This window comes from Ruegeria sp. N8, assembly GCF_056531325.1.
Genome location: NZ_JBQFLQ010000002.1, coordinates 450,889 through 505,715, shown reverse-complemented (window position 1 = coordinate 505,715; position 54,827 = coordinate 450,889). Strand labels below are relative to the sequence as shown.

Annotated in this window: 57 protein-coding genes and 3 tRNA genes (2 of these 60 only partly in view); 32 read left to right on the top strand and 28 right to left on the bottom strand. The window is 58.4% G+C overall.

Translation table 11 applies throughout. The annotated features are described in order from the left end of the window. Positions 1-283, bottom strand: partial view of a multidrug effflux MFS transporter gene (locus tag ACR0C5_RS06580; protein ID WP_480875415.1) — the 5' portion only. The gene continues 923 nt to the left of window position 1, outside the view; the window shows 283 of its 1,206 coding nt (coding positions 1-283); the start codon lies at positions 281-283; its stop codon lies off the left edge, out of view. Positions 284-466: 183 nt separating this feature from the next. Between ACR0C5_RS06580 and ACR0C5_RS06575 the strand changes: the two genes are divergently transcribed. From ACR0C5_RS06575 to ACR0C5_RS06565, 3 genes are all read left to right on the top strand, one after another. Then, positions 467-1,999, top strand: a complete 1,533-nt coding sequence (locus ACR0C5_RS06575) for an acyl-CoA carboxylase subunit beta (protein WP_170784020.1) — start codon at positions 467-469, stop codon at positions 1,997-1,999. Between the two features lie 238 nt (positions 2,000-2,237). Continuing rightward, entirely contained in the window at positions 2,238-2,597 is a 360-nt protein-coding gene (locus ACR0C5_RS06570; protein WP_174819314.1) for a DUF6497 family protein, read from the top strand. Between the two features lie 136 nt (positions 2,598-2,733). Beyond that, on the top strand, positions 2,734-3,087 hold the full coding sequence (locus tag ACR0C5_RS06565; RefSeq protein ID WP_480856961.1) for a hypothetical protein: 354 nt from the start codon (positions 2,734-2,736) through the stop codon (positions 3,085-3,087). An 89-nt stretch (positions 3,088-3,176) separates the two neighbouring features. Here ACR0C5_RS06565 and ACR0C5_RS06560 read toward each other — a convergent pair whose 3' ends face one another. Beyond that, positions 3,177-4,334 carry a DcaP family trimeric outer membrane transporter gene (locus ACR0C5_RS06560; RefSeq protein ID WP_170769151.1) on the bottom strand — a complete coding sequence of 386 codons (1,158 nt, stop codon included), beginning with the start codon at positions 4,332-4,334 and terminating at the stop codon, positions 3,177-3,179. A gap of 650 nt (positions 4,335-4,984) precedes the next feature. On the opposite strand from ACR0C5_RS06560, the gene ACR0C5_RS06555 reads away from it, so the two are divergent. Then, on the top strand, positions 4,985-5,188 hold the full coding sequence (locus ACR0C5_RS06555) for a hypothetical protein (protein ID WP_170769152.1): 204 nt from the start codon (positions 4,985-4,987) through the stop codon (positions 5,186-5,188). Positions 5,189-5,302: 114 nt separating this feature from the next. Further along, a complete protein-coding gene (locus tag ACR0C5_RS06550; RefSeq protein ID WP_480503210.1) occupies positions 5,303-7,348 on the top strand; it encodes an acetyl-CoA carboxylase biotin carboxylase subunit in 2,046 nt (681 codons plus the stop codon). Positions 7,349-7,424: 76 nt separating this feature from the next. On the opposite strand, the gene ACR0C5_RS06545 is transcribed toward ACR0C5_RS06550, so the two are convergent. Then, the gene (locus ACR0C5_RS06545) at positions 7,425-7,871 is read right to left on the bottom strand and encodes a DUF4174 domain-containing protein (protein ID WP_170769154.1); all 447 of its coding nucleotides are present in this window, start codon (positions 7,869-7,871) and stop codon (positions 7,425-7,427) included. A 168-nt stretch (positions 7,872-8,039) separates the two neighbouring features. On the opposite strand from ACR0C5_RS06545, the gene scpA reads away from it, so the two are divergent. The 6 genes from scpA (at position 8,040) to ACR0C5_RS06515 (ending at position 13,454) form a co-directional block, all read left to right on the top strand. Beyond that, complete coding sequence (scpA, locus tag ACR0C5_RS06540; RefSeq protein WP_170788276.1) at positions 8,040-10,166, top strand: methylmalonyl-CoA mutase; 2,127 nt, start codon at positions 8,040-8,042, stop codon at positions 10,164-10,166. Positions 10,167-10,236: 70 nt separating this feature from the next. Beyond that, complete coding sequence (locus ACR0C5_RS06535; protein WP_480875404.1) at positions 10,237-10,839, top strand: VOC family protein; 603 nt, start codon at positions 10,237-10,239, stop codon at positions 10,837-10,839. Beyond that, positions 10,836-11,324 (top strand): N-acetyltransferase family protein, encoded by a 489-nt coding sequence (locus ACR0C5_RS06530; protein ID WP_480875400.1) that lies wholly within the window; start codon positions 10,836-10,838, stop codon positions 11,322-11,324. Before ACR0C5_RS06535 ends, ACR0C5_RS06530 begins: the two co-directional genes overlap by 4 nt. Positions 11,325-11,369: 45 nt before the next feature. Next, positions 11,370-12,050, top strand: a complete 681-nt coding sequence (locus ACR0C5_RS06525; RefSeq protein WP_170769158.1) for a molecular chaperone DjiA — start codon at positions 11,370-11,372, stop codon at positions 12,048-12,050. A 5-nt stretch (positions 12,051-12,055) separates the two neighbouring features. After that, positions 12,056-13,045, top strand: a complete 990-nt coding sequence (locus ACR0C5_RS06520) for an endonuclease/exonuclease/phosphatase family protein (protein ID WP_480875397.1) — start codon at positions 12,056-12,058, stop codon at positions 13,043-13,045. Between the two features lie 37 nt (positions 13,046-13,082). Then, positions 13,083-13,454, top strand: a complete 372-nt coding sequence (locus tag ACR0C5_RS06515) for a hypothetical protein (RefSeq protein WP_170788281.1) — start codon at positions 13,083-13,085, stop codon at positions 13,452-13,454. A gap of 3 nt (positions 13,455-13,457) precedes the next feature. Here the strand turns inward: ACR0C5_RS06515 and ACR0C5_RS06510 are convergent, their stop codons facing one another. The 5 genes from ACR0C5_RS06510 to ACR0C5_RS06490 all read right to left on the bottom strand — a co-directional run bounded on the left by ACR0C5_RS06510 (position 13,458) and on the right by ACR0C5_RS06490 (position 19,244). Further along, positions 13,458-15,002 carry a Ppx/GppA family phosphatase gene (locus ACR0C5_RS06510; RefSeq protein ID WP_480875392.1) on the bottom strand — a complete coding sequence of 515 codons (1,545 nt, stop codon included), beginning with the start codon at positions 15,000-15,002 and terminating at the stop codon, positions 13,458-13,460. Positions 15,003-15,051: 49 nt separating this feature from the next. Continuing rightward, positions 15,052-15,741 carry a P-loop NTPase family protein gene (locus ACR0C5_RS06505; protein WP_170784037.1) on the bottom strand — a complete coding sequence of 230 codons (690 nt, stop codon included), beginning with the start codon at positions 15,739-15,741 and terminating at the stop codon, positions 15,052-15,054. After that, entirely contained in the window at positions 15,742-16,815 is a 1,074-nt protein-coding gene (locus tag ACR0C5_RS06500) for an AI-2E family transporter (RefSeq protein ID WP_170788284.1), read from the bottom strand. Between the two features lie 90 nt (positions 16,816-16,905). Further along, positions 16,906-17,880, bottom strand: a complete 975-nt coding sequence (locus ACR0C5_RS06495; RefSeq protein ID WP_480875388.1) for an isopenicillin N synthase family dioxygenase — start codon at positions 17,878-17,880, stop codon at positions 16,906-16,908. Continuing rightward, positions 17,880-19,244, bottom strand: coding sequence for an FAD-dependent oxidoreductase (locus ACR0C5_RS06490; RefSeq protein ID WP_480875385.1), 1,365 nt, complete (start codon positions 19,242-19,244; stop codon positions 17,880-17,882). Before ACR0C5_RS06490 ends, ACR0C5_RS06495 begins: the two co-directional genes overlap by 1 nt. A 167-nt stretch (positions 19,245-19,411) precedes the next feature. Here ACR0C5_RS06490 and proS point away from each other — a divergent pair, with 167 nt between their 5' ends. After that, entirely contained in the window at positions 19,412-20,752 is a 1,341-nt protein-coding gene (gene proS, locus ACR0C5_RS06485; protein ID WP_480875384.1) for a proline--tRNA ligase, read from the top strand. Then, on the top strand, positions 20,736-21,626 hold the full coding sequence (locus ACR0C5_RS06480) for a glycosyltransferase family 2 protein (RefSeq protein WP_480875381.1): 891 nt from the start codon (positions 20,736-20,738) through the stop codon (positions 21,624-21,626). The genes proS and ACR0C5_RS06480 overlap by 17 nt, the downstream gene beginning before the upstream one ends. Here the strand turns inward: ACR0C5_RS06480 and ACR0C5_RS06475 are convergent. Continuing rightward, positions 21,623-21,979 carry a hypothetical protein gene (locus ACR0C5_RS06475; protein ID WP_170769168.1) on the bottom strand — a complete coding sequence of 119 codons (357 nt, stop codon included), beginning with the start codon at positions 21,977-21,979 and terminating at the stop codon, positions 21,623-21,625. The two genes, ACR0C5_RS06480 and ACR0C5_RS06475, sit on opposite strands and share 4 nt — an antisense overlap. A 324-nt stretch (positions 21,980-22,303) precedes the next feature. On the opposite strand from ACR0C5_RS06475, the gene ACR0C5_RS06470 reads away from it, so the two are divergent. The 3 genes from ACR0C5_RS06470 to ACR0C5_RS06460 all read left to right on the top strand — a co-directional run bounded on the left by ACR0C5_RS06470 (position 22,304) and on the right by ACR0C5_RS06460 (position 25,330). Next, positions 22,304-23,290, top strand: a complete 987-nt coding sequence (locus ACR0C5_RS06470; RefSeq protein WP_480875379.1) for a DUF6492 family protein — start codon at positions 22,304-22,306, stop codon at positions 23,288-23,290. 65 nt (positions 23,291-23,355) lie between these two features. Continuing rightward, the gene (locus tag ACR0C5_RS06465) at positions 23,356-24,651 is read left to right on the top strand and encodes a lipoprotein-releasing ABC transporter permease subunit (protein ID WP_480875376.1); all 1,296 of its coding nucleotides are present in this window, start codon (positions 23,356-23,358) and stop codon (positions 24,649-24,651) included. Further along, positions 24,644-25,330 (top strand): ABC transporter ATP-binding protein, encoded by a 687-nt coding sequence (locus tag ACR0C5_RS06460; protein WP_480503196.1) that lies wholly within the window; start codon positions 24,644-24,646, stop codon positions 25,328-25,330. The genes ACR0C5_RS06465 and ACR0C5_RS06460 overlap by 8 nt, the downstream gene beginning before the upstream one ends. Here the strand turns inward: ACR0C5_RS06460 and ACR0C5_RS06455 are convergent. Further along, positions 25,314-25,751 (bottom strand): DMT family transporter, encoded by a 438-nt coding sequence (locus ACR0C5_RS06455; protein WP_480875372.1) that lies wholly within the window; start codon positions 25,749-25,751, stop codon positions 25,314-25,316. The genes ACR0C5_RS06460 and ACR0C5_RS06455 overlap by 17 nt on opposite strands. A gap of 92 nt (positions 25,752-25,843) precedes the next feature. Here ACR0C5_RS06455 and ACR0C5_RS06450 point away from each other — a divergent pair, with 92 nt between their 5' ends. Next, complete coding sequence (locus ACR0C5_RS06450; RefSeq protein WP_170769173.1) at positions 25,844-26,248, top strand: c-type cytochrome; 405 nt, start codon at positions 25,844-25,846, stop codon at positions 26,246-26,248. A 2-nt stretch (positions 26,249-26,250) separates the two neighbouring features. On the opposite strand, the gene ACR0C5_RS06445 is transcribed toward ACR0C5_RS06450, so the two are convergent. Further along, positions 26,251-26,937, bottom strand: coding sequence for a hypothetical protein (locus tag ACR0C5_RS06445; protein ID WP_480503193.1), 687 nt, complete (start codon positions 26,935-26,937; stop codon positions 26,251-26,253). Positions 26,938-26,978: 41 nt separating this feature from the next. Then, positions 26,979-27,641 carry a DNA-3-methyladenine glycosylase I gene (locus ACR0C5_RS06440; RefSeq protein WP_480875369.1) on the bottom strand — a complete coding sequence of 221 codons (663 nt, stop codon included), beginning with the start codon at positions 27,639-27,641 and terminating at the stop codon, positions 26,979-26,981. A 388-nt stretch (positions 27,642-28,029) separates the two neighbouring features. Between ACR0C5_RS06440 and ACR0C5_RS06435 the strand changes: the two genes are divergently transcribed. From ACR0C5_RS06435 to ACR0C5_RS06415, 5 genes are all read left to right on the top strand, one after another. Next, on the top strand, positions 28,030-28,980 hold the full coding sequence (locus ACR0C5_RS06435) for an ABC transporter substrate-binding protein (protein WP_480503190.1): 951 nt from the start codon (positions 28,030-28,032) through the stop codon (positions 28,978-28,980). A 10-nt stretch (positions 28,981-28,990) separates the two neighbouring features. Beyond that, complete coding sequence (locus tag ACR0C5_RS06430; RefSeq protein ID WP_170769177.1) at positions 28,991-30,040, top strand: quaternary amine ABC transporter ATP-binding protein; 1,050 nt, start codon at positions 28,991-28,993, stop codon at positions 30,038-30,040. Then, positions 30,037-32,097, top strand: a complete 2,061-nt coding sequence (locus ACR0C5_RS06425; protein WP_170769178.1) for an ABC transporter permease — start codon at positions 30,037-30,039, stop codon at positions 32,095-32,097. The genes ACR0C5_RS06430 and ACR0C5_RS06425 overlap by 4 nt, the downstream gene beginning before the upstream one ends. A 105-nt stretch (positions 32,098-32,202) precedes the next feature. Beyond that, positions 32,203-32,868, top strand: coding sequence for an NnrU family protein (locus ACR0C5_RS06420; protein WP_170769179.1), 666 nt, complete (start codon positions 32,203-32,205; stop codon positions 32,866-32,868). A 71-nt stretch (positions 32,869-32,939) separates the two neighbouring features. Next, on the top strand, positions 32,940-33,461 hold the full coding sequence (locus tag ACR0C5_RS06415; protein ID WP_480875364.1) for a DUF2478 domain-containing protein: 522 nt from the start codon (positions 32,940-32,942) through the stop codon (positions 33,459-33,461). Positions 33,462-33,598: 137 nt separating this feature from the next. Here ACR0C5_RS06415 and ACR0C5_RS06410 read toward each other — a convergent pair. Further along, positions 33,599-33,682: transfer RNA gene (locus tag ACR0C5_RS06410), tRNA-Tyr, on the bottom strand. A 116-nt stretch (positions 33,683-33,798) separates the two neighbouring features. On the opposite strand from ACR0C5_RS06410, the gene rlmB reads away from it, so the two are divergent. From rlmB to ACR0C5_RS06390, 4 genes are all read left to right on the top strand, one after another. Next, positions 33,799-34,572 (top strand): 23S rRNA (guanosine(2251)-2'-O)-methyltransferase RlmB, encoded by a 774-nt coding sequence (gene rlmB / locus ACR0C5_RS06405; protein ID WP_170769181.1) that lies wholly within the window; start codon positions 33,799-33,801, stop codon positions 34,570-34,572. Beyond that, positions 34,553-34,855: a hypothetical protein gene (locus ACR0C5_RS06400; RefSeq protein WP_170769182.1), complete on the top strand. Its 303-nt coding sequence runs from the start codon at positions 34,553-34,555 to the stop codon at positions 34,853-34,855. Before rlmB ends, ACR0C5_RS06400 begins: the two co-directional genes overlap by 20 nt. A gap of 146 nt (positions 34,856-35,001) precedes the next feature. After that, entirely contained in the window at positions 35,002-35,412 is a 411-nt protein-coding gene (locus ACR0C5_RS06395; RefSeq protein ID WP_170769183.1) for a YHS domain-containing (seleno)protein, read from the top strand. 199 nt (positions 35,413-35,611) lie between these two features. Next, positions 35,612-36,082, top strand: coding sequence for a CoA-binding protein (locus tag ACR0C5_RS06390; protein WP_170769184.1), 471 nt, complete (start codon positions 35,612-35,614; stop codon positions 36,080-36,082). Position 36,083: 1 nt separating this feature from the next. Here the strand turns inward: ACR0C5_RS06390 and ACR0C5_RS06385 are convergent, their stop codons facing one another. The 3 genes from ACR0C5_RS06385 to hisF are packed head-to-tail and all read right to left on the bottom strand — an operon-like array spanning position 36,084 to position 37,785. Further along, entirely contained in the window at positions 36,084-36,677 is a 594-nt protein-coding gene (locus ACR0C5_RS06385) for a hypothetical protein (RefSeq protein ID WP_237217130.1), read from the bottom strand. Between the two features lie 32 nt (positions 36,678-36,709). Next, a complete protein-coding gene (locus tag ACR0C5_RS06380) occupies positions 36,710-37,027 on the bottom strand; it encodes a phosphoribosyl-ATP diphosphatase (protein WP_170769185.1) in 318 nt (105 codons plus the stop codon). Then, positions 37,024-37,785 (bottom strand): imidazole glycerol phosphate synthase subunit HisF, encoded by a 762-nt coding sequence (hisF, locus tag ACR0C5_RS06375; protein ID WP_480875360.1) that lies wholly within the window; start codon positions 37,783-37,785, stop codon positions 37,024-37,026. The genes ACR0C5_RS06380 and hisF overlap by 4 nt, the downstream gene beginning before the upstream one ends. 174 nt (positions 37,786-37,959) lie before the next feature. Here hisF and ACR0C5_RS06370 point away from each other — a divergent pair, with 174 nt between their 5' ends. Next, complete coding sequence (locus ACR0C5_RS06370; protein WP_170769827.1) at positions 37,960-38,352, top strand: DUF302 domain-containing protein; 393 nt, start codon at positions 37,960-37,962, stop codon at positions 38,350-38,352. 1 nt (position 38,353) lies between these two features. On the opposite strand, the gene hisA is transcribed toward ACR0C5_RS06370, so the two are convergent. Beyond that, positions 38,354-39,073 carry a 1-(5-phosphoribosyl)-5-[(5-phosphoribosylamino)methylideneamino]imidazole-4-carboxamide isomerase gene (hisA, locus tag ACR0C5_RS06365; protein WP_170784080.1) on the bottom strand — a complete coding sequence of 240 codons (720 nt, stop codon included), beginning with the start codon at positions 39,071-39,073 and terminating at the stop codon, positions 38,354-38,356. Positions 39,074-39,205: 132 nt separating this feature from the next. Between hisA and ACR0C5_RS06360 the strand changes: the two genes are divergently transcribed. Then, positions 39,206-39,604, top strand: a complete 399-nt coding sequence (locus ACR0C5_RS06360; protein WP_170784082.1) for a DUF2147 domain-containing protein — start codon at positions 39,206-39,208, stop codon at positions 39,602-39,604. A gap of 4 nt (positions 39,605-39,608) precedes the next feature. Here ACR0C5_RS06360 and hisH read toward each other — a convergent pair whose 3' ends face one another. Both hisH and hisB read right to left on the bottom strand, forming a co-directional pair. Continuing rightward, the gene (hisH, locus tag ACR0C5_RS06355) at positions 39,609-40,247 is read right to left on the bottom strand and encodes an imidazole glycerol phosphate synthase subunit HisH (RefSeq protein ID WP_480503180.1); all 639 of its coding nucleotides are present in this window, start codon (positions 40,245-40,247) and stop codon (positions 39,609-39,611) included. After that, the gene (hisB, locus tag ACR0C5_RS06350) at positions 40,248-40,835 is read right to left on the bottom strand and encodes an imidazoleglycerol-phosphate dehydratase HisB (RefSeq protein ID WP_480875356.1); all 588 of its coding nucleotides are present in this window, start codon (positions 40,833-40,835) and stop codon (positions 40,248-40,250) included. A gap of 155 nt (positions 40,836-40,990) precedes the next feature. Between hisB and ACR0C5_RS06345 the strand changes: the two genes are divergently transcribed. Further along, positions 40,991-41,230 carry an Lrp/AsnC family transcriptional regulator gene (locus ACR0C5_RS06345; protein WP_170769191.1) on the top strand — a complete coding sequence of 80 codons (240 nt, stop codon included), beginning with the start codon at positions 40,991-40,993 and terminating at the stop codon, positions 41,228-41,230. Here ACR0C5_RS06345 and ACR0C5_RS06340 read toward each other — a convergent pair. From ACR0C5_RS06340 to ACR0C5_RS06330, 3 genes are all read right to left on the bottom strand, one after another. Continuing rightward, positions 41,227-42,093: a GNAT family N-acetyltransferase gene (locus ACR0C5_RS06340; protein WP_170788313.1), complete on the bottom strand. Its 867-nt coding sequence runs from the start codon at positions 42,091-42,093 to the stop codon at positions 41,227-41,229. The genes ACR0C5_RS06345 and ACR0C5_RS06340 overlap by 4 nt on opposite strands. 83 nt (positions 42,094-42,176) lie before the next feature. Next, positions 42,177-42,251 (bottom strand) — tRNA-Gly (locus ACR0C5_RS06335). A 36-nt stretch (positions 42,252-42,287) separates the two neighbouring features. Then, a tRNA-Gly gene (locus ACR0C5_RS06330) sits at positions 42,288-42,362 on the bottom strand. A 4-nt stretch (positions 42,363-42,366) separates the two neighbouring features. On the opposite strand from ACR0C5_RS06330, the gene ACR0C5_RS06325 reads away from it, so the two are divergent. Beyond that, positions 42,367-42,663, top strand: coding sequence for a hypothetical protein (locus ACR0C5_RS06325; protein ID WP_480503179.1), 297 nt, complete (start codon positions 42,367-42,369; stop codon positions 42,661-42,663). A 15-nt stretch (positions 42,664-42,678) separates the two neighbouring features. On the opposite strand, the gene ACR0C5_RS06320 is transcribed toward ACR0C5_RS06325, so the two are convergent. The 4 genes from ACR0C5_RS06320 to ACR0C5_RS06305 form a co-directional block, all read right to left on the bottom strand. After that, positions 42,679-43,062 carry an MAPEG family protein gene (locus ACR0C5_RS06320; RefSeq protein WP_170788315.1) on the bottom strand — a complete coding sequence of 128 codons (384 nt, stop codon included), beginning with the start codon at positions 43,060-43,062 and terminating at the stop codon, positions 42,679-42,681. A gap of 76 nt (positions 43,063-43,138) precedes the next feature. Further along, positions 43,139-46,576, bottom strand: a complete 3,438-nt coding sequence (locus ACR0C5_RS06315; RefSeq protein ID WP_480875352.1) for a pyruvate carboxylase — start codon at positions 46,574-46,576, stop codon at positions 43,139-43,141. A 146-nt stretch (positions 46,577-46,722) separates the two neighbouring features. Then, positions 46,723-47,859 carry an alpha-hydroxy acid oxidase gene (locus tag ACR0C5_RS06310; RefSeq protein ID WP_480875350.1) on the bottom strand — a complete coding sequence of 379 codons (1,137 nt, stop codon included), beginning with the start codon at positions 47,857-47,859 and terminating at the stop codon, positions 46,723-46,725. A gap of 39 nt (positions 47,860-47,898) precedes the next feature. Continuing rightward, the gene (locus ACR0C5_RS06305) at positions 47,899-49,674 is read right to left on the bottom strand and encodes a sensor domain-containing diguanylate cyclase (RefSeq protein WP_480875347.1); all 1,776 of its coding nucleotides are present in this window, start codon (positions 49,672-49,674) and stop codon (positions 47,899-47,901) included. Positions 49,675-49,854: 180 nt separating this feature from the next. Between ACR0C5_RS06305 and ACR0C5_RS06300 the strand changes: the two genes are divergently transcribed. Continuing rightward, entirely contained in the window at positions 49,855-52,443 is a 2,589-nt protein-coding gene (locus ACR0C5_RS06300) for an ATP-dependent helicase (RefSeq protein WP_480875345.1), read from the top strand. 3 nt (positions 52,444-52,446) lie between these two features. On the opposite strand, the gene ACR0C5_RS06295 is transcribed toward ACR0C5_RS06300, so the two are convergent. Both ACR0C5_RS06295 and ACR0C5_RS06290 read right to left on the bottom strand, forming a co-directional pair. Beyond that, positions 52,447-52,737, bottom strand: a complete 291-nt coding sequence (locus ACR0C5_RS06295) for a DUF1330 domain-containing protein (RefSeq protein ID WP_480875343.1) — start codon at positions 52,735-52,737, stop codon at positions 52,447-52,449. 487 nt (positions 52,738-53,224) lie between these two features. Continuing rightward, entirely contained in the window at positions 53,225-53,452 is a 228-nt protein-coding gene (locus ACR0C5_RS06290; protein WP_170769200.1) for a DUF1127 domain-containing protein, read from the bottom strand. A 910-nt stretch (positions 53,453-54,362) separates the two neighbouring features. Here ACR0C5_RS06290 and mraZ point away from each other — a divergent pair. Then, positions 54,363-54,827 carry the 5' portion of a division/cell wall cluster transcriptional repressor MraZ gene (gene mraZ / locus ACR0C5_RS06285; protein WP_170769201.1) on the top strand. 39 nt of this gene lie beyond the right edge of the window, so 465 of the gene's 504 nt are visible here — the first part of the coding sequence; the start codon lies at positions 54,363-54,365; its stop codon lies beyond the right edge, outside the window.

Sequence of the window (54,827 nt, the reverse complement as noted above, 5' to 3'; positions counted from 1 at the left end):
AGCCAAGTGTTACGATCAGGAACAGGGCCATGCCCCACAGCAAAACGGGTCTGCGACCGGCCTTGTCCGCAATCGGGCCGATGAGAATCTGCAAGATCGCACTGACCATCAGGTACAGCGCGATGGACAACTGCATAACCCTGTAGTCGGTTTGGAAATGCACGGCCATGTTGGGCAGGCTGGGCAAATAAAGATTCAGGCTGAGCGCCGACAGGCCCGATAAAAGTACCAGCGTGGCGATAGACGGAGGCGAACGCCGTGCGGGAGGTGGTCCGAACTGCATGGTTCAATGGTATAATCTGGGATTTCGGGAATGCCACCTACCATTTGACATGAGTATGTAACTTTTCAATTTTGCATTATTCTTTAGCTGTGTAGTCAAAACTTTGCAAATTTGCCGAAAGTTGCTTTGGAATGGCGCTTTGTCCGTATAGTGTCCCGCCAAATTACATAGGGGATTATCGTCATGAAAGACATCCTGACCGAGCTTGAAGACCGCCGCAACAATGCCCGCTTGGGGGGTGGTCAAAAGCGGATCGACGCGCAGCATGGGCGCGGCAAGCTGACGGCGCGCGAGCGCATAGAGCTGCTGCTCGACGAAGACAGCTTTGAAGAGTTCGACATGTTTGTCAGTCATCGCTGCACCGATTTCGGGATGGAAAACCAAAAGCCTGCGGGCGATGGGGTGGTCACCGGTTGGGGCACGATCAATGGTCGTATGGTCTATGTGTTCAGCCAGGATTTTACCGTGTTTGGCGGGTCTTTGTCTGAAACCCATGCGCAGAAGATCTGCAAGATCATGGATATGGCGATTCAAAACGGTGCGCCGGTGATCGGGATCAACGACTCGGGTGGGGCGCGTATTCAGGAAGGTGTCGCCTCGTTGGCGGGTTATGCCGAGGTGTTCCAGCGCAATGTTATGGCTTCGGGTGTGGTGCCGCAGATCAGTGTCATCATGGGTCCGTGCGCGGGTGGCGCAGTGTACAGCCCGGCGATGACCGACTTCATCTTTATGGTCAAGGACACGTCCTACATGTTCGTAACTGGCCCTGACGTGGTAAAGACTGTCACCAATGAGGTCGTTACCGCCGAAGAACTGGGCGGCGCATCGACCCACACCAAGAAGTCCTCGGTCGCTGATGGAGCATTTGAAAACGACGTTGAGGCGCTGGCCGAAGTGCGCCGTCTGGTCGATTTCCTGCCGCTCAACAACCAGGAGAAACCTCCGGTCCGCCCGTTCTTTGATGAACCCGACCGGATCGAGACCTCGCTGGATACCTTGATCCCGGACAATCCGAACACGCCTTACGACATGAAGGAACTGATCACCAAGGTGGCGGATGAGGGCGACTTCTACGAAATTCAGGAAGACTACGCCAAAAACATCATCACCGGTTTCATTCGCCTCGAAGGGCAGACCGTAGGTGTAGTCGCCAACCAGCCGATGGTTCTGGCCGGGTGTCTGGACATCGACAGCTCGCGCAAGGCGGCGCGGTTCGTGCGGTTCTGCGATTGCTTTGAAATTCCGATCCTGACACTGGTCGATGTTCCGGGCTTCTTGCCGGGTACCAGCCAGGAATATGGTGGCGTGATTAAGCACGGTGCAAAGCTGTTGTTTGCCTATGGCGAGGCCACCGTTCCAAAAGTCACGGTGATTACCCGCAAAGCCTATGGCGGGGCCTATGACGTTATGGCATCCAAACACCTGCGCGGCGACTTCAACTATGCTTGGCCCACAGCCGAGATCGCGGTGATGGGTGCCAAGGGCGCGACCGAGATCATTCACCGCGCCGATTTGGGTGATGCCGAGAAAATCGCGCAGCACACGCAGGATTACGAAGATCGTTTCGCCAATCCCTTTGTCGCAGCCGAGCGGGGATTCATCGACGAGGTGATCATGCCGCAATCGACGCGACGTCGTGTTTCGCGCGCCTTCGCAAGCCTGCGGAACAAGAAGCTTAAGAACCCGTGGAAAAAGCACGACAATATCCCTCTGTAACAGAGGGCTGGTTTCGGTATGCGCGATGAATCGCCGAAATTCACGCGCTGCCGGCCAATGTCACATAACTTTTACAATGGGCCAAGTTTGACTCTGAGTGCAAAGCTGATACATGGATACCCTTATCAGAAATAGAAAAGCGCGGGCCAAAAGCCATGCGCGCGCAATCCCGGAGAGAGGAGCTCACCTTTGGTGGGTCCGGGATTGCGCCTTAACTCTGTTTTTCCTGAATATTACTTTGCCTGCGGTTGCTGAAACGCCCCCTCAGCTGCCCGTGCCGTCCGGTCAACCCGTTCATCTGACTCAAGTTCTGTTGGATGAAAATCCGGGCGAACTGTGGCTGCGCTTTCGCTTTGTGGCGCCCAAGATCGGATCAGATGTTGGTCGTATTGGGTATGACGTCGCCTCGGTGGACATGCAACATCTGTGCCAAACGCTGGCTGTCGCCTATGTCGCCGAATACGATTTGAATCCTGCGCGTGTGGTGATTTCGCTGTCGGACCGGCCGACCGAGTTTGGGCAGACCGAGCCCGATGCCACGCAGTTTTTCGAAGCCTACCGGTTGGAGCAATCGCAGTGTATCTGGGAGGGGCTCTGACCATGAATGCTGATTTTCAGACGGACAGAGCGTTTCTGACCAGCCATGCAGCTTTGGAGGCGTGCGATATGACCTCGTCCATCAACGGATGTGATTTTCTTTTCCCGGAAGGCACTAATGCCAGCGGGGTGGCGATATGCTGAAGCATCGCGGATTTCCGGGGCGCCTTGCCGGAACAGATTTTCAATTCACCATTCGCCGCGCCAACCCCAAGGGGGTAACGCCCCTGACCCGGCGCGAGCGCTTTCGGGATCGTAAACCAGCCGACCGGCGCGCCGATGCGGGTTTTATGGAGGCGCTATGGCAGCACTTCGGGGATCAACCATTTGAGCGTGGCAATCTGGATGCCGGCCGCCTGAGCTGGTTGTTCGAACGCGAAGTCGTTCCAGCCGAGGATCCGTTTGATCCTACCAGCTATGATGCGCTTTTGGTGATTGATCTGGATGTGGCCAAGATGTCCTTTCCCGACATCTTTGACGGACTGCGCTAAGCGTGCTTGCTGAGGTCGCATATCCTTCACGGGTGTTTCCCAATGGGAAAACCCTGCCCCGCAGTGGGGGGCAGGGTCGTGATATGCGATCAGAAGTTCAACTGCGCCGCAACCTGAACGCGGCTACCGTCAAAGTCCTCACCCGAGATTACGTCGTTCCGCTCGCCGTAGATGTATTCAGCGCTCAGAGTCAGAGTCTCGGTTGCCTGATAGAAAGCATTGACGTGGATCGTCTCCAGTTCGGTGAAGGCCAGATCGCCAGTCGAGGTGGCAAGGTCATAGTCTTCGTAACCGTAGGCGATACCAACATTCCACTTGTCGTTGACTTGCTGACGCAGTTCAACGGTGAAACCGTCGACATCGTTGGCTTCACCGCCAACGACCGGATCACCCAAGCCGATCAGCCACGGACCCAGCGCCTGACCAGTCACGTAGTTGACCTGGAACAGACCGCCTTCCCACAAACGAGCAGAACCAGACAGGGTCACGCCCCACTGGTCGACTTCGTTGAGGCCGCCGCCGTCTTGCGCGCGACCGTAAAGGCCGGCAATGCGTCCGATGTATTTGCCGTCATTGTATTCAGCCGACGCGGTGAAGACCGGATCATCAGAGTTCGATCCGCCGACGTTTTCTTCGATTGCGAAAGCGATATCGGTGTTTTCGACCGAGGTGACAGTATAACGGATCTGCGGAACACGGGCAAAGGCGATACCGACGGGACCGTTAAATTCGACCGAGGTCGGATAGGTGTCCAGCGGCTGGAAGTTGGTCCAGAACTGACCAATCAACCATGCGTCACCAATGCGGATGTTGGCGTGACGCAGGCGCAGTTCAGCAGCTCCACCGCCTGCAAACAGGTCAAGTTCCAACTGCCCGCCAATGTCTCCAATGGCGCTGGGTGTGCTGGTCAGCAGGCCAATGCGCGACTGACGAACGGTCGCACCAAAAGTGCCGCTGGTTGCCGTCGAAGGTTCACCGATGACGTTCACGAAAGCGGTGTCGCCTTGATCAAAGTCGAAGTCATAAAAGAAGTCGGCTTTGACATAGCCGTAGACGTCCAGCGTCGTATTCCCGATCCTGAATTCACCGGGGGTCGCGTTCGGTCCCTGAGATTCCAAGGCTTCGATCCGAAGGCGCAGTTCCTCCAGTTCGGCCTGCGTATTCGCATCCTGGGCATAAGCAAGCGTGCCGGTCACACTGAGCGCAGTGGCAGCGAGCAGAGATGCCGTTTTTCTCTTTGTAATCATTTGGATGTTTCCTTGTGTGCGAGTGTGCACGCGCAACCTTCCACGGCAGCGAAATTCTTGGAAATCACGAGATCGGGACTGCAGAGCGTAAATTTCTCAAGAAAAAGTGCTCCGAAAAACGCTCGATTTCACACGCGTGTGAAGCCTGTATTTAAAACGTGGAATACAAGGGATTTTGACGTTCACATTGCGGTGGCGAAAAGTGATGCTGCACTTGCAAAGTGTCTCATTTCGATAGTAAATCGTAACGAATTTGTGACGCTTTTGAGCCCAGTTCCTCGTGAAGGCGTGAGAATCGGTATAGGCGCTTATTTGCGCGGCGTTTTCGGGAATGGGCAGATTCCAGCCGGAAACCGTGTGCCTCGTGGATCGCAGTTTTCACGTGCAACTTCACCGTGCATGTTGAGCGGGCCGTGCGGCTCTACTTTGCCTGCGTCGCACATGCACCTACTATTCCGTACCCCTTCCTACCGCGGGCAGGCTTGTGAGTTACACAAAACCCTGCCCGCGTTTTTCTTTGTCCATGAATCGGTTCCAGGACGGCAAAAACCTGCGCATATTCTGCAATTTCCCCTGGTGTTATTGAATATCACTCCGCAAATCCGACATCAGCGTTCGAATGCAGTAAAAATTCTGAAGGGGCAGACATCATGCAATTCTCGAAACTGGCACTGGCGCTGGCCGTCTGCGGGGGCCTGTCGGCCTGCGGCGACAACTTTGGCGAACAGGCGCTGTTCGGCGGCGGCGCGGGGGCGCTGGGTGCCGCCGTTCTCAACGCGGACCCCATCGTGGGCGCAGCCGTCGGGGCCGCTGGCAACGTATTGTATTGCAAAACGCAAAACAACTGTAGGTAAAAAAATCAACGGGGCGCGTGTCGCCTCGACCGTCATCGCGCGAAACGCCGTCGTGGGGTCTATGCCCCGCGGCGGCGTTTTGCGTTTCTCAAACATCAAGACAAAGGACGTTCCATGTTCAACAAGATCCTGATCGCCAACCGGGGCGAGATCGCATGTCGGGTCATCAAGACCGCGCGCAAAATGGGAATTGGCACCGTCGCCATCTACTCGGACGCGGACCGCAACGCGCTTCATGTGTCGATGGCGGATGAGGCCGTACATATCGGCCCGCCCCCCGCGAACCAGTCCTATATCGTGATTGACAAGGTGATGGACGCGATCCGTCAAAGCGGTGCTCAGGCGGTGCACCCCGGTTACGGCTTCCTGTCTGAAAACGCCAAGTTCGCCGAGGCGCTTGAGGCCGAGGGCGTAGCCTTTGTCGGCCCTCCGGTGGGTGCGATCGAAAGCATGGGCGACAAGATCACCTCGAAGAAGATTGCGCAGGACGCAGGCGTGTCGACGGTGCCGGGTTATATGGGCCTGATCGAGGACGCCGATGAGGCCGTGAAGATTTCCAACGACATAGGTTATCCAGTAATGATCAAGGCCAGCGCTGGGGGCGGCGGCAAAGGCATGCGCATCGCGTGGAATGATGAAGAAGCGCGTGAGGGTTTTCAATCGTCCAAGAACGAGGCCGCGAATTCCTTTGGCGATGACCGGATTTTCATTGAAAAATTCGTGACCCAGCCGCGGCATATCGAGATTCAGGTTCTGTGCGACAGCCACGGCAACGGTATCTACTTGGGCGAACGTGAATGCTCGATCCAACGCCGGAACCAGAAGGTTGTGGAAGAAGCTCCGTCGCCGTTCCTTGACCCGGAAACGCGTAAGGCGATGGGTGAACAAGCTGTCGCGCTGGCCAAGGCCGTGAACTATGCCAGCGCCGGAACCGTCGAGTTCATCGTGGATGGGGAAAAGAACTTCTACTTCTTGGAGATGAACACCCGCCTTCAGGTGGAACACCCTGTGACCGAGTTGATCACCGGCGTCGATCTGGTCGAACAGATGATCCGCGTGGCCGCAGGTGAAAAGCTGTCGATTACCCAAGATGACGTGACCCTGACCGGCTGGGCGATTGAAAACCGCCTTTATGCCGAGGACCCATATCGTGGGTTCCTGCCGTCGATTGGCCGTCTGACCCGCTATCGCCCACCACAGGAAACTGCGGCTGGTCCGATGTTGGTGAATGGTAAGTGGCAAGGCGACGCGCCTGAAGGACCCGCCGCTGTCCGCAACGATACCGGCGTCTATGAAGGTGGCGAGATCAGCATGTATTACGACCCGATGATCGCCAAACTGTGCACCTGGGCCCCGACTCGTGATCAAGCGATCGAGGCGATGCGTGTGGCGCTCGACAGTTTCGAGGTCGAGGGCATTGGTCACAACCTGCCATTCCTGTCAGCGGTGATGGATCATCCCAAATTCATCAGTGGCGACATGACCACCGCTTTCATCGCCGAAGAATATCCCGACGGTTTTGAAGGCGTCACCCTGCCAGAAAAAGACCTGCGCCGTATCGCAGCGTCTTGCGCGGCCATGTACCGTGTCGCTGAAATTCGTCGCACCCGCGTCTCGGGCCGTATGGACAACCACGAGCGCAAGGTCGGCGCGCATTGGAATGTTGCGCTGCAGGGTCAGGAGTTCGACGTCAGGATCGAAGCGGATAAAGAGGGCGCGACGGTTGCCTTCTCGGACGGCACGAGCCTGCGGATTGCCTCGGATTGGACACCGGGCGACCAACTGGCTGTTTTGGATGTCGACGGAGAGTCGCTGGTCATGAAGGTCGGCAAAATTTCGGGTGGGTTCCGTATCCGCAACCGGGGTGCAGACCTGAAGGTGCATATCCGCCGTCCGCGTCAGGCGGAACTGGCCAAGTTGATGCCCGAGAAACTGCCGCCAGATACTTCGAAAATGCTGCTCTGCCCGATGCCCGGCCTGATCGTGAAGATCGACGTCGAAGTGGGGCAAGAAGTACAGGAAGGTCAGGCGCTGTGCACCGTCGAGGCGATGAAGATGGAAAACATTCTGCGCGCCGAGAAAAAAGGCGTGGTCGCCAAGATCAACGCGGGCCCTGGTGACAGCCTTGCCGTGGACGATGTGATCATCGAGTTCGAATGATCATGAGCGTGCTATTGTCATATCCCTATGACGTCCCGGCGTTCTGCGCCGGGAACTTGGGGCGTGGCGAAGGCGCTCAACCGCCCTCGCGCCGTTCGCGAATCTCGCGTTCGCGCAGGGGGGTTTTGTCGATGGATCGGCCAATCTCACGCACGCTCCAAGGGGACGGTTTGCGCAGTTTTACCACGCCGTCCTTGTCGACAAACACCATCTGGAATCCGCGCGGGCGCAATTGCGAGCGGATCGGGGAGCGGTCAGACGGGTCCGTGTCGGTGATGACAATCACATCGCGATCACGCATCGCGGCTTCGCCTTCGACCAGCATGTCGATCTGTTGCTGGAATCGCGGATCGGCGGGGGTATCGGCAAAGACGATGATGGGCCGGTTGACCCACAGAAACTCGGACAGTTCGCTGTCGCCTGCGGGTCGAACAAACTCATCTTCCGCAGGTGCGGACCCATCGGCCGCCATCGCAGCCAGCGGGATTAGTGCCGAGAAAACAAGGGCAAGCGTGCGTGTCATGGGGCCTCCTGTTCCATTGAATATAGCTGCTGCTTTGACGAATGCGACCGGCGATTTGCCCGGATCGCTCAAAATTTCGCGCTTTGACCGGGTTGGCGGGGCAGGGTGCAGCACAACACCGCGGTGGCCTCAGCCCGCCGTGATCCGAATTGACGAGAGGAAATCGACATGACCAACACCAAGGACTGGCAGGCGCTGGCGGAAAAAGAGCTGCGCGGACGGCCGTTGGATGATCTGACCAAAGAGACGCTGGAAGGCATCGACGTCAAACCGCTTTACACGGCTGAAGATACCGCAGATCTGCCGCATATGGGCAATTTGCCGGGGTTCGGCCCGTTCACGCGCGGGGTGAAGGCCACGATGTATGCGGGGCGCCCCTGGACGATCCGCCAATATGCCGGGTTTTCGACGGCTGAGGAATCGAACGCCTTTTACCGCCGCAATCTGGCCGCCGGGCAGCAGGGCGTGTCTGTGGCCTTCGATCTGGCCACGCACCGCGGCTATGACAGCGACCACCCGCGTGTTGTCGGCGATGTGGGTAAGGCCGGTGTAGCAATCGATTCTGTCGAGGACATGAAAATCCTGTTCGATGGCATCCCGTTGGACAAGGTCTCGGTCTCGATGACCATGAACGGCGCTGTGGTTCCGATTCTGGCCAGTTTCATCGTGGCAGGCGAAGAGCAGGGGCATGACAAATCCGTCCTGTCCGGCACCATTCAGAATGACATTCTGAAAGAGTTCATGGTGCGCAACACCTATATCTACCCGCCTGAGCCGTCGATGAAGATCATCTCGGATATCATCGACTACACCTCGAACGAGATGCCCAAGTTCAACTCGATTTCGATCTCTGGCTACCACATGCAGGAGGCCGGCGCGAACTTGGTGCAAGAGCTGGCCTATACGCTGGCCGATGGGCGCGAGTATGTGCGTGCGGCGACGCAAGCCGGGATGGATGTCGACAAGTTCGCAGGCCGTTTGTCGTTCTTCTTTGCGATTGGTATGAACTTCTTCATGGAGATCGCAAAACTGCGCGCTGCCCGCACCCTGTGGCACCGCGTGATGACCGATTTCGGGGCGAAATCAGAGCGGTCCAAGATGTTGCGCACTCACTGTCAGACCTCTGGCGTTTCGCTGCAGGAACAAGACCCATACAACAACGTGATCCGCACAGCCTATGAGGCGATGAGCGCGGTTCTGGGTGGAACGCAAAGCTTGCACACCAACGCGCTGGACGAGGCAATCGCGTTGCCCACTGATTTCTCAGCCCGCATCGCGCGCAACACACAGTTGGTGCTGCAGGAAGAGACCGGTGTAACCGATGTGGTCGATCCTCTGGCGGGCTCATATTACATAGAAAGCCTGACCAATGAGCTGGTCGAAAAAGCCTGGGCCCTGATGGAAGAGGTCGAAGAGATGGGCGGCATGACCAAGGCTGTTGCCTCGGGCATGCCCAAGCTGCGGATCGAGGAAAGCGCCGCGCGCCGTCAGGCGATGATCGACCGGGGCGAAGAGGTCATCGTCGGCGTCAACAAGTACCGCAAGGAGCAGGAAGACCCGATCGACATTCTGGACGTTGACAACGTCGCTGTGCGCGAAGCGCAGGTGGCGCGTTTGGAAAATATCCGCGCCACGCGCGATGAGGCCGCGTGCCAACAGGCGCTGGACGCCCTGACCAAAGCTGCCCAAGAGGGCGGAAACCTGCTGGCCGCCGCCGTTGAGGCCGCCCGCGCCCGTGCATCCGTAGGAGAGATCAGTATGGCTATGGAGAAAGAATTCGGTCGCCACCGCGCCGAGGTGAAAACGCTGGCCGGTGTCTATGGCGCGGCCTATGAAGGTGATGAAGGCTTCGCCGCCATTCAAAAATCCATCGAAGATTTTGCCGAGGCCGAAGGCCGCCGTCCGCGTTTGCTGGTGGTCAAGATGGGGCAGGACGGGCACGACCGGGGAGCCAAAGTGATCGCAACCGCTTTTGCCGACATCGGGTTTGACGTGGACGTGGGCCCTCTGTTCCAGACGCCGGCTGAGGCCGCTCAGGACGCGGTGGACAATGACGTGCATGTGGTCGGTATCTCGTCGCAGGCGGCAGGGCATAAGACGCTTGCACCGCAACTGGTCGAGGAACTGAAGAAAGCCGGGGCTGAGGACATCATCGTTATTTGTGGCGGCGTGATTCCGCAGCAGGACTATCAATTCCTCTATGACAACGGTGTTAAGGCGATCTTTGGTCCGGGCACGAATATCCCCGAGGCGGCGCAAGACATCTTGAGTCTGATCGGCGATACCCGTGCATAGACTGAGATTTTTCGACGAAAAATCTTATGCTAGAAAGTCTTCGACGAAGACTTTCTAGCAGGGGGCACCAATGCAACTGGATCATCTGGCCGTGGCGGGCGAGAATTTGGAAGAGGCCACAGCCCATATTGAACAGGCGCTTGGCGTCGCCTTGCAGGAAGGTGGCAAACACGAGGCGTTTGGAACGCATAACCGGCTACTAGGCTTGGCCGACGGGCTGTATCTAGAAGCAATCGCTGTCGATCCCGATGCCCCCGACCTTGAACGCACACGCTGGTTCGATCTGGACCGGTTTCAGGGAACTCCGCGCCTGTCTAACTGGATTTGCCGCGTCCCCAGTATCGCAGCAGCGCTGGATATGTTCCCCGACGGTGTCGGACAACCAATTGATCTGGCACGAGGCGCCCTGCGGTGGCAGATGGCAGTTCCGCCCAGCGGGCGTTTGCCGTTCGACAACCTGTTTCCTGCGCTCATCCAGTGGCAAGGGGACTTGCACCCAGCCCGGATGTTGCAACATAGTGGTTGTCAGCTGAGGCGGTTGGTGGTCATGCATCCCGAAGGGTTGGAACTGGCAAAACTGGTGGGCCAAATGGATCGCGTGGTGTTTGATACCGGCCCCGCCGCGCTGAAGGCCGAGTTTGAGACGCCGCATGGCCTACGCGTGCTGGAATGATCATTCGCCCTGCACAGGTTTTGGACGCCCCGGCCATAGCTGACATCACCAATGCGATCATCCGAGACACTTTGATCACCTTCACAACGGATCAAAGGAACGTCGAGAGCATCACAGAAGATATCTCCGGGCGTGGCCCCGCTTTCTTGGTGGCCGAGCAACACGACAAGGTGCTGGGTTTTGCCACTTACGCTCCGTTTCGGTCTGGTCCCGGATACGCGCAATGCCGCGAGCATTCCATCCAACTGACCTCCGCAGCACGCGGGCAGGGTGTCGGGCGCGCGCTGATGAATGACTTGGAAAAGGTAGCAAGAACCCAACAGGTGCATGTTCTGGTCGCGGGGATTTCGTCGGCCAATCCTGATGCGATTGCATTCCATACGGCGATGGGGTTCGCCGAGACCGGTCGGATGCCCGAGGTGGGCTTTAAATGGGGAAAACGGCTGGATCTTGTGCTGATGCAGAAAATTCTGACACCGCAGTGATTGGTCGCACCTGACACGGGCGAATTCAGAGGGTAGGGTGCCCTCATGTCGATCTGGACCCGCATATCCGACGCGCTCAGCGCGCTTGCCCAAGGCGAAAGCCTTACGGCTGTTTTCGAAAAGCTGCGCACGCCGCCAGAGCGTTCGGTCGCGTTTACGATCGCTGTTATCGCGCTCGGGGCCAAGATGGCCAAGGCCGATGGTCAGGTAACGCGGGATGAGGTCACGGCCTTTCGCGACGTCTTTCAAATCGCACGCGAGGACGAAGCCGACGCGGCCCGCGTTTTCGACATGGCCCGGACCGATGTTGCCGGCTATCAGGAATACGCCCGCAAGATCGCCGGGATGTTCGCCGATGACAGCACCACCTTCTGCGACCTGATGGAGGGGCTGTTTCACATCGCCATGGCCGACGGGTTCTATCACCCCAACGAAAACGAGTTCCTAGAGGAGGTCAGCCGGATTTTCGGCCAGACCGAAGCTCAGTTTCTGGCCCTGCGCGCGCGGTTTGTACCGGATGCGCCGAATGACCCTTACACGGTGCTGGGGGTACCTCGGGATATGCCTTTGCCAGATATCCGCAAGATTTGGCGTCAATTGGTACGCGAAACCCATCCCGATGCGATGATGGCGCGTGGTGTCCCGGAAGAGGCGATCCGGTTGGCGGAGAAAAAGATGATCGACATCAACCGCGCCTGGGATGAGATCAACGGCGCGCGAGCCTGACCGCGATGCGGCTGGCGACCTACAATATCGAATGGTTCGCCAATCTGTTTGACCGCAAGGACAGGCTGATTGTTGATGACAGTTGGTCTGGCAGGCAAAATATTACCAAAGCTCAACAGGTCGAAGCCATCGCTAAGGTCCTGACTGCGGTCGACGCGGATGCGATGTTGATTGTCGAGGCGCCAAATACCGGCAAAACTCAGAACAGCGTGCGCGCCCTGCAAGGGTTTGCAGAGGCGTTTAACCTACGCACCAGCCATGCGGTGATGGGATTTGCCAACGATACGCATCAGGAACTGGCGCTGCTCTATGATCCTGCGGTGCTGACGGTTCGTCATGACCCAAAAGGGACCGGATCAAATGATGCTCCTCGTTTTGATGGGGCGTTCCGAATTGATCTCGACATTGACGCCACCGAAGACCTTGTCGAGTTCTCAAAACCGCCGATGGAGCTTGCGGTGACGACGTCCGATGGAGCCAGCTTTCGCCTTATTGGCGCGCATCTCAAGTCCAAAGCCCCCCACGGAGCCAGTAGCCGGGACGAAGCGATCCGAATCTCGATTGCCAACCGGCGCAAACAGCTGGCGCAGGCAGTGTGGCTGTCGCGGCGCGTTCGGGCGCATCTTGAGGCGAATGAGCCGGTCATTCTGTTGGGCGATCTCAACGACGGGCCGGGACTGGACGAATTCGAAAACCTGTTCGGGCGATCCTCGGTCGAGATTCTGGTGCAAACGGGATTGTTCGATCCCCATGCGGTTTCGACCCACACAGACACGCCACCGTCAACGGCCCGTTTCGCGCGTCCGGCCGATGGCGGCTATCTTGAAGCCCTGCTGGACTACATCATGATCTGCGATGGTCTACGGGCGCTGAACCCGCGCTGGCGGATTTGGCATCCGTTCCATGACCCGGCGTGTTTGGCCGCAAAGGAGTTACACGACGCGCTTCTTACGGCCTCTGACCACTTTCCGGTCACGTTGGATATCGACCTGTGACCTTACATGCGCGGCGTTTTCGCCTTATATTCTCACTATGAGACATTTCATCACGATCTGCGCAATTTCCACGGCGCTCAGCACGCCTGTTCTTGCCGAGGACGAGCCCGGCCCATCACTGATGGAGCAGGGCGCTGAATTGTTCTTTGAAGGATTGCGGAAGGAAATGGAACCGGCGTTGGATGAATTGCTAGGGCTGGCCGACCAGTTTGGGCCGGCAATGCAGTCCTTTATGGCCGAAATGGGTCCGGCTTTGGCCGATCTGGCTGCCGAGATTGAGGATTGGAGCGCCTATGAGGTGCCTGAAATCCTGCCCAACGGGGACATCATAATCCGCAAAAAACCGGAACCCCCGGAAGTTGCTCCGCAGACGCCACCCGAGGCACCCGAAGGTGAGATTGATATCTAAGGTTCAGCGTTTCAGCACGATCCGGGTTTCGGACTTCAACGCAGTTGCCAGAGAATTCAGCCGCGCCTCGGCCACTTCGCTGAACAAGGCGGCAGCGGTTTCGGGCAAGAACAACTCAAGCTGGCGTTTCTTGGGGTAAAAGCGCAGCTTGCCCATGGTAGCGTCGTTCTGCATCCACAACATTGCGCCAAAGCGCATGGCCTTGCCCAGAATCTCGGCCTGTTTCTGGTCGTTTTCGTCCAGCAACTCGTATAGCGGCGCAAAGCGTGTGTCCTCGCGCTTGTTGCGATAGCGGTGCTGTAAAGCCAGCCCGATAAACACCCGTTCCGAGTGTTTCAGCCCGCCCAGATTGGCGCGGGTGACATAGTCAAAGCAGGTCTCTGCCCGGTAGTCGGGATGGGCGCGCCAGCTTACGTCATGCAGCAGACAGGCCGCCTTGATTAGCCGCACCCGCGCTGGCGGGGCAGATTTGAACAGGGGCATCACGAAGTCGAACAGGTGCTTGCCGAAACCGGGCAGGCGCGCATCCTTGGCCTCGGAAAACCGGCTGGCTTCGATCAGCGGATCACGGTCCCGCAGAATTTGAGGCATCTGTTCGTACAGTAGTCCCTCGCGGATACCGTAGCTTGAGATCGCAATATCCTTTGGCTTGAAGGTGCGCAGCAACCGCGCGAGCACGTCCATCGCGTAAGGGATCAGCGCCATGCGCGAGCTTGAGACGCCGGCGCGGTTGCGCAGTTTTTCGGGGTCGCTTTTTTCGATGAACTTGATCGTTTCATGTACCTGCTTGGTGGTCATGCGGTATTCATGCAAAACGTTCAGGGGATAGCCCCGACGCAACATGTCCAGACGTGCAAAGGCCCGCCAACTGCCGCCGACCAGAAACAAACGATCCCGCTGCGGACCAAGCCGGTCGCGCAGGTCCTCCATCGTTTCCTTGATATGCGCCTTGCGTGCCCGGCGACCACCTTTGATATCGCGCAGTTTCAGCGGACCAAGGGCTGATGTCAGGCGGCGGCCTACGTCTCCCTCCCCGATTTCGGCCAGTTCCATCGAGGACCCGCCGATGTCGCAGATCAACCCATAGGCACCGGGCCAGCCTAGCAGGACGCCTTGGGCAGACAGGCGCGCCTCTTCCCCGCCATCGATGACCGAGACGGTCAGGCCGGTCTCGGCATGGACGTCCTTGCAGAAGGCCGGGCCATCTTCGGCCTCGCGCACGGCGGCGGTGGCGACTACGTGCAGGCCGGGCAGACCCAGATCATCTGCCAGTTGGGCAAAGCGGCGCAGGGCAGCCAGGGCGCGCTCTCGTCCGCGCGGATTGAGCCGCCCGGTCTCGGACAGACCTGCGCCCAGCTCACACATGACTTTTTCGTTGTAGAAATAGGCGGGCGAGCGCGCCGCGCCGTCAAAGATCACCATCCGGACCGAGTTTGACCCGACATCGACAACGCCGACGCGCGACAGAGCGCGGGCCTCGGGGTTGTCGAATAGCGGCTTTCCGAAAGGTCCCCAGTCGGGGATGTCGGTTTCGACGGTCTGATCCATGTCTCTTCCAGATATTCCGTGCGCAGAATGCGAAATCGTTCGTTGCGGGTCAATCGCCGGATGCGACTTCAGCGGGGTCCGAATTGAGAACCCGCACAGCCAACGCGCGGGTAATGTCGCGTTTCTCGGTCAGGGCCAGCATATCAAGCTGGGCGACCACGTCGGCAGCTGTTTCAAACCGACGGTCCATATGTTTGACGAGGTACGAGATCACCTCGGGGCCGGGGTTCAACTGCCGGTCCACGAATAGTTTGGCCAGTACCGCGCCCAGTAAGGCATCATCGGGCGGGTCCAGCGAAACGTGATGCGCGCCTTCGATCCTGCTTTGCAGATCGGGCAGGGGCAGTTCCCAGAATTTCGGCGCCAGACGCCCGGTCATAAGCAGGGCATTACCCTCGGCCAAAGTCAGGTTGTGCAGGTGAAACAGCGTTTTTTGCCGTTCGGCATCGTCGGCGATCATCGGCACATCTTCGATGGCAATCGGAGTTTGGGCCAGTGCGGGAACATCTTCGTGGCGCAGATCGGTGGCATGCAGAATACGCCCGCCGGTTTCCGCCGCCCAAACATGGGCCAGATGCGTCTTGCCTGAACCGGCGGGGCCGCTCAGGACCAGCTTGTTACCCGGCCAGGACGTTGCCGAGATCATGGCGACCGCCAGCGCGTTTGCGGGCGAGACGAAAAAATCCTCGCGCCCCAGCGCAGTTTTGGCTGGAAGATCGAAGTTCAGTTGGCGAGCCATTCAGTCGTCTTTCTGGTTCAAGCCTTCCAGGCCGGTATACAGTCGGCTGTCCAGATAGACCGAGGTGCAGAACCGTGCAAGAACCCCCAGCGCCGCCGCGACCGGAACTGCCACCAGCATTCCGACAAAGCCAAACAGCGCTCCAAACACTGACAGGGCCAACAACAGCCAGACCGGATGCAGCCCGACCGAGCTGCCGACCAGCTTTGGAGTCAGGAAATTGCCCTCGGTCACCTGACCGACCGCAAAAATACCCGCGACAAGCGCGATATGCGCCCAATCGCCCCAGAACTGGAACAGCGCCAGACCGATGGCCAGCGATCCTCCGATCAGGGCGCCCAGATAGGGGATGAACGTAACCAGCCCAGCGATGAACCCAACGATTAGTCCGAACTGCAGACCGACAGCCATCAGCGCGACCGCGTAGTAGGTGCCCAATATCAGGCAGACCGTGCCCATGCCGCGCACAAATGAGGCCAGAACATCGTCGATTTCACCCGCCAGCCGTTTGATGGTCGGGGCGTGGTCACGGGGCAGCAGCTCTCCGATCCGAGCGATCATGCGATCCCAGTCCAGCAGAAGGTAGACGGCCACAACGGGCACGATCACCAGCAGGACAACGACGTTGATCGCCGACCCGAGCGAGGCGGCGACGGATTGAAGAACATCCCCGGTTTTGGATTGCAACGTTTCACCCAGCGACACCAGGAACTGATGCGAACTGGATTGGGTATCAAGGAGGGAAGGGAATTTTTGTTCGACAAAGCCGCGCAGCTGTTTGACGAGGCTTGGCATGAACTCGATCAGATCAATCAGCTGCGTCACTAGCGCAGGAACCACCATCAGGATCAGCAGGACAAAACCCAAAATGCCAACCACGGTGATAAGCCCGGTGGCGGCCATCCGGGACAGGCCAAAGTTTTCAAGACGGTCGGCGACCGGATCAAGGAAATAGGCAATGGCCCCGCCGATCACAAATGGAAGTAAGACATCGCCAAGGGCCCATAACATCAGCACAAATACGGCTGCGGCGATGCCCCAATACCTAAGCTGATCCTTCACCGGCAAAGCCATGGCTGTCCCCTTTTTGCGGCGCTTGCCATCGTTCTTGGCGTATGCAGCACGGTGATGCAAGTGCTTCATGCAAGGGATATTTTCAGCCTGTCAGTCTTGCAACGTTCCCAGTTCCGGCGTCGCCTCATCCGCAATTTCATCGGGCCAGTTGGTTCGCCATATTTCGGCCGACCAGTGACCGCAGTGAACAGCCGGGCGGTCAAAACCGGGTTGCGGCTCCAACAAGGGCGAGACAATAACGTTATGGCGTGGCACCGCGAAATAGGGAAACGAGTACCGTTCTTGTCCAGATCGGTTCACGACCCGATGTGGCGTGGATTTCAAGCGCCCACCGGACCATAGTTCCAGCATGTCACCGATATTCACGACAAACCCGCCCGGCGAGCAGTCCGGCGTGATCCAGCCACCTTCGCGGTTCTGAACCTCTAGCCCTCCAACTGGGTCTGGGGCGATGATGGTCAGCGCGTCGGTGTCCTTGTGCGGGTGGATGCCATAGCCGCCTTCATCCGGAGCCTGCGGCGGGTAATGCAGCAGAGTCATGTTGGTCATTGGATCGACAAAGGCATCGCGAAGAGCGCGCGCAGGCAGGGACAGGCCGACCTCTAGCGCGCCCAGCAGATGATCGGCCACCGCATCCAGTTTCGACCAATAGCCCAGCATCGTGTCGCGCGCGCTATCCACGCCCTTTGGCCAGAGGTTAGGGCCATAAAGTGCGCAGTCCTGCCGGATCGGTGCATCGGGGGCCACGTCATAGTGTAGCTTGTAGCCTTCGTATTTGTCGGCATTGCCTGATCCGTCATTGGGGGTGAAGAATCCCATGGGGATGTATCCACGATAATTCTCGCGCGTGATGGCCTGATCCCATTTGGTGCTTTCCTCGACCGCAAAGATATCGCGCACGCAGGCGCGCACGGCGTCTACCGTATCGGGGGAAATGCCGGTGCCGGTGATCGACAGAAAGCCGATCCCGGTGCAGGCGTCCATGATTTGCTGAACGGTGCGGGCATAGTCCGGGTGCGCAGGGTCACGCAGAGGCGAAATGTCGATGGTCGGGATATGCTGCATCAGTGAATCCGCACGCCCTGACGGTCGAGTTCTTTGTGGACGGGGGCGAGGTTCATCGTGTCGACCTCCTGATTGCTTTTCAACGATAGCGCAGCGGCGATGCCCGCGCCCTGTCCCATCACAGCACAGCACGCCATGTTGCGCGTGGCTGCATGGGCCACCTTGTCTGCGCCATGGGAACGACCCGCGACCAGCAAGCCCTTGATCCCTTTGGGCAACATCGAACGATAGGGCACCTGCATGTAACGCCCGGTAGTCGGCAGGATCAGGATGCCATAGCCGTCGATGAACTCGGGGTAGATGCCGATCGTATCCTCGAACCGGCCCTGATGTCGGGCGTCATCCTCGGTCATGTTGTAAATCGCGTCGATCTTGCGGGTGTCGCGGATGCCAATGGTCATGCCGAAATTCCGCAGCCGCGCGTTTTCGCACCCGGGCATGAAGCGCCGCAGTGCCTCGATGGCCAGCATCGATTGACGACGGCCCTCGATCTCGCCCCGTGTCAGGCTGTCGGGATCGGTGCCGTCAATCTCGGCCAGATGGATGAGGTTCATATAGGTCAGCTCACCCGTGTCATGCATCGCGCCCCAAGTGCCCGCGATGGTGTTCAGGTGCGGCGGGATCATCCCTGCATCAATCGCCTGCTGGAAGGGTTTGTGAACGAAGGGCGAGAACATGTCGTCCTCTTTGCCCGAGGTCTCGATGTTCCACTCACCGCCACCGCCCCAGTCCTTATAGGTCTGCGGATCGGCCTTGACGCCCTCCATAAACGCGCGCTTGTCGACACCGGCCAGATGGAACATGACCGAGGCCGCCATCATATCCTCGCGCGCGGTTTTGTGGGTGGGCGCACCGGCGCGGTGGGCGACATCGGCGTCGCCGGTGGCGTCGATCACTACGCGGGCCAGAATCGCCTCGCGACCCGCCTTGGATTCGGTGATGATGCCGGTGATCCGGTCGCCTTCCATGATCGGGGCCACGAACTGCCGATGCAGCATCGGATGTACGCCTGCCTCCTGCACCAGCTTGTCAGCCACCAGTTTGAACCCTTCGCTGTCCAACTCATAACTGAGCGATTGGCTTTCGGGCACCGCCGCGCCCATCTCTTTGGCGCGGGTCTCGAACTCCATCCCGATGCCGCCTGCCTCGACCGTTTGTTCATGGCGATACCAGGCGAACCCTTCGACCCCCACGGCGGTGATGTTGCCACCCATACAGCCGAAGCGATCGACCAGTGACACTTCGGCCCCGGCGCGGGCGGCAGCCAAAGCGGCGGCCAGCCCGGCGGGGCCAGAGCCCACGACCAGAACATCTGTCTGGTGAACAACAGGAATTTGACGGGCGGGTTCCGAGATTGTCTGCATCGAAGCCTCATGGTTTTACATTCCTGTTACACTTGAGGTTCCTGACTGGCGGGTCAATAAAAAATGCGACGGGCCGGGGGTCGCAAAAACGCCATTGCGTGATTGCCCCCGGCGAGGCTTTGGCATAATCACCTTGCAGCGAAATTTTCACCTTTGAAGGTCCTCCCATGCGCCTGAGCCGTTACTTTCTGCCCGTTCTCAAGGAAAACCCGTCCGAGGCCCAGATCGTCAGCCACCGGCTGATGCTGCGCGCGGGCATGATCAAACAGGCATCCGCCGGGATTTACTCGTGGCTGCCGATGGGCTTCAAAGTGCTGCGCAAGCTGGAAAACATCATCCATGAAGAGCAGGCGCGCGCGGGCCACATTGCGATCCAGATGCCGATCATCCAATCGGCGGACCTGTGGCGCGAATCCGGGCGCTATGATGACTACGGTCAGGAAATGCTGCGGATGAAGGACCGGCATGACCGGGATATGCTGTTCACGCCCACGGCTGAGGAACTGGTAACCGATATCTTCCGCGGCCACGTCAACAGCTACAAAGACCTGCCGCTGACGCTCTATCAAATCCAGTGGAAGTTCCGCGATGAAATCCGCCCGCGTTTCGGCGTGATGCGGGGGCGCGAGTTCTATATGAAGGACGGCTATAATTTCGACCTGACCAAAGAGGACGCGTTGCACGCTTATAACCGCCATCTGGTCAGCTACCTGCGCACCTATGAGCGTATGGGCCTGCAAGCCATCCCGATGCGCGCCGATTCCGGCCCCATCGGTGGCGATGACACGCATGAATTCCTTGTGCTGGCCGATACGGGTGAATCCGAGGTTTTCTATGACAGCGCCGTCACCGACCTGAGCTTCGGCGACCGTCAGATCGACTATGACGACAGCGCGCAATGTCAGGCGATCCTCGAGGAGTTTACTTCGAGATATGCCCGCACCGATGAAACTCATGACGAGGCGCTGTTCAATCAAGTGCCCGAGGATCGTCGCCGCGTGGCGCGCGGGATCGAAGTGGGGCAGATCTTCTATTTCGGTACCAAATATTCCGAGGCGATGGGCGCAACTGTCCAAGGCCCCGATGGCAAGCCGACGCCCGTGCATATGGGCAGCCACGGCATCGGCGTCAGCCGCCTGATCGGCGCCATCATAGAAGCCAGCCATGACGATAAGGGCATTATCTGGCCCGAAGGCGTAACCCCGTTCCATTGCGGCATCGTGAACCTGAAGCAGGGCGATGAAGAGGCAGATGCGGCCTGTGACAAGCTCTACGGTGCGCTGACCGCGCTGGGGCTGGAGCCGCTCTATGATGACCGCAACGAACGGGCCGGGGGCAAGTTCGCCACCATGGACCTGATCGGTCTGCCATGGCGCATCACCGTTGGCCCGCGCGGGTTGAAAAACGGTGTGGTTGAACTGACCTGCCGCCGCTCGGGCGAGAGCGAGGAACTCAGCCCCGAGGCCGCCGTCACCAAGATCGCCGAGATCTATGAGCAAATCGGCTGACACCGACGCGCCGCTGATCTCGGTCATCACGGCGACGCATAACCTGCTGTCCCAAGGGCGGCAGGATAGCTTTCGCGAAGTGATCACCTGTATGGCTCGCCAGAAATGTGGGCGGGCCGAACATGTCATTCAGGACGGGGCCTCGACCGACGGCACAGTTGCCTTTCTGCAAGAGGTCACTGCAGACGCGCAGCGGACTCGCGTGATCAGCGAACCGGACCTCAACCTCTATGACGCGATGAACAAGGGGGCAGGGGCCGCGAGCGGCCAGTATCTGCTGTTTCTGAACTCCGATGACTCGCTGGCCTTGGATAACGTCCTGAACATTGTGGCCGACCGGCTGATAGCGAGCCAACCCGATTTTTTGTATGGTTCAACCTTGCGCAGGTTCGAGGATGGGACAGAAAGCCGCGAAAAGCGCATGTCACTGACTGCGATCCTGCAACGGATGCCGTTCTGCCATAACTCAGTCCTGATCCGGCGCGACGTGTTTGCGGCGCTGGGCGGCCATGATCCGCAATTCCGCGTGGCGGCCGACTATGACCTGATGCTGCGCATGATCACGGCCGGGTATCAGGGCGAACGGATGGATGAGCCGATCTCGATGTTTTGGGGGCGTGGGGCCAGCAGTGACACGGCCGTGACGGCCCGAGACTATGCGCGGGTCTGGATGAAGTATTACGACGGGCGTAAAGCCGCGCGTGACTTGACTGAGGATGATTTCTGCCGGTTCTACCATCGCGGCCACATGCCCGCGAAACTAGTCCTTGGGCGGTTGATCGAACCGGGAACATGCGCCGGTATCAAAGCGGCGGCGCGCCACAGCCTGTGGAAGACCACGCGGCGTTCAGTCCAGTTCTGGCGCAGCTTCTAAGCGCCGTTCACTGAAGGTCGGGCGGCTAGCAGGTCTCCGGTTTCACTGTCGCGGGCAACAACGATGGGGCGTCCCATCCGTTGCACCAGATCGCGAAACTCCAACCCCAGAAACCGCAGCCCGCAAATCCGTTTTGCCGTGGCGATCTCGGTGACACACAGCCGACCCTGTCGGAAGGCCAGTTGATACCCCTTGTCTTTCAGAATATCGGTGAGGCTGTTCCAACTTGCAGCACTTGCAAATAAAGGTCGGATCGCGGCCCTCAGCAATGCGGCCGTTTCACAATCCAGTTCTGTTGATGCCTGCCGGGCTGAAATGACGCCCGCTTCTTCTTTGTTTAGTCGAATACTCATGAGCGACCCCCGCTCCTACAAATGTATTCCCCCACAGTCAGGGTGACAAAGTTTCGCAAAATAATCAAAAATCGAAATTTTGTTCCGCGCGATATGTTGCATTTTGAGTTCAGTCGATCACGCAAACCTAGCATTGACTACATAGCTGAAACAGTTGCGCGATGTCTGTGAACGGCGTCACAACCCTTGGTGTGTCTGACGGATGTCCACTTACGCTCTGATTGATCGAGCCCTTCAGCAGGCAGAGCTGATTCGGGCGTTGGGTTGGTTGGAACCAAACGGGATTGCTGATAGAGGGGCGAAAACCTTGAAAGGGTCCACCTGGTGCTGAGTTTCGCAACGGTCGTATATTCCAAGGACTTCCCTCTGCTGGAACTTCAGGCGCGATCCTTCGCCCGGTTTGTTGATCCGGCGCAGATCGGGTCGATCCATGTGATCATGAACGACGTTGATGAAGATACGTTGCGGCAGCAGATCGAGCCGATCCTGCCTGCCTACGGAGCGCTGCAAGACAAGGTACGCGTCCTCAGTGGAGACGATGTTCTACTGGGGGAGGGTCATTGTGCGCGACGCCCGGTGCTTGATCGTGTGCTGATCGAGAACCGCTTTCGCATTCCGCTGATCCGCAAGGGCGGTTGGCGTGGCAACAATGGCTACCGCAATCAACAGGTTCTGAAACTGGGCGCGGCGCGGGTCGCGGCGTCCGAGAATATGGTAATTCTGGACACCAAGAACCTGTTTCTGCGCCAGTTTGATGAGGCAGAGTTCTTTGCGCCCGGCGGCGCGGCGCGCATCCCGTTCATAGACATTGAAAGCGATTTTCACCGGAACTGGCTGCTGCAAAGTCTGGATGCCCTTGATGCGTCTCGGCCTGATCCTGGGAAGACTAAGACGACGACCTTTGCCACGCCGTACCCGGTGCGCCGGTCACTTGCCCTGTCTCTGCTGGATGAAATCAACGCGCGCTACGGCTCGGTTCAGGCCTTGTTCGCGTCGCACAGGCGGCCGTCAGAGTTCATGCTGATGAACGCGTTTTGCCTGAAATCCCCCGACGGATACCCGCCCTGGTTCGAAGAGGCCGAGTCCACAGCCATCGGGCTCTGGCCCACCTATTCGACCGAAGTGCTGACGCAGTTGCTGGGACTGCTGGATGACCCGCGCACATTGACGCTTGGGTTGCACAACCGTGCCATTGCAAACCTGCCCCTGAATTTGCGCGACCGTGTCTTTCACGAGCTTGAGGCGCGCGGCATTTGCGACCGGAACCGGGCCGAGGCCGTGTTGCAGCAAACCGCCGCCCTGTCGGGATAACGCACGGCTTGACCATTCGGCCAAATGCCGAAAGGGTCACGTCCAACAAAAACACCGGAGCAGGTATGGCCAAGACACCCCCGCCTTTTGCACCTTTTGAATGGAAAATCGCTTGGCGATATCTACGCGCGCGCCGCGCCGAGGGGGGCGTCAGCGTAATGACCTGGATCTCGCTGATCGGGATCACGCTGGCGGTTTTCGCGCTGATTGCGACTTTGGCGGTGCGTTCTGGGTTTCGGGCCGAGTTCGTGGGCACCATTCTGGGGGCCAACGCGCATGTGACGGTTTATTCGGCAGGCAATTTCGATGAACAAGGACGGATCGACCGGACAATCGTAAACTACGATCAGGTGGCGGACCGGATCGGGCAGGTGCCCGGCGTGCAACGTGCCGCTCCTCTGGTGAAGGGACAAGTGCTGATCACCAATCACCAGCGCAGCAGCGGGGTTGAGGTGTTTGGCATCCAGCCGGACGACCTACTGGACTTGCCGGGCATCGCTGAAAGCGATCAGGCGGTGGGGGATCTGTCGGAATTCCAGAACGAGGAATTCGTCATCGCCATCGGCTCAGGCGTGGCGCGCAGTATCGGCGCAACAGTAGGGGACACAGTCAAGCTGACCTCGCCCAATGGGGTAAAAACGGCCTTTGGCACTTCGCCCCGCGTCAGCGCCTATCGGGTGGTTTATGTGTTTTCAGCCGGGCGCTATGACATCGACCGCACCCGTGTCTACATGCCGTTCGAACAGGCGCAGACCTTCTTTAACCGGGAAGGTGTGGCCGATGAGATCGAGGTTATGGTGGATGAACCTGAAAATCTCACACCCATTCTGATCCCCATCCTGGAAGCAGCAGGCGAACGCAGTCAGATCTGGACATGGCAGGACGCCTCGGGTGGGTTCCTGCGCGCGCTTGAGGTCGAGGACAATGTGATGTTCATCATCTTGTCGATCCTTGTACTGATTGCGGCGATGAACATCGTCTCGGGTCTGATCATGCTGGTCAAGAACAAGGGGCGAGATATCGGCATTCTACGCACCATTGGCCTCAGCGAAGGCTCGGTCTTGCGCGTATTCTTCATTTGCGGGTCATTTACAGGCATTATCGGCACCTCGATGGGTGTGGTGCTGGGTTGCCTGTTTGCGATCTATATCGACCCGATCTTCAGCTTTGTGAATTTTGTCATGGGCGGCGGGGTCTGGGATCCGTCGATCCGGGGCATCTATGCGTTGCCTGCTGAATTGCACCTGTCCGATGTGCTCAAGGCGGTCGGGCTGTCGCTGGGCCTGTCCTTCTTTGTCACCTATTTCCCGGCCCGTCGCGCGGCGCGGCTGAACCCGGTTGAGGCGCTGCGCTATGAGTGATGTGACATTGCGGCTGAACGGCCTGACCAAAACCTATCTGCAAGGCACACCGGGCGAGGTGCAGGTGCTGCGCGGCGTCGATCTGGACCTACGCGCGGGCGAGGCGGTGGCACTGGTGGCGCCCTCTGGGGCGGGCAAGTCGACGCTGCTGCATATTGCCGGTCTGCTGGACACGCCCGACAGCGGCACCGTTGAGATCGCGGGGCAGAGCATCGCAGGAAAAGGCGACCGCACCCGCACCGCGCTGCGGCGGCAGGATGTGGGCTTTGTCTATCAGTTCCACCATCTGCTGCCCGAGTTCACAGCGCTGGAGAACATCACCCTGCCGCAACTGGCCAATGGTGTCTCCGAGAAAGCCGCACAGGACAGGGCGATGGCGCTGCTGGATCGCGTCGGTGTTGCCGCGCGCGCGGATCACCGCCCGGCAGCCCTGTCTGGCGGCGAGCAACAGCGGGTCGCCTTTTGCCGCGCGCTGGCCAACGCGCCGCGCGTATTGTTGGCGGATGAACCGACGGGCAATCTGGACCCCGAGACCTCGGATCAGGTGTTCGATGCGCTGATGGCATTGGTGCGGGACGAGGGGCTCTCGGCCCTGATCGCCACGCACAATATGGATCTGGCCGCGCGGATGGATCGCAAGCTGCGGTTGGATGGGGGCATTCTCAAGCCAGTTGCGTGATCGCCACCCCGGCGGCCATCACAGCGATGCCGCCTGCGCGGATCCATGTCAGCGGCGTGACCTGGGCGCCGAACAGGCCGAAATGGTCAATGGCGGCGGCGCTGATCAACTGCCCGATCAGCACGAAGAACACTGCGTTGCCCACGCCAAAATGCGGGGCGACATGGGTGATCGACAGGACGTAGAAGGCGATTAGCACACCGGCCAGTAGCAGGTGTTTCGGGGCTTCGGCGATTTTGGACACGGCCGCAAAGCCGGGAAAAACCACCATGACCGCTGCTGAGGCCGCAAAGGCGATGGCAAATAGAACCACCGCCGCAGTGGTGGGTGAGCCGATCATCTTGCCCAAAGCCGCGTTTAGCGCGGCTAGAATGGGCACTCCGACCCCGGCGGCCAACATGATGACTGCATATTGTGTCATGGCCCGTATCCTTTGGTTGCGTTGATCTGGATCATTGCGCCAAGCCGCGCCTCGGGCAAGCCTGCAAATGTCAATCGGGACAGGAGGATGCGATGATCAGAGCGATAGTTGGGGGTGTTTTCGTTGCGGCCGGGATGATGGCGTCGCAGGCCGGTGCGCAGGATGTCGAAGAGGGCGCAAAGCTCTACCAGCATTATTGCGCAACATGTCACGGGATCGATGCCACCGGGCATGGTCCGATGGCCGGAGTTTTAGTTATTCAACCCGCAGACCTGACAACACTTGCCAGCGATGATGGCACGTTCCCGGTCGCTCGTGTCGTTTCACGGATCGACGGGCGCGACCCGCTGGTCAGCCATGGCAGCCCGATGCCGGTCTATGGGCCGTATTTCGACGGGCAGGACACCTCGATGAAAACGCCACAGGGGCAGCCGATCCTGACAAGCCAACCGATCGTGGATCTTGTGGCCTATCTTGAGACATTGCAGGGCAACTGAGCCTAGCGGCATATTCCTTCGATTTTGGCCTCGGACCACGGGATGACAACCGCCCGCTCGGCCCGTTCACTGGGCAGAGGGGCCAGGTCGAAATGCGCGCCCAGCATTTCATGCAGTCGCTCGGTGCGGGGCGCAGTTGGGTCCAAGGCGCGGCAGCAGACATATTCCTCGACAATGGCACCTTGCTGTTCGAACCCGTAGGACAGGAAATCGGACGAGGTCGCCAGATCGAATAGGTAGGGGTCTTTGTTGCCGCCATGTTCCGCCGCTGCGCGCAGGGGATGGTAGCCCGTGGTCTTGCGGTTCTGCCACTGCCAGACATGGGTCAGTTCATGCGCCAGAAGCATGGCAGCGATCAGGTTCATCTCTTCGGGGAAATCGGACATGTAGTCCTCAAGATACCAATCCTGTGTGAAATAAACCTTGTTGAACAGTGCTACGGCGGCCGGTTTTGCCGTCACCACGCCTTCTTCCTGCGGGGGCAGGATACGCTCGCGACATGCCAATCGCGGACGTTCCTTGCGGTAAAAGGTGATCGGGGCAACCGGTGCTCCTTTGACCAGACGGACTGTGCCCACATCCAGCGTATCGCCCTGAATGGCGCTGGCGAATGCGACCTCCTGATCGGTCAAAGGACGACCGCATGAGGTCAAAAATAATGCAGACGTCATCAAAATAAGGCGCAACATGTTCGCAGCTTAGTCCTTAGCTTCTGCTCTGTAATCTGTTTTCAAACGCTCATTGCCAATACGCGGCTGATTTCGGTCAGCGACCGGCCTGATTGATCCATCCATGTGTTAAAAGCCTCTTGCACTGCTGCCATCGCTTTCTTCGAGGTGGGTGATTTGTCGATCACCCCTTCGGCAATCAGGCGCGCAGTGACGTCCTGCGACAGGATGAAACTGTCCCGCCCGGCAAATCGCATCGCATATTGTGCCGAGGCCCCGCCCAACCGCGATCCCCGTTTGGCCAACATCGCAAGCAACCCCACATAATCCGTCGAGGGCCACCCCCCAAGCACATGCCCGGCTCCGCCTTCCTGCCGAAGTTCCAGCAGAAACGCCGCGTTGTCCCGGACGGTTGCGATTTTGGTGCCGTTTCGGACGATTCGGGTGTCGGTCAGCAGGGCGTCGAATTTCTCGTCATCCATGAAGGCGCATCTGCCCACGTCGAACCCGTCAAAGGCGGTCTCGAACCCGTCCCATTTGTTTTCAATGACTTTCCAGTTAAACCCGGCTTGAAAGATACACTTGGTGATCACCGCAAGCCAGCGGTCTTCGGGCGTCGCTTCCAGTTCCTCCAACGGCTTGGGCTTGGTGAGTTTTCCGCCCAGGGCGTGCGCGCCGCCATGACGGTCTGCGGCGATTTGAAAGAGTTCGTCGAAATGGCGCATCAGGGTCCTCCGACTCAAAGGTCGCGCTTTGATGGCTGGGTTTCAAGCCCTCACAAACGCAGTGTGAAAACGGGCAAAGGCAAAAAAGTTGCGTTTGGGCAAAAGAAATACTCGACAAAGTGTATGGATTGGGTTTGTGATTGACTGATCAATCAATATCCCGCTCGAAAAAGTGTGATAGACAGGAAGGGCGAGGGTATCCTGCACGTATCAGCAGGGGGGACAGGCAGATGGACCTTACGCGTGATTTCCGCGCCGGGCCCAACTGTTCGCTTCCCTTTTCCGGCTGATTTTGTGCATGTTGCGGCATGGAAATGTCGTGAATCAAACGCTCTGGCCCGTTTTCATGTGCGGCCGGACGAACACAAAGAAGACAGGGAGAATGTCGATGAAGAAACTGAGTGTAAGCCTTTTGGCCATGACCGTCGCCGGATCGGCCTATGCCGCCGATATGGGCGCCGTGGATGAGCCGATCAAACTGGCCATCAACGAATGGACCGGTCAGCACGTGACGACGCATGTGGCCGGCGAGATGCTGAAAGCTGCAGGCTATAACGTTGAATACGTTACCGCGGGCATGATGAACCAGTTCCAGGCGCTGGCCGATGGCGATATCGACGCAACGCTGGAGATCTGGTCTTCGAACGTATCGGATGAATACGCCAAGAAAGTCTCCGAAGGCACCGTGGTTGAGATCGGTGATCTGGGTCTGGATGCCAAGGAAGGCATCGCATACCCTGCTCACGTGGCAGATTTGTGCCCCGGTTTGCCTGCATGGGAAGCTCTGAAAGACTGCGCGCAGGTCTTTGCGACGGCAGAAACACTGCCTGGTGGCCGTCTGGTAGACTATCCGGCTGATTGGGGTACGCCGGGTGCGGACCGCATGACCGGTTTGGAACTGCCGTTCAAAGCTGTTCCTGCCGGGTCGGAAGGCGCTTTGATTGCCGAACTGCGTGCCTCGACCGAGCGGAAATCACCATTGCTGATCACCTTCTGGCAACCGCATTGGGCGATGTCCGCCTATGACGTGCAATTCGTTGAACTGCCTGCCGGTGAAGAAGCCTGTTTCAACGATCCCGCATGGGGTCCGAACCCCAACGCGGTGAATGATTGTGACTTCTCGCCCTCGCGCATCTTCAAGGCCAGCTGGAGCGGCATGGAAGACAAGTGGCCCGCAGCTTATGAAATTCTGACCAACTATCAGTTGGCAGTCGAAGATCAGCAGCCGATGATGGGCGCGATTGACGTCGACGGCGGTAAGGTCGAGGAAGTCGTCGCCGCATGGATGGCCGAAAACGAAGGCAAGTGGCGTCCGGTTGTTGACGCGGCAACTCAGTGAGTCTGCCTAAGTGACTGACGCACAAACACCAGCCATTGCCTGCCAGAATCTCTGGCAGGTCTTTGGCCCCGGTGCAGACAAGGCCCTGACCGACGCGCTGTCTCGGTCAGGGAATGACGCCGACAAAGCCGCCACAGACTTGCGCGAACGCGGGTTCATTCCCGCCGTGCAGGATGCCAATTTCGAGGTCAAAGAGGGGGAGCTTTTCGTTATCATGGGCCTGTCGGGTTCGGGTAAATCGACGCTGATCCGCTGTATCTCGCAATTGCTGCCCGGCACGGGTGGAGAAATCCGCGTGGATGGCGAGAACGTTATTGGAGCCTCGAAAAAGGTACTGACGGACCTGCGCCGCAAAAAGCTGGGCATGGTGTTCCAGCATTTCGGCCTGTTCCCCCATATGACCGTCGCCGAAAACGTGGCCTATCCGCTGCGTGTTCAAGGCGTTGGTAAAAAGGAACGTCTGGCCCGCGCGCAAGAGGTGATCTCATTGGTCGGCCTTGAGGGGCGCGAAGACAGCTTCCCACGGCAGCTATCGGGCGGTCAGAGGCAACGTGTGGGCATCGCCCGCAGTCTTGCCGTGAACCCCGACATTTGGTTTTTGGATGAGCCGTTCTCGGCCCTCGATCCCCTGATCCGTCGTCAGTTGCAGGACGAATTCCTGCGCATACAGGCGACGTTGAAGAAATCCATCGTCTTTATCACTCACGATATCCAAGAGGCGCTGAAACTGGCCGACCGCATCGCGATCATGCGCGATGGCAAGATCGTGCAGATCGGCACGCCCACCGATATCGTGCTGCGCCCGGTTGATGACTATGTACGCGAATTCTCGAAAGACGTCGCCAAGGGCCAACACGCCAAGGTCGCCTCGGTCATGCGCGACGAGTCCGAGCGTGGCCCGGACGATCCCGGTCTGACAACCAGTATGACATTGGACGCTGCGCTGGCGCATTGCATGGAGCTGTACGAACCGGTGCCAGTGCGGGATGAGGCGGGCAATATCGTCGGCACGGTTCACCCGTCCGATCTGGCTGCGGCGCTGCAGGTGGATGAGACATGACGGCGATCACGGACATCCCTGCACAGGCGCGCCTGACGATCGGAGCCAAGGCGGCACTGATTACTGTTGTCGTCGGCGCGCTGTGTCTGGCGCTTGAGGGTATTGCCCCGTGGCTGGTTAAATGGCCCACCGCATGGGAGATGCCGGCGACGCAGTGGGTCGGAGCCTTCCTCGACTGGTTCCTGAACGGCATCAAACCGGCGATGCGGTTGTTTTCCGACCTGATGACCTATCCGATGGATGCGGCGAATTTTGTTCTGGCAAATACGCCATGGCCGATCCTGATTGGGCTTGTCACCGCGCTGGGCTGGTATCTGGGCGGGCTGCCCATGGCGGCGCTGGGGTTCTTCGGCCTCAGCTTCGTGCTGGCCTCGGGCTATTGGGCTGAAAGCATGAACACTCTGGCGCTGGTGGCCGTTTCGGTCCCAGTGGCGCTGGTTGTGGGTGGAGGGATCGGCATTCTGGCCAATGAGATCCCCCGCGTGAAAAACTTTGTTCAAGCCGTGCTGGACGTCATGCAGACCGTGCCGACCTTCGCTTATCTGACGCCTTTGCTGCTGCTCTTTGGTTTTGGCCCGGTGGTGGGTCTTATCGCCTCGGCCATCTATGCTGCGCCGCCCATGGCGCGCAACGTGATGCTGGGGCTGGAACGGGTCGAACCCGAGATCAAAGAGGCCGCCATCATGTCCGGCGGAACCCGGTTCCAGCAACTGTTTCAGGTGGAGATTCCAGCGGCTGCAACGCAGATCATGGTCGGTGTGAACCAATGCCTGATGGCCGCCTTGTCGATGGTAATCATCGCCGCCGTTATCGGAGGCTTCAACGATATCGGCTGGGAAGTTCTACTGACCATGCGCAAGGCGCAGTTTGGCGAATCCCTGATGGCCGGTCTCGTGATCGTGGTGTTTGCTGTAGTCATCGACCGGATGAGCGGCACGCTCGCCACCGAACGCAAACGCTATGACCAGCGAGTCGTCTGGGCGGTGCTGGGCTTTACCGTGCTGTTCACTGCGGCCTTCTGGCTGTGGCTTCCGAACCCCTCTGATTTGACCCTGTTGGACCCGATGGCCGGGGCCATCGACAGCGGTCTGACCGCCTTCACTCAGGCCAACGGCCCTTGGCTGGATGCGCTCAAGAACAACTCGCTGTTCTATGTGCTGCTGCCACTGCGGATTGGTCTCGACCAAGCAGTGCTGCCGTTCACATGGGGCTTTCAGTGGACACCGGGCATGAGCTATGGCCTGTTCGCTGCGGCTGCCGTCATCGCGGCGCTGATGGCATGGCGCGGGCATCTGACCGGAGGGCTGGTTGTGCTGATCCTGATCGGCATGTTGGAAACCGGCATTGCGAACCTGCCATGGCCGTTTGTCCTAACCGGTGCCGCTGCCCTCAGCTATGTTGCAGGCGGCTGGCGACTGGCTGCGCTGTCAGTGGGGCTGCTTTGCACCATCCTTGTCTCGGGCCTGTGGGAGCGTGCCTTGTTGTCGCTCTACCTCAGCGGTGCGGCGGTGTTTTCCTGTGCCGTGGTCGGCGGGCTGATCGGTCTGGCCAGCGCGGTTTGGGAACCCGTTTGGAAAATCGTCCGTCCGATCTGTGACATGTTGCAGACGATCCCTCTGTTCGTGTTCCTGATCCCGGTGCTGATGGTGTTTCAGATCGGCGAGTTCTCGGCCTTTCTGGCGATCTGCGCTTACGCGGTCGTGCCGATGATCCGTTACACGCGGCACGGCTTGGTCAACACACCAGCCGAGATGATGGAGGCCGCCATTTCCAGCGGCGCGACCGAGTGGCAGATCATGCGCGATGTCCGCGCGCCCTATGCCGCGCCGACCATCCTGCTGGGGCTGAACCAGACAATCCTGTATGCCTTTGCGATGCTGGTGATCGCGGCGCTGATCGGCACCACCGGCCTGGGCCAGTCGATCTATCTGGCGCTGGGGCAGGCGGATGTTGGGCTTGGCATCTCGGCCGGGGCGGCGATGGCCATTCTGGCGCTGATTGCCGACCGTATGGTTCAGGGATTTGCCGAAGAACGCCGCAAGGCGCTGGGCCTGTAACAAAGGGCAGGGGGCGGCGTGACCGCCCCGCCCGCCACTTGATTTCGGACAAAGACGGACCCGCCGCGCAGGACTAGACCGGGCGCAACAGGTTCGGAGCATCTTATGACCGGTTGGGTTCTTTTCCTTGCAGCGCTGATCACCTTTCTGCTGACACATGCCATTCCGGCACGTCCCGTCGTGCGCGGGCAGTTGATCACGGTGCTGGGGCGCAAAGGGTATTTCGCGGCCTATTCCGTGCTGTCACTTCTGGTTTTGGGCTGGTTGATTATCGCTGCTGCCCGGGCGCCGTATGTCGAGGTAATCCCGCCCTGGACGCTCTTCCGCTGGGTGCCTTTGCTAGTCATGCCGGTGGTCTGCTGGCTTGCCGTCTCCGGGATGGCGATCCAGAACCCGTTCTCGTTCTGCGGGCTGGGTCAGCGCGCGTTTGATCCGGAAAACCCGGGCATCCTGAGCAGCACGCGCCATCCGGTGCTGGCGGCGCTGATGCTTTGGGCGCTGGCGCATCTGCTGGCCAATGGCAGCCTGTCGCATGTGATCCTGTTCGGTCTGTTTGGGGGCTTTGCCGCGATGGGTATGGCTCTGATCGACCGGCGCAAATCCCGGGAGATGGGCATCGAATGGATTCGCCTGTCCCGCAACACCGCGCGCTTTTCCCTGCGCGCCCCGCATCCCTGGCCGCCCCTTTGGGTCTGGCTGGCCTCACTTGCTGCTTTTGCGGTTCTGCTTCACCTGCACGCAGCTGTGATCGGGCTTTCTCCGCTGCCGTAGCGCAGAAGAGTGGCCGGACCGCATCTTGCGTGCTATCTGGAATGTCACAGTTTTACGACGAGGGTCCCCGAATGTACCTGGCCTATGTAACCACCACCGATCGCGGCGCGACCGACCGCTTGTTGAGTGCGGCCGCAGAACAGCTTTTGAAATCCGGTGCCCGGCTGTCGGGTGTGGTGCAAACCAACACCGAATGCGCCGACAAAACCAAGTGCGATATGGACGTGCGTGTCCTGCCCGAAGGTGAGACTATCCGCATCTCGCAATCGCTGGGAACGCAGTCTCGCGGCTGCCGTCTGGACCCTGCCGCGCTGGAGCAAGCCGTGGGCTATGTCACGGCCTCGCTGGAGGATGCGCCGCAGTTGCTGATCGTCAACAAATTCGGGAAGCACGAAGCCGACGGGCGCGGCTTTCGTCCCGTCATCGCCGAGGCACTGGCACAGGACATCCCGGTTCTGGTCGGCGTGAATGGCCTGAACAAAGAGAAATTTCAGGACTTTACCGGCGGCGCCGCGGAAGAAATTGCACCAGATCTGGATGCGATCATCGACTGGTTCAACCGCGTTTCCGCACAAAGGGCTGATGCTGCCTAAGCCAAGTCCTTTGCAGGTAAGTCTACAAAACGCCTTTGGTCCGCCAAGGGCGTTTTTTGCAAAAAGGCGATCGGGAAAGCCAGAAAACGCAACGCACCGAATGCAGCATGTTGCGCTTTGTCACCATCTGGGGAAGATGGTGGGCGACCCTGGAATCGAACCAGGCGTGCGTCTCCGCGAGGGAGTTACAGTCCCCTGCCACACCTTGCGGCCTGTCGCCCACTGTCAGGCGTTGCACCTGACGTGGAGGCGTGATTACTAGCGCCTTAAACGAGCGTCAACAGGAAAATACCGCTTTGGCGCAGGAAACCGAATTCCCGGCCCGGAGGCCCAAGAAATGAAGAAACCCAAGTGGGTCGTTGAAAAGGAACAGGCGCGCAAGGCGGCGGCTTCTGAAACCGTGTGGCTGTTCGGCCTGCACGCTGTGCGCGATGCCCTGATGAACCCGAAACGACAGAAGCTGCGTCTGATCGTAACCCGGAATGCCCGTGACAAGTTGAGCGAAGCCATTGAATTTGCAGGGGTCGAGGCCGAAATGGTCGATCCGCGGAAATTTACGGCTCCAATCGATCCCGGCTCGGTGCATCAGGGCGCGGCGCTTGAGGTCAAGCCGCTGGACTGGGGCGGATTGGCCGAGAACTGTATCGGGCGTGAACACCCGCGTGTCATCCTGCTGGACCGTGTAACCGACCCACATAACGTGGGGGCGATTCTGCGCTCGGCTGAGGTCCTGGGGGCCAGTGCGGTCATCGGCACGCGACATCACTCGGCCCCGGAAACTGGCGCTTTGGCCAAAACGGCCAGCGGCGCGTTGGAGCGGCAACCTTACCTGCGCATGCGCAATTTGGCCGATACCATTGTCGAGCTGCAGAATATGGGTTTTCTGGTCCTGGGCCTGGACGGAGAGGCCGAGCAAACAATTGAAGAGACGCTGGATGGCCGGTTCGACCAGCCGGTCGCCTTGGTGCTGGGGGCTGAGGGGCCGGGATTGCGGCAAAAGACCAAAGAAACCGTGGATCATCTGGTGAAAATCGACGCAGCGGGCGGTTTTGGGTCTCTGAACGTCTCAAATGCGGCGGCGATTGCCCTATATGCATCGAGACACAGATAGACAGGAGCGCGCCATTTCCACCCCTTCGAAAATTGCCACCTGCTGCTATTGCGGCACGCGGGCCGCATTGGTGCTGAAAGGCAAGCAGCGCCATGAGCTTAGTTGCTCAAGCTGCGGCGCCCCCTTGCACGACCTGAAAATGGTGCCCAAGCGTAAACTGCCCGAGCCCAAACCGGATCGCAGATACGAAAAGCCACGGAAAGCCAAAAAGAAGAAGAAAAAGGGCGTATTCTCGCGCGTGTTCGATGAGGCGTGGGATGTGATAGAGGATATTTTCGACTAACTCAGTTTATTCGGGCACGACCGTTCACATCCGCGTTAATTGGGGTTTCAGATGCGTTAAAGAATTGCATCTTGATACCCTGACTTTCTAATGAACGCGCTATGATGATGAACCGACGTTTTCTCTTTGGTGCAATTTGTGCCGCTATGATTGCTCCTGCCGCGTTTGCGCAGGAATTGCCCGTTTTCTACAAAACGGACGGCGCAGCTATGGCCGGCTATGATGTGGTGTCCTATTTCGGGGATGGTGCACCTGTTCGCGGTCTGCCAGAGTATTCGGTCGTGTGGAAAGGGGCTGAATGGCACTTTGCAACAGCCGAAAACCAAGCCGCGTTTGAAATGAACCCACGGGCCTACGCCCCGCAATTCGGCGGCTATTGCGCCTATGCGATGGCACAGGGTGAGCTGGTCAGTACCGACCCAGCGCTGTGGCGTGTGATTGACGGGCGGCTCTATCTGACTCACTCGCGCGAGATTGAGCGTATGTGGATACAGGATACTGCCGGTTACATCGAAATGGCCGAGGCGCATTGGCCCGTTGTCCTTTACGAAAACTAGGCGAAGTTCCGCTTTTCGTGATCTGTCATCACAAAAATGCGCACCCCCTCTTTTTTTTAACCAAGACATGCTTAAATGTCACAGTGACCGCGGAACGGAACTGCCGCGGGTCATTTCACTGTCCCTCGTTCCAACACCTTGCGCCCAGGTCTTTACCTGGGCGCTTTTTTCTTTGGTCCTTGGCGCATAAGGTGGCCGCATGACCGACTATACCGATGCTTTCCTGACTGACATCCTGAAACGTACCAAGACAGTGGCCGTTGTTGGTGTGTCGATGAATCCGGTGCGCCCCAGCTATTACGTGGCGCGCTACCTGTCGTTGAAAGGCTACACGGTCATTCCGGTCAATCCCGGACATGCGGGCAAAGACTTGTTCGGCAATACGGTGCGGGCGTCCCTGTCTGAAATCGACGAACCGGTCGATATGGTCGATATCTTTCGCCGGTCCGAGGCGGTTCCCCCGATCGTCGACGCGGCGTTGGACGCCTTCCCGAACCTGCGCACGATCTGGATGCAGATCGGCGTAGAACATCCCGAAGCGGCCGCCAAGGCGCAGGCGCGCGGGGTTGATGTTGTGATGAGCCGTTGCCCCAAGATCGAATACCAACGCCTGTTCGGAGAGCTGCGTATGGGTGGGTTCGCCACCGGAGTGATCTCATCCAAGCTTTGAGCTATTCGCCTGCATAGGGCAGCAGTGCACCGTATTGTTCGGCGCGTCGTTTTTCCAGAACGGTCTCGCGCGGGACCCAGTCATATCGGGTGTCCTCGGGCAGGGGGGACCAAAACAGGACGCCACCATACCGCCAGGGGTCCAGAATCACGCCGTCATACATCGTCTCGCCCTTGCGGCTGATGATCGCTGTGCTGTGGTCAATTCGAAATGGGTTGTCAGCATTCGCAATGGCGCGGTGCATCTCAAGCGTTCGGAACTGTTCCTGATCCAGGCGGCGTTCGATGTCCTCGGCCCAGTGCCAGCACAGCCCGCGGGGACGCAGGCCCTTGTTGACCTTGGCATTATGGATCAACGGAGGATCGGTGATCTGATATTCCTGCGCCAACTGTGCGGTATAGGCATAGGCGATCTGGGCCGCCCGGTCTGCCTCTTCAGGGTCGATGCCCGGCCCGAGGCTTCGTATTTCAGTGGCCAAACGCTGCACATCCTCCGGCGTCGACCGAGGAGCGGTCGCGCAAGCGCCCAGTACAACAAGGGCCAGCATGAACAAAATCGGCCTGATCAGCGCCAAGATTCCTAAGCGAAGGGTCATGCAGCCATCTTAAAGCGCGATTGTGACGGTCGTCACCCCTTTGAACGCGCAGCTTTTTCTGCGATGCCACTGATGCCTTGACGGCGAGCCAGTTCAGCCAGCACATCGTCTAGCGCCACGTCGCGGGCCGCCAGCATGACAAGCAGATGATACAGTACGTCCGCAGCCTCTGACGTCAACTTTTTCACGTCGCCTTTGGTGGCTTCGATGATCGCCTCGATGGCCTCTTCTCCGAACTTCTCGGCGCATTTTTCGGGGCCCTTCGCCAACAACTTGGCGGTCCAGCTGCTGTCGGGGTCAGCGTCTTTGCGGGCCTCAATCGTGGCGGCCAGATCGTGCAGTATGCTCATGTCAGCCTCATCGGGATGCCTGCGGCGGCCATGTGTTCCTTGGCCTCGCGGATGGTGTATTCGCCGAAATGGAAGATCGAGGCTGCCAGGACGGCGCTGGCCCCGCCTTCGATCACGCCTTCGACCAGATGGTCCAGATTGCCGACCCCGCCCGAGGCGATCACCGGCACGTCCACCGCATCGGAAATGGCGCGGGTCAGAGGCAGGTTGAACCCCGCCTTGGTGCCGTCGCGGTCCATCGAAGTCAGCAGAATCTCACCCGCGCCCTTGGCGACAACGGTTTTGGCAAACTCGACAGCGTCAATACCAGTGGGCTTGCGACCGCCATGCGTGAAAATCTCCCACTTGCCGGGGCTGACGGTTTTGGCGTCGATGGCGCAGACAATGCATTGGCTGCCGAACTGGTCCGCTGCTTCGGCGATGACAGCGGGGTTGGCCACGGCGGCCGAGTTGAAGCTGACCTTGTCCGCCCCCGCTAGCAGCAGCGCCCGAACGTCATCCTTGGTGCGCACGCCGCCGCCCACGGTCAGGGGGACAAAACACTGTTCCGCGGTGCGCTGCACTACATCGAACATGGTGCCTCGGTTTTCATGGGTGGCGTGGATGTCCAGAAAACAGATCTCATCCGCACCAGCCTCATCATAGGCTTTGGCCGATTCCACCGGATCGCCGGCATCGCGCAGACCCACGAAGTTTACGCCCTTGACTACGCGGCCATCAGCGACGTCCAGGCAGGGAATGATGCGGGTTTTCAGCATGGCGATGTCCTTTGTTGGCGCACCTGTAACGGCAAAGCCCCGCCGATGCCAGACTTGTGATTGTGATCTGCCGCGAAGCCGTGGAAATTAAGGATGAAATTCATGAAAAGGATTATCGAGATGCGACATCTTATTCTGGCTTCAATACTCACATTCGGAGGGGCACTGTCCGCCATGGCAGACGACATCATCAAAGTTGAAACAGACAAATCCGTGACCGAGGCGCTGGACGCGCTCGAGGCTGCCGTTGGCAATGCAGGCGCAACGGTCTTTGCCCGCGTTGACCACGCCGCAGGGGCCGAGAAGGTGGGCACGCCAATTCCAGCCAATCAGGTGCTGATCTTCGGCAACCCTGCGCTGGGCACGCCCGCCATGCAGATCGATCCGCGCGCCGGGCTGTTCCTGCCGCTGAAGGTTCAGGCTTATGAGGACGCCGAGGGGCAGGTCTGGCTGGCCTATGAGGACCCGAAAGAGACCTTGGACGATTTGAATGGCGTCTCTAACGCGCCCGTCGTCGAAAAGATGCGCGGCGCGCTGGCCAAGCTGACCGCCGCTGCCGCACAGTAAGTCACTTTAGAGCGCGAATGGCCTCGTTCAGGTCAATCGCGCCATCATAGAGTGCACGGCCCGAGATGGCGCCATTCAGCTCTACGCCGCAATCGCGCAGGGCGATCAGATCGTCCAACGAACTGACACCACCCGAAGCGATCACCGGGATCGATACGGCGCGGGCGAGGGCGGCGGTCGCCTCGATATTCGGGCCCTGCATCGCGCCGTCGCGGTTGATATCGGTATAGATGATGGCCGCGACGCCTGCGTCTTCAAAACTGCGGGCAAGGTCTGTGACCTGCACGTCTGTTTCCTCGGCCCAGCCTTTGGTGGCGACCATGCCGTTGCGTGCGTCGATTCCCACGGCGACCTTGCCGGGGAATTCGCGCGCCGCTTCGCGGACCAGATCGGGGTTTTCGACCGCCACGGTGCCCAGAATCACGCGTGCGAGCCCCTTGCTGATCCAGGTTTCGATCGTTTTCAGGTCACGAATCCCACCGCCCAGCTGCGCAGGAACTTTACAGGCGGCCAGAATCGCCTCGACCGGAGCAGCATTGACCGGCTCACCGGCAAAAGCACCGTTCAGATCAACCAGATGCAGCCATTCGCACCCGGCATCGACAAAGGCTTTAGCTTGCGCCGCGGGGTCGTCATTGAACACTGTTGCCTTGTCCATTTCACCGCGCAACAGGCGCACGGCCTGGCCGTCTTTGAGGTCGATGGCGGGGTAAAGGATCATATCGGGCCTTCTTTCACTGTCGTTGTGGCGGGATATCGCACAAGGCAGGTAGGGGATGCAACGCGACGCGGGGTCATAGTTGCTCACAGACCGATATTCGGGACAGACTATGGGGGTAAAAGGGAGATTTCTATGAAACACACGATCCTTGCGGCAGCAGCCCTGACGGCACTGGCAACCGTCGCGTCCGCCGATCCTGTAGATGGCATCTGGAAAACAGAGCCCGGTGATGACGGCGAATATCTGCACGTGTCGATTGCCGAGTGCGGCAGCGCAATCTGCGGCACCATCGATAGCGCTTTTGATGCGTCAGGCAACCAGGTATTGAACTACGAGCATGACGGCAAACAGATGATCTGGGACATGATTCCCGAAGGTGGCGGAGCCTATGACAACGGTAAGATCTGGGCACCGGACCGCGACAAGACGTATAACTCGAAAATGGCGCTGAGCGGCAACTCGTTGACCGTCAAAGGCTGTGTCGCGGGTGGTCTGATCTGCCGCGGCCAGACCTGGTCGCGCGTTCAGTAAGCCCTTATGGGGCCCAGGTTAGGAAGTTTCCGATCATGCGCAGCCCCACATCCTGACTTTTTTCAGGGTGGAACTGCATTCCAACCATTGTGTCACGGCCGATCACGGCCGTGACCTCCTGCCCATAGTCCACATAAGCCAGACGCTGCGCCGGGTCGGTGACCCTGAAGTGGTAGGAATGGACGAAATAGGTGTGATCGCCGGATTCCACTCCGTCAAACACCGGGTGATCGCTTTCCAGCACCAGATCGTTCCAGCCCATATGCGGCACTTTCAGCGCGCTGTCTGACGGCTCAATCCGCACAACATCGCCCGCAACCCAGCCCAGTCCGTCGGTGTCAGTGTATTCGTGGCCCGTTGACGCCATCAGCTGCATCCCGACGCAAATGCCCAGAAACGGGCGACCTTTTTGCTCCACCGCTTCAACCATAGCGTCGTGGATACCCTTGTGCCCACGCAGTTCGGCCGCACAGGCTGGAAAGGCTCCGTCACCGGGCAAGACTAACCTGTCGGCGCGCGCTACGACATCTGCATCCGAAGTCACAACAACCTCACCCGCATCCAATTCCCGCGCCATGCGCTGAAACGCCTTTTCGGCCGAGTGCAGGTTGCCGCTTTCGTAGTCGATGATCGCTGTCAGCATTTACAGCGCGCCTTTCGTGGACGGAATCGCATCCGCCTTACGCGGGTCGGTCTCGACCGCCAGGCGGAGGGCGCGGGCGACGGCCTTGAAGGTGGCCTCGGCGATGTGGTGGCTGTTGAAACCGTGCAGCTGGTCAATATGCAGCGTGACGCCGCCATGGGTGCTGAGCGCCTGAAAGAATTCGCGCACCAACTCGGTGTCGAACGTGCCGATCTTGGCTGTCGGCAGGTCCACGTTCCAGATCAGGAACGGACGGCCCGATAGATCCAGCGCGCAACGCACCTGTGCGTCATCCATAGGCAGATGGCATTCGCCGTACCGACGGATGCCCTTCTTGTCGCCCAGTGCTTGCGTCAGCGCCTGACCCAGCGCGATGCCGGTATCCTCGACCGTGTGGTGGTCGTCGATGTGATAGTCACCCTTGGCGCGGATGGTCATGTCGATCAGCGAGTGACGCGCCAGCTGATCCAGCATGTGATCGAAGAACCCCACACCGGTCTGATTGTCATAGGTGCCGGTGCCATCTAGATTGACCTCGACGGTGATCTCGGTCTCGGCGGTCTGACGGCTGATCTTTGCGCTGCGCATGGGCGAATTCCTTTTGCTACAGGCGCGCTTATAGACGGGGTAGGGCGGCCATATCCAGAGCGCATGCAGCATTCGCCGCAATCTGTTGCAGGGGATTGCACCCCGGCCCGCCCCGTGCCAGCTTGCGAGCAACTCAAACCAACAAGGTCCGGCCCATGTCCACCTGCGTTTTCATCCAGATCCGCTGCAAACCCGGCACCACTTACAAAGTGGCCGAAGAAATCGCTCTGCGCGAAATCCACTCCGAGCTGTACTCGACCAGCGGCGAATACGATCTGTTGCTGAAGCTTTACATCCCCGAGGCAGAGGATGTGGGCCATTTCATCAACGAAAATCTGCTGGTGATTCCCGGCATCGAACGATCACTGACTACAATGACGTTCAAGGCGTTCTAACCCAGTTCAAACGTTGTCACGCCGAAGATCCGGCTGAGGTCGATATCCGGTTCGTGATCGGAATACATCCGCGCGGTTTCGAACACTTTGTCCAATCCCAGTTGATCGGCCATGGCGAATGCTGCCACATTGGGTTGCGGCATGTCGACAAAGACATCGTGATCGCGATGATCCACGGGAATGGCCGCCAAGAGGCTTGCCAGCAGCGCCTGCGCTATTGCAGCGTCGTCGGCAAACAGCGGGCCAACCTTGTACCCCGTCTTGCAGGGGCGCAGGGTGGCATAGCCCCTGATCTGGCCACTTTCGGTATAAACCCGAGAGATATGGCTGGTGGCCCCCAGCCAGCTTTGCAGGAAGTTGTCGCGCGCCGCTGGAAACAGTTGGCGGTCATAGGCTTTGAGAGCTTCGCTGGCGGTTGACAGCGAGGCTACACCATTGCCCAGAACTTGCCCCAGCTTGGGCAGCACATCCCGAACCCGCGCGCCGAAGCGGTAGTTGTTGTAGGCAAATGTGAAGCCGGATTTGCGATAGTTGTCCTGCTGCTCGACCACTCCATCCAGCCCCATATTGCGGCCTTCGCAATGGGCCAGCGCGTGGCCTGCGATTTCAAGCCCGTGACCATGGCTGCGATATTCCGGTCGGACAATGTAGAACCCCAGAAAGGAAAACGCATCGTCGTAATTCACGGCTGAGACCGAAGCGACCATCTCCCCATCCAGAAAACCGCCCATAAATCCGTCGGGGTCTGTGGGCCTGAAACACTCGGCATCGTGGACCCCGGGGTTCCAGCCTTCGCGGCCAGCCCAGTCCACGGCTTGTTTGACTTCCGCCTCGGTCAGAGGGCGGATGGTGTAGTTGGACATAATAATATCCTGCAATCGTTAACGACCTCAGAATGACGCAACATCCCGCAAGACACCAGTAAAGTTTGAAAAAATGCTGTATCTGGAGCGGGCGAGGCGATTCGAACGCCCGACCCTAACCTTGGCAAGGTTATGCTCTACCCCTGAGCTACGCCCGCATCAGATACATATGTTTTGGTCCGGAGACCTCTCAATGGAGCGGGCGAGGCGATTCGAACGCCCGACCCTAACCTTGGCAAGGTTATGCTCTACCCCTGAGCTACGCCCGCGCCGTTGAGTGAGGAGGGATGTATAAATTCCCACGCGGGGCTGCAAGCGGAAAAATACAAAAAAAAGGAAAAATCTTTCGACGGAAATGCCGGTCTGACGTGTTCAAGTCATAGAGCGTTGCAAAACCAACAGGATGGAGCAGAGGATATGACGCGTATAGCAGACATGAAAATGGCGTTGTTAGCCGCATTGATTGTTTTGACATCTGCATTTTGCGTGCAGGACGGTGACCGGTTGGGCGAGGCGGAACCGGAGCTTATGAAAGCTCCGAAGATTGAAACACGCGTTCTGATGGGATGATCCCAGCGACAGCGGCTAAAGCGCCAGAACAAGGTTCGCGAGAGCGGCGACCAGAAGAGCGGTGAATGTCAGCACCATACCAAGCTGTCGAAAGATAACGATCTGCGGGGTTTTGCCGAACCCATAGGCATGCAGGACGCGCCCGGCCAGCAAACTCAGCCCCAGCAGATTGACGAGCAGGCCGCTTGCGCCCTGAAGCTCGACCATGGCGATCAGCAGCAGCGCGAACGGGGTGTATTCGACGAAGTTGGAATGAGTTCGGATCGCCTTGAGCATCTCGCTATTGCCGGAATCACCGTAAGAGATCTTGTGGCCACGGCGTTTAGTGATGACCCAACCGCTGAGAGCGATGTAGATGAGCGCCAGGACGGCGGCGTAGATAGGTGTGATGGACAGCATGTTTTTCTCCCTGACGCATGAAAAGGGCCGTCCGGATTTCCGGGCGGCCCTCCAGTTGGAAGCTAAACTAGGTCGTTCATTCCAGTTCGACCAGTAGGTCCTTAGCGTCAATCTGACCGCCTGGCTGGACATGGACGGCCTTCACCACAGCGTCGCGTTCGGCATGGATGCCGGTTTCCATCTTCATCGCTTCGATGGTGAGCAGTAGATCTCCTTCTTTTACCTCCTGACCTGAAGTGACGCTGACAGTGGCCACAACACCGGGCATCGGAGCGCCCACGTGGTTTGGGTTGCCCGCTTCGGCCTTGGGGCGAGCCTGTGTGGACGCGGTCACCAATCGGTTTGGCACGCGGATGACGCGGGGTTGCCCGTTGAGTTCGAAGAAGACTTTGACCTCGCCGTTCTCATCTGTCTCGCCAATGGCCTGACACCGGATTTCCAGCGTCTTTCCGGGGTCGATCTCGGCTGTGATTTCTTCACCCGGATTCATACCATAAAAGAAGGTGCGGGTAGGCAGAGTACGGACTGGACCATATGTGCGGTGGCGGCCCATGTAATCCAGGAAGACCTTGGGATACATCAGGTAGCCGTTCAGGTCCTCGTCATCGACCTCTTTGCCATCCAACTGCTTGGACAGATCTGCACGGGTGGCTTCCAGATCGACCGCAGGCACGTCCTTGCCGGGGCGCTGGGTGTTGGGCGATTCGTCCTTTAGCACCTTCTTGATGATCGTGTCCGGGAACCCGCCCGGAGGCTGGCCCAGATTGCCGCGCATCATGTCCACGACCGAGTCGGGGAAGGCCACATCCGTTGACGGGCTTTCCACATCATCGCGGGTCAGGCCCTGGCTGACCATCATCAGCGCCATGTCGCCAACCACCTTGGACGAGGGCGTCACCTTGACGATATCGCCGAACATCTGGTTCACGTCGGCATACATTTGGGCGACCTCGTGCCAGCGTTCCTCCAGCCCCAAGCTGCGCGCCTGCGCTTTGAGGTTGGTGAACTGACCACCGGGCATTTCGTGTAGGTAGACCTCGGAGGCTGGGGCCTGCAGGCTGGATTCGAAGGCGGCGTATTGGCCGCGCACCGCCTCAAAGTAATCGCTGATTTCGCGGATGGCTTTGATGTCCAGACCGGTATCACGCTCGGTATGGCGCAGCGCCTCGACCACGGTACCCAGCGTCGCTTGCGAGGTGTTGCCCGAGAAACTGTCCATCGCGCAATCCACCGCGTCCACGCCCGCCTCGGACGCGGCCAGAATGGTGGCGCTTGCGATGCCAGCAGTGTCGTGCGTGTGGAAGTGGATCGGCAGACCGACCTCTTCTTTCAGCGCGCGGATCAGGATTTTGGCCGAGGCCGGTTTCAGCAGACCCGCCATATCTTTCAGGCCAAGGATATGAGCACCTGCATCGCGCAGCTCTTTCGCCATGCCGACATAGTATTTCAGGTCATACTTCGAGCGATCCGGGTCTAGAATATCACCGGTATAACAAACGGTGCCCTCACAGATCTTTCCGTTCTCAACGACTGCATCCATCGCCACGCGCATATTCTCGACCCAGTTCAGCGAGTCGAACACGCGGAACACGTCGATATTCTGCGACGCCTGACGGACGAATTCCTGCACCACGTTGTCGGGGTAGTTGGTGTAGCCAACACCGTTCGCGCCGCGCAGCAGCATCTGGGTCATCAGGTTCGGCATCGCTTCGCGCAGGTCGCGCAGGCGCTGCCACGGGCATTCCTGCAAGAAGCGGTAGGCTACATCAAAGGTCGCACCGCCCCAGCATTCGACTGAGAACAACTGCGGCAGGTTCGCGGCATAGGTCGGGGCCACTTTGATCATATCGATCGAGCGCATCCGGGTGGCCAACAGCGACTGATGCCCGTCACGCATGGTGGTGTCGGTGATCAGCAGCTGGCGCTGCGCTTTCATCCAGTCGGCAACAGCCTGCGGACCTTTCTGTTCCAGCAGGTTGCGGGTGCCCATCTTGGGCTCACCCTTCAACGCAGGTGGGCGCGCGTCTTTCAGATCGGCGCGCGGCATTGGGCGGTCTTTGGTTTCGGGATGCCCGTTCACGGTGATATCCGCGATATAGGTCAGAACCTTGGTGCCCCGGTCACGGCGTTTCTTGAAGGTGAACAGGTCTGGTGTTTCGTCGATGAATTTGGTGGTGTATTCATTCGACAGGAAGGTCGGGTGTTTCAGCAGATTCTCGACAAACGCAATATTGGTCGAAACACCGCGCACCCGGAATTCGCGCAGCGCGCGGTCCATCCGCGCAATTGCTTTCTCGGGCGTTGGCGCCCAGGCAGTAACCTTGGTCAGCAGCGAGTCATAATACCGCGTGATCACCCCGCCCGCATAGGCCGTGCCGCCATCCAACCGGATGCCCATACCAGTGGCCGAGCGATAGGCAGTGATGCGGCCATAATCCGGGATAAAGTTGTTCAGCGGATCTTCGGTCGTTACGCGCGTTTGCAGGGCGTGACCGTTCAGTTGTACCTCATCTTGGTTGGCTTTGCCGGTGGCCTCAGACAGTGTCTTGCCCTCTGCGATCAGGATCTGAGCCTGGACGATGTCGATGCCGGTGACTTCTTCGGTGACAGTGTGTTCGACCTGTACGCGCGGGTTCACCTCGATGAAGTAGAACTTGCCGGTATTCATATCCATCAGGAATTCAACCGTGCCCGCGCATTCATAGTTTACATGAGCGCAGATGCGGCGACCCAGCTCGCAGATTTCCGCACGTTGTTCTTCACTCAGATACGGGGCAGGGGCGCGTTCCACGACCTTCTGGTTGCGGCGCTGAACTGAACAGTCACGTTCGTATAGGTGATAAATCTCGCCATGCTTGTCGCCCAGTATCTGAACTTCGACGTGGCGGGCGCGGGTGATCATCTTTTCCAGATACCCCTCGCCATTGCCAAAGGCAGCTTCAGCTTCGCGGCGGCCTTCCAGAACCTTTTCTTCCAACTCGTCTTCCGAGTTGATGGGGCGCATCCCGCGTCCGCCGCCGCCCCAGCTGGCTTTCAGCATCAACGGGTACCCGATCTCGGCGGCTTCGGCTTTGATCGCGGCCATATCGTCGCCCAGAACTTCCGTGGCGGGGATAACCGGCACGTCAGCAGCGATGGCAACCTTGCGGGCACTCGCTTTGTCACCAAGGGCGCGCATGGTTTCGGCCTTTGGGCCGATGAAAGTGATGCCGTTCTGCACGCAGGCATCCACGAAGTCCGGATTTTCGGACAGCAGCCCATAGCCGGGGTGGATCGCGTCTGCACCGCATTCCTTGGCAACGCGGATGATCTCGTCAATGCTGAGGTAAGCAGCAACCGGGCCCATCCCTTCGCCGATGCGATATGCCTCATCCGCTTTGAAACGATGCAAGCCCAGCTTGTCTTCTTCTGCAAAGACGGCAACGGTGCGTTTACCCATCTCGTTGGCTGCGCGCATCACGCGAATGGCAATCTCGCCCCTGTTGGCAATCAGGATCTTTTTGAAGTCGGTCATTGTCGGTCCCGGTCTTTGTGGTTTGGCCGTGTTGATAGGCGGACAATACGTGCGCGTATATCAGTCGTTCTGGGTAGAACCGGCATGTTAACGCTCGCAAACGCCCTTTTGTGGCGCTTTCTTAATACACATGCTGCGCTGCAGCATCAATCCAACGTTAAAATTGGTGGGATTTCTTCCAGCGTTCGGGCTCCTAGTTGTCCCATATTGGCCTTCAGATCCTGTCGCAATATGTCGATGACATGCGCTGGTCCCGCAGCACCCAGCGCGGCCAGGGCATACATAAAGCCCCGTCCCAACATGACAAAATCCGCTCCGGAGGCGCGCGCACGCAAGATATCGAGGCCGCCTTCAACGCCGCTGTCAAAGATAAGCGGTAAATCGGTTGCCTCACGAATGGCAGGCAGCACGTCAATCCCGGCAGGGGCGCCATCGAATTGGCGGCCACCGTGATTCGATACCCAGAGCGCGTCCACCCCCGCTTGCTTCAACGGCTCGGCATCTTCGGGGCGCATCACGCCCTTGACGATCAGCGGCCCGTCCCACGCATCACGCAGCCAGTGCACATATTCCATGTCCGGCGAAGTTCTGAGCAGGTAACCCACATGCGCCGTCGGAGGCAGGTTGCTTGAGTTGTCGGTATATTTGTCCAAAGTCCGCATACGCGGAGGCCCGCTGCGTGCCATGGCCATGGCCCAAGCCGGGCGTTGTGCGATCTGAGCCAGTAGCTTTGGCGTAAGCTTCGGCGGATTGGTCAGCCCGGAGCGTGTCTGCCGTTCACGTCTGGATGCAACCGGAACATCTGCGGTCAGTACAAGGGTTGAGAACCCGGCTTGCTGAACTCGGTCCAACAGGTCGCGCCGGATATCCGGGTCTTTTGGCGGATACAGTTGGAACCAGGCGTCATCGCCCAGATGCGGGGCGACATCCTCGGGGCTTTGGGCCGCCACGTTCGACAGCGTGAAGGGCAGTCTGGCTGCTGCGGCTGCACGGGCCAGCAGTCCCTCGGCGTCCGGCCAGATCAGTCCCGCCATCCCAATAGGCGCGACGCCAACAGGCATAGGATAGGTGCGACCCAGAAATTCCACCTGTGTGTCGCATTCGATTGGGCCGTGCAGGATCGAAGGTGCGAACCCCAGGCGATCTAATCCGACACGATTCCTGCGCAGGGTCGCTTCGATTCCCGTGCCACTGTCCAGATATTCCCATACGAAATGAGGGATACGACGCTGCGCACGGCGTTTCAGGTCGGCTATGCCGGGGTAGAGGCTGTGTAAATCCATGCCGTTTGATCTGACCAAACGGGCGATTCGGCAAGGATTTTAAGGTTTTGCTTTGCCCAAAGCGGTTTTCACGGGACGAAGAGCTTCTGGTGCGTTCTGCGCATCGCCGGCCACCTGCACCTGATTGCGCCCTTTGTCCTTAGCCGCATATAGGGCGTCGTCCGCCGCGCGCATCAGGTCCTGCGGCATTGCCCCATGGGCCGGATAATGGGCCACGCCAACCGAAATCGTGATGCGCGGCAACGCCTTTTCACCGTAGCGAACCGTGACCGCCTCGACCGCCTGACGCAAGTGTTCTGCGCGGGTTACCGCATCCTCTGGGCGATTGTCCGGCAGGATCAACATGAATTCCTCTCCTCCGATCCGGCAGGCGACCTCATCCCGGTCGCATCCTTGCTCCAGCGCCGAGCCAACCGCCCGCAAAACCATGTCACCCGCATCATGCCCATGGGTGTCGTTAAACTTCTTGAAATGGTCCACATCCACTGCAATCAAGCTTAGCGGGGCACCGGTCTGTTGGCTGCGGTTGATGGACTTGCGCAAAGTCTCTGTCATGTGTCTGCGATTGAAAAGCCCGGTCAGCGGGTCGCGGACAGATTGGTCATGCAGTTGATCACGCATCCGCACGTTGGCAATCGCCATACTGATCTGTTCGGCGCAAAGTTGAGCCAATTTCTTGCTGGAATGGAAGCAATCTTTACGCCCCTCCAACGCTTGCAAGTGCAGCAATCCGACAGTTTCGCCATGTGCGAGGATCGGAAAGCAGAAATACGGGCGACCATCATGCGGTTCGGCGTGCTCGCAGACGAAATCAATTTCGGACGCGCCGAACTCATAGGTGCGGCCGCGCCGCAGGCCCCAACAGCCTTCGGGATGAATATGCGCCTTATGCTCTGCCCCGTTCCAACTGGCGCAGCCATCCAGCACATCGCGGGAGTTCGAATAAACATAGACGCTCCCCTCGGCCTCGGGCAGGATATGCGTCATAAACCGTGAAACCATGTCGAAAAGCTCATCCAGAGACTGGCTGGATTGCAGCCACTCGTTCAATTCGCCCAGTAACCGAACTTCGCGGGCCAGGCGGAGTTGTTCATCCATCAATTGGCGCTCTTTCACCGCACGCCCGCGTAGGCTACGCATCTGTCGGCGGTTGCTGCGATAGACAACCAGCGTCACGATACTGAAGGCCAGAAGCGCAACGGCACTTAGAATGAAAAGCGACAAGCGAACGCGATCAATGAACAGATTTCGAACATCGGTGATGTCGGAATAGAATTCGATCGCGCCAAGAAACTCACCGTCGCGGATGATTGGCGTATAGATTTCGGCCACATGACGGGTTTCAGGACCAGAGGCGTGAATGGCCGTTCCTTCATAGTCGTCGACTTCGGTCAGAGGTTTTTCTTCGTGTTTGTAATAGATATTTCCCTGCCGGATAACGGATTGAAAATAGGGCTTGGAATTCACGGTTCCCACGTCCGCAGACCGGGTCGACCAGAACACGCCGCCATCCGCATTGAACAGTTTAAATCGGTAGATGTCCGAAGTCGCCGGCAACAGTTCCAGAAACTCCTGGTCATGAATTCCAATAGATCCCGTCTGGAACTTGGCTTCTACATCATTAAGATGAGAGGTGACTTGTTTGCCCAGTTGCGTTGCTTCTTTACGCAGGTCTGCTTCCAGCATCCGATCTACGACCAGCGTTGGTACCGCATAGATTCCCCAGCCGGACACCGCAGTCAGAGCCATCAAAGTCAATATGATGGCGGCCATTTTCAAGCGGGATGCCCCGGTTGTTTCTGTATTGGTTTCCATTTTCGCGCTCCCACTTCTTTGGCTGGAAGCATCAGGTGCAAGCTTTGACGGAAGGTTAACTTTTGTCTGCGCAAATCAGAGGAGTTGATTAGAATTGATTGGAACCTTCTACAAAACTCTTTGCGAACAAGGGGTGAACAAACTCTTTCCCTCGGGACTGATCCGGCGTAGTTTGCGGGTATGAGCAGTTCCGACGAAATGGACGCCTTCGAGGGCGCATCCCTGTCCGCGCGCGCGATGGCTGCGCGACCTTCCCCCTATCTGGACGATCTGAACCCTGCGCAGCGCGAGGCGGTGGAGCGTTTGGAAGGTCCAGTTCTGATGTTGGCCGGGGCGGGAACGGGTAAAACCAAAGCGCTGACAGCGCGGATCGCGCATCTGCTCAGCACCGGGCGAGCCCGCCCGAATGAGATTCTGTCGGTGACATTCACGAACAAGGCCGCGCGCGAAATGAAAAACCGTGTGGGTCGATTGTTGGGCCAGCCGGCCGAGGGAATGCCTTGGCTGGGTACCTTCCACTCAATTTGCGTCAAGCTGCTGCGCCGACATGCGGAATTGGTTGGAGATGGTCAGGTGCTTCCGGCCGCAGACAAATCTGATGGGCTTGTCGATCCATTGGGGATGCAAGAAGCCTCAAACTATGATGTTGGACCAGTTCCTCGTCCACAAGAGCAAGTTGCCGATCGAGCGCTTCACTTGAAATCGAACTTCACCATTCTGGACACCGACGACCAGTTGCGTCTTCTCAAGCAATTGATTCAGGCAGCCAATATTGACGACAAGCGCTGGCCGGCGCGTATGTTGGCCGGAATTATCGACGATTGGAAGAACCGCGCACTGACGCCCGACAAAGTGCCCGCTGCAGATGCCGGAGCGTATAACAACAAAGGCATTGAGCTCTACGCCGCGTATCAGCGCCGACTGCTGGAGCTGAACGCCGTCGACTTCGGCGACCTGTTGCTGCACATGGTCACGATCTTTCAGCAGCACGAGGATGTGTTGAAACAGTACCAACGCTGGTTCCGATACATCCTCGTGGACGAATATCAGGACACCAACGTCGCTCAATATCTATGGCTGCGACTGCTGGCCGGAGGGCATAAGAATATCTGTTGCGTGGGCGATGATGACCAGTCGATCTATGGCTGGCGCGGGGCCGAGGTGGGCAATATCCTGCGGTTCGAAAAGGACTTTCCCGGCGCGTTTGTGGTGCGGCTAGAGCAGAATTACCGCTCGACCCCGCATATTCTGGCTGCCGCCTCGAACGTCATTCGCGGCAATGAAAACCGTTTGGGTAAAGAGCTTTGGACGGATGCAGAAGACGGCCACAAGGTCAACCTGATAGGCCATTGGGATGGCGAGGAAGAGGCCCGCTGGATCGGCGAGGAGATCGACGCACTGCAAAGGGGCACGCGCGGTGCGCGACCAATGGAACTGGATGAAGTCGCTATAATGGTTCGAGCGACGCACCAAATGAAATTACTTGAGGACCGGTTTCTGAAGATCGGTATGCCATATCGAATTGTTGGAGGAGTGCCGTTCTACCGCAGGCTGGAAATAAGAGATGCGATCGCCTACTTCCGAGTTGTCGTAAGTCCTGACGATGATCTGGCTTTCGAAAGGATTGTAAATACCCCGAAGCGCTATTTGGGTGCGAAAGCGCAGCAAACCATTCAGATTGTCGCTCGAGAGGAAGGCAGGTCGCAGGTCGAAGGTGCGCGCATCGCGATCGACCGGGGATTGATTAAAGGCAAAGGCGCTGCTTCTTTGAGAGAATTGATTGATAGCATCTTGCGCTGGAATGCGATGACGCGCGGTCCACAGATCGAAGTTGACGATGATTCCGTGATCGATGATGGTGCTACGCCACTTCGATACAGCACTCCCAAGGTTTCGCATATTGATTTGGCTCAGATCATATTGGACGAAAGTGGGTACGCGGAAAGCTATCTAAAACCCCTTTCTGATGAAGAACTGAAGATGGATCCAAGACCCGAGCGTATGCCGCGCGATCATGATGCCGCGGGGCGGTTGGAAAATCTGAAAGAACTGGTCATCCAGTTGCGAGACTTCGAGAATCTGCAAGGTTTTCTTGAGCACGTAAGCCTGGTTTCGGACAATGAACAAGACAAAGACGAGCCAAAAGTCTCGATCATGACACTGCACGCCGCCAAGGGGCTGGAGTTTCCCGCCGTGTTCCTGCCGGGTTGGGAGGAGGGGTTGTTTCCGTCTCAGCGCTCTATGGACGAGTCTGGCGTTAAGGGGTTGGAGGAAGAACGAAGGCTGGCCTACGTCGGTATCACCCGAGCTGAAGAAGTCTGTACGATTTCCTTCGTTGCCAATCGTATGATTTTTTCACGAGACTTCAGTGGATGGCAATCGATGCTGCCCTCGCGGTTCATCGACGAATTGCCCGAGGATCATGTGGAGGTGCTGACGCCTCCGGGGCTTTATGGCGGCGCTCAACCGGCGGCGACTATTGAAACCCGCGCGGTAAAGGCGGATGTCTACAACTCACCGGGGTGGAAGCGGATGCAGGCGCGTCAGGGGCAATATGGGATGTCTCAGCCCCGCGAAAGCCGCAATACGGTGATTGATGCGACCGCAGTGGCCAGTTTCACGCTGGGTGAGCGGGTTTTTCACCAGAAATTCGGCTACGGCGCGGTGATCGGTATCGAGGGCGACAAGGTCGAGGTCGATTTCGACAAGGCAGGCGTCAAAAAGGTGGTTGCGCGTTTCCTGACCGCCAAGGACGACGTGCCGTTTTAGCGGTCACAATCCGTCAACCAGAACTAAATTGGCTGAGGCTGTATTCTGCCTGATTTTGGCCAGCTCGATATAGTCGGGGTCGTCTTTCCATGCCTTTGCGGCTTCGAGGCTGGGAAACTCCATCAGAACGATCCCATCTTTTTCCCATGCCCCCTCAATCACTTCGACCGGTTTTGACGAGACCGTCAGCAGGCGCCCTCCGTGGCGGTCAAAGATGGGCATGAAGCCCTCCAGATATTTCTGATACCCGTCCGGGTCGTGGATCGAAATCTGAGCGATGAAATACGCGGCCATGGAATGCTCCTGAACTAAGCCAACACTCCAACACCATACAAAATGGGCCGAAAAAAGAAAAACGGCGGTTCCCAGGGAGGAGGAGGGGAACCGCCGTTCTTTGCAACATCAGGGCAGGGAGGAGGAGAGCCCTGATGTATCTGAACCCGGGTCTGATCCCGGTATGTCTAAGTCGCGGCGACACCAGGGAGGAGGAGAGGTGTCGCCGCGCGCTTTCAACATCAGGGCAGGGAGGAGGAGAGCCCTGATGTATCTTCGTCCGGGTCTGATCCCGGTATCTGTAAGACGCGGCGACGTCAGGGAGGAGGAGAGACGTCGCCGCGCGCTTTCAACACCGGGAAAGGGAGGAGGAGAACCCGGTGTATCGCGTTCCGGCGTTCAGGGCCGGTATAATCTGCGGCGACATCAGGGAGGAGGAGAGATGCCGCCGCTGAAATACAGGTCCTAAAGGGAGGAGGAAGGACCTGATCTCGGTATATGGTTGCGCTTAAGTGCGCGCGAATTGCTCTTCGGCCGCTTGCAGCGCAAGGCGTCGGATCATCGAGCGGTGCAGGCCCAAATCAGCCAGCTCTCGGTTCGACAATTCGGACAGTTCATTCACTGTCCGACGGTAGACGCGATAGCGCGCGAACCGGATCTTTGCCGCGTCGATCAATGAAGCCATGCCGGTTGCCGGTGAGCTTTTGAGCGCGGTTTGATGTGTTGCTGCGGCCATGAGTAAAACCTGTGTGTTTCCGTGTTGCCGGGCGTTCCGGCGTTTGCTTGAGATTGAAAATAGGCAAATGCTGCGATTGCACAATGGTTCGCGTCGTCAATGCCGCTATGCAGCAAATGCATGGATATCAACTGGTTGGCGTTTTAGGGAAGAAAGTGCCTTAAAAATAAAGGTTTTCAGCTTTTACACTTTTCGGAAGAAATGTCAGCTTGATCCTTGATGCGGGTTTTCTGCGAAATCTTTGTGCGGAGTTTCCGAAATTTGTGCATCCGTTTAGCGATGCTTTTGTAGTCGCGCTGCTGAACTATTGCCCCAGAAGGGCATGGGAATTCATGGGCGAAGCGTTGTTTGCCCAACGGATCTTATGGAAAGCCTGCGATTCATCGCCATCGATTCGTCCCGAAAATCTGTTGCCTAAATGCCGATTTTCTTGAATTCCTGCTTGATGGGAAAGTTTTTTGGGAATTAATGGGAATTCAGGGAAATGCTCCAGAATGTGTATATATAGGCATGTCATGGGTTGCTATAACGATATATTGTGGTGACATCTTATATTTGATCTCCAATTTTGAGGTTTGACTTTAGAATCACCAATATTGCAGGGAAATTTTTCATTGCTTTCCATAAATTCCCATGGCATCCCTTATTCATCCGATGAGGACGAGGCACATGGGGCACCAAACGACCCCGAACCAATAAAATACAGGTTTCATACAGGCATCTCGCTTTCATCATTTAAGAGATCCGGCGCGCGGGCGAGCAGACATCCCCCCAGGTGGCGCGCGCAGCTGGACTTCCCGCTCAGCGGGCCAATGCGGCGGGTTGATCAGTGGCAGCAGATCAACCCGCCGTTTTTCATCCGGGGGGAACGCGAAGTTCAAGTGGGGCGCAAGCGAAAGGGACAGTCGTCTTGGCGCGCAGGTTTAGAGGTGAAAGCCACCACAAGGTGGATACGAAAGGCAGGGTCTCGATCCCGGCCTCGTTTCGCCGCGTGCTTGAATCCTCTGATCCGAACTGGCAGCCCGGTGACACACCTGAACTGGTGATCGTCTACGGCGACCATCGCCGCAAATTTCTGGAATGCTATACAATGCAGGCGATCGACGAGGTCGATGCCAAGATCGACGCTTTGCCGCGCGGGTCGATGCAGCGGAAGATGTTGCAGCGCATGTTCCACGGGCAGTCCTTTCCAACAACCGTGGATGAAACCGGACGTCTGGTGCTGCCGGCCAAGCTGCGCAGCAAAATCGGTCTCGAGGGCGAGGCCTTCTTTATCGCCGCGGGCGATACATTCCAAATCTGGAAGCCGGAAACATACGAATCCGAGGAACTCGCCGCCGCCGAAGAGTGGTTGGATGATCAGCCGGACGATTTC

What these genes read in the sequence shown, in the direction of transcription:
- ACR0C5_RS06575 (WP_170784020.1), top strand. Translation starts at nt 467, where the DNA reads ATGAAAGACATCCTGACCGAGCTTGAAGACCGCCGCAACAATGCCCGC.
- ACR0C5_RS06565 (WP_480856961.1), top strand. Translation starts at nt 2,734, where the DNA reads ATGCTGAAGCATCGCGGATTTCCGGGGCGCCTTGCCGGAACAGATTTT.
- ACR0C5_RS06560 (WP_170769151.1), bottom strand. Translation starts at nt 4,334, where the DNA reads ATGATTACAAAGAGAAAAACGGCATCTCTGCTCGCTGCCACTGCGCTC.
- ACR0C5_RS06555 (WP_170769152.1), top strand. Translation starts at nt 4,985, where the DNA reads ATGCAATTCTCGAAACTGGCACTGGCGCTGGCCGTCTGCGGGGGCCTG.
- ACR0C5_RS06550 (WP_480503210.1), top strand. Translation starts at nt 5,303, where the DNA reads ATGTTCAACAAGATCCTGATCGCCAACCGGGGCGAGATCGCATGTCGG.
- ACR0C5_RS06545 (WP_170769154.1), bottom strand. Translation starts at nt 7,871, where the DNA reads ATGACACGCACGCTTGCCCTTGTTTTCTCGGCACTAATCCCGCTGGCT.
- scpA (WP_170788276.1), top strand. Translation starts at nt 8,040, where the DNA reads ATGACCAACACCAAGGACTGGCAGGCGCTGGCGGAAAAAGAGCTGCGC.
- ACR0C5_RS06535 (WP_480875404.1), top strand. Translation starts at nt 10,237, where the DNA reads ATGCAACTGGATCATCTGGCCGTGGCGGGCGAGAATTTGGAAGAGGCC.
- ACR0C5_RS06530 (WP_480875400.1), top strand. Translation starts at nt 10,836, where the DNA reads ATGATCATTCGCCCTGCACAGGTTTTGGACGCCCCGGCCATAGCTGAC.
- ACR0C5_RS06525 (WP_170769158.1), top strand. Translation starts at nt 11,370, where the DNA reads ATGTCGATCTGGACCCGCATATCCGACGCGCTCAGCGCGCTTGCCCAA.
- ACR0C5_RS06520 (WP_480875397.1), top strand. Translation starts at nt 12,056, where the DNA reads ATGCGGCTGGCGACCTACAATATCGAATGGTTCGCCAATCTGTTTGAC.
- ACR0C5_RS06515 (WP_170788281.1), top strand. Translation starts at nt 13,083, where the DNA reads ATGAGACATTTCATCACGATCTGCGCAATTTCCACGGCGCTCAGCACG.
- ACR0C5_RS06510 (WP_480875392.1), bottom strand. Translation starts at nt 15,002, where the DNA reads ATGGATCAGACCGTCGAAACCGACATCCCCGACTGGGGACCTTTCGGA.
- ACR0C5_RS06505 (WP_170784037.1), bottom strand. Translation starts at nt 15,741, where the DNA reads ATGGCTCGCCAACTGAACTTCGATCTTCCAGCCAAAACTGCGCTGGGG.
- ACR0C5_RS06500 (WP_170788284.1), bottom strand. Translation starts at nt 16,815, where the DNA reads ATGGCTTTGCCGGTGAAGGATCAGCTTAGGTATTGGGGCATCGCCGCA.
- ACR0C5_RS06495 (WP_480875388.1), bottom strand. Translation starts at nt 17,880, where the DNA reads ATGCAGCATATCCCGACCATCGACATTTCGCCTCTGCGTGACCCTGCG.
- ACR0C5_RS06490 (WP_480875385.1), bottom strand. Translation starts at nt 19,244, where the DNA reads ATGCAGACAATCTCGGAACCCGCCCGTCAAATTCCTGTTGTTCACCAG.
- proS (WP_480875384.1), top strand. Translation starts at nt 19,412, where the DNA reads ATGCGCCTGAGCCGTTACTTTCTGCCCGTTCTCAAGGAAAACCCGTCC.
- ACR0C5_RS06480 (WP_480875381.1), top strand. Translation starts at nt 20,736, where the DNA reads ATGAGCAAATCGGCTGACACCGACGCGCCGCTGATCTCGGTCATCACG.
- ACR0C5_RS06475 (WP_170769168.1), bottom strand. Translation starts at nt 21,979, where the DNA reads ATGAGTATTCGACTAAACAAAGAAGAAGCGGGCGTCATTTCAGCCCGG.
- ACR0C5_RS06465 (WP_480875376.1), top strand. Translation starts at nt 23,356, where the DNA reads ATGGCCAAGACACCCCCGCCTTTTGCACCTTTTGAATGGAAAATCGCT.
- ACR0C5_RS06460 (WP_480503196.1), top strand. Translation starts at nt 24,644, where the DNA reads ATGAGTGATGTGACATTGCGGCTGAACGGCCTGACCAAAACCTATCTG.
- ACR0C5_RS06455 (WP_480875372.1), bottom strand. Translation starts at nt 25,751, where the DNA reads ATGACACAATATGCAGTCATCATGTTGGCCGCCGGGGTCGGAGTGCCC.
- ACR0C5_RS06450 (WP_170769173.1), top strand. Translation starts at nt 25,844, where the DNA reads ATGATCAGAGCGATAGTTGGGGGTGTTTTCGTTGCGGCCGGGATGATG.
- ACR0C5_RS06445 (WP_480503193.1), bottom strand. Translation starts at nt 26,937, where the DNA reads ATGTTGCGCCTTATTTTGATGACGTCTGCATTATTTTTGACCTCATGC.
- ACR0C5_RS06440 (WP_480875369.1), bottom strand. Translation starts at nt 27,641, where the DNA reads ATGCGCCATTTCGACGAACTCTTTCAAATCGCCGCAGACCGTCATGGC.
- ACR0C5_RS06435 (WP_480503190.1), top strand. Translation starts at nt 28,030, where the DNA reads ATGAAGAAACTGAGTGTAAGCCTTTTGGCCATGACCGTCGCCGGATCG.
- ACR0C5_RS06425 (WP_170769178.1), top strand. Translation starts at nt 30,037, where the DNA reads ATGACGGCGATCACGGACATCCCTGCACAGGCGCGCCTGACGATCGGA.
- ACR0C5_RS06420 (WP_170769179.1), top strand. Translation starts at nt 32,203, where the DNA reads ATGACCGGTTGGGTTCTTTTCCTTGCAGCGCTGATCACCTTTCTGCTG.
- ACR0C5_RS06415 (WP_480875364.1), top strand. Translation starts at nt 32,940, where the DNA reads ATGTACCTGGCCTATGTAACCACCACCGATCGCGGCGCGACCGACCGC.
- rlmB (WP_170769181.1), top strand. Translation starts at nt 33,799, where the DNA reads ATGAAGAAACCCAAGTGGGTCGTTGAAAAGGAACAGGCGCGCAAGGCG.
- ACR0C5_RS06400 (WP_170769182.1), top strand. Translation starts at nt 34,553, where the DNA reads ATGCATCGAGACACAGATAGACAGGAGCGCGCCATTTCCACCCCTTCG.
- ACR0C5_RS06395 (WP_170769183.1), top strand. Translation starts at nt 35,002, where the DNA reads ATGATTGCTCCTGCCGCGTTTGCGCAGGAATTGCCCGTTTTCTACAAA.
- ACR0C5_RS06390 (WP_170769184.1), top strand. Translation starts at nt 35,612, where the DNA reads ATGACCGACTATACCGATGCTTTCCTGACTGACATCCTGAAACGTACC.
- ACR0C5_RS06385 (WP_237217130.1), bottom strand. Translation starts at nt 36,677, where the DNA reads ATGACCCTTCGCTTAGGAATCTTGGCGCTGATCAGGCCGATTTTGTTC.
- ACR0C5_RS06380 (WP_170769185.1), bottom strand. Translation starts at nt 37,027, where the DNA reads ATGAGCATACTGCACGATCTGGCCGCCACGATTGAGGCCCGCAAAGAC.
- hisF (WP_480875360.1), bottom strand. Translation starts at nt 37,785, where the DNA reads ATGCTGAAAACCCGCATCATTCCCTGCCTGGACGTCGCTGATGGCCGC.
- ACR0C5_RS06370 (WP_170769827.1), top strand. Translation starts at nt 37,960, where the DNA reads ATGGCAGACGACATCATCAAAGTTGAAACAGACAAATCCGTGACCGAG.
- hisA (WP_170784080.1), bottom strand. Translation starts at nt 39,073, where the DNA reads ATGATCCTTTACCCCGCCATCGACCTCAAAGACGGCCAGGCCGTGCGC.
- ACR0C5_RS06360 (WP_170784082.1), top strand. Translation starts at nt 39,206, where the DNA reads ATGAAACACACGATCCTTGCGGCAGCAGCCCTGACGGCACTGGCAACC.
- hisH (WP_480503180.1), bottom strand. Translation starts at nt 40,247, where the DNA reads ATGCTGACAGCGATCATCGACTACGAAAGCGGCAACCTGCACTCGGCC.
- hisB (WP_480875356.1), bottom strand. Translation starts at nt 40,835, where the DNA reads ATGCGCAGCGCAAAGATCAGCCGTCAGACCGCCGAGACCGAGATCACC.
- ACR0C5_RS06345 (WP_170769191.1), top strand. Translation starts at nt 40,991, where the DNA reads ATGTCCACCTGCGTTTTCATCCAGATCCGCTGCAAACCCGGCACCACT.
- ACR0C5_RS06340 (WP_170788313.1), bottom strand. Translation starts at nt 42,093, where the DNA reads ATGTCCAACTACACCATCCGCCCTCTGACCGAGGCGGAAGTCAAACAA.
- ACR0C5_RS06320 (WP_170788315.1), bottom strand. Translation starts at nt 43,062, where the DNA reads ATGCTGTCCATCACACCTATCTACGCCGCCGTCCTGGCGCTCATCTAC.
- ACR0C5_RS06315 (WP_480875352.1), bottom strand. Translation starts at nt 46,576, where the DNA reads ATGACCGACTTCAAAAAGATCCTGATTGCCAACAGGGGCGAGATTGCC.
- ACR0C5_RS06310 (WP_480875350.1), bottom strand. Translation starts at nt 47,859, where the DNA reads ATGGATTTACACAGCCTCTACCCCGGCATAGCCGACCTGAAACGCCGT.
- ACR0C5_RS06305 (WP_480875347.1), bottom strand. Translation starts at nt 49,674, where the DNA reads ATGGAAACCAATACAGAAACAACCGGGGCATCCCGCTTGAAAATGGCC.
- ACR0C5_RS06300 (WP_480875345.1), top strand. Translation starts at nt 49,855, where the DNA reads ATGAGCAGTTCCGACGAAATGGACGCCTTCGAGGGCGCATCCCTGTCC.
- ACR0C5_RS06295 (WP_480875343.1), bottom strand. Translation starts at nt 52,737, where the DNA reads ATGGCCGCGTATTTCATCGCTCAGATTTCGATCCACGACCCGGACGGG.
- ACR0C5_RS06290 (WP_170769200.1), bottom strand. Translation starts at nt 53,452, where the DNA reads ATGGCCGCAGCAACACATCAAACCGCGCTCAAAAGCTCACCGGCAACC.